At 65.5% G+C, this 54,124-nt stretch carries 46 protein-coding genes and 4 tRNA genes; 40 read left to right on the forward strand and 10 right to left on the reverse strand.

What is annotated here, in order from left to right; genetic code table 11:
- Positions 1-191: 191 nt before the first annotated feature.
- Positions 192-2,234, reverse strand: coding sequence for a M13 family metallopeptidase (locus FHW97_RS20940; RefSeq protein ID WP_370525489.1), 2,043 nt, complete (start codon positions 2,232-2,234; stop codon positions 192-194).
- 145 nt (positions 2,235-2,379) lie between these two features.
- The gene (locus tag FHW97_RS20945; protein ID WP_022674889.1) at positions 2,380-2,787 is read right to left on the reverse strand and encodes a low affinity iron permease family protein; all 408 of its coding nucleotides are present in this window, start codon (positions 2,785-2,787) and stop codon (positions 2,380-2,382) included.
- A 519-nt stretch (positions 2,788-3,306) separates the two neighbouring features.
- Here FHW97_RS20945 and FHW97_RS20950 point away from each other — a divergent pair.
- The 10 genes from FHW97_RS20950 (at position 3,307) to FHW97_RS20995 (ending at position 13,235) form a co-directional block, all read left to right on the forward strand.
- Complete coding sequence (locus tag FHW97_RS20950) at positions 3,307-5,730, forward strand: TonB-dependent receptor (protein ID WP_171799661.1); 2,424 nt, start codon at positions 3,307-3,309, stop codon at positions 5,728-5,730.
- A gap of 2 nt (positions 5,731-5,732) precedes the next feature.
- Complete coding sequence (locus tag FHW97_RS20955; protein ID WP_253941918.1) at positions 5,733-7,121, forward strand: LLM class flavin-dependent oxidoreductase; 1,389 nt, start codon at positions 5,733-5,735, stop codon at positions 7,119-7,121.
- Positions 7,118-8,560, forward strand: coding sequence for an MFS transporter (locus tag FHW97_RS20960; RefSeq protein ID WP_171799662.1), 1,443 nt, complete (start codon positions 7,118-7,120; stop codon positions 8,558-8,560). Before FHW97_RS20955 ends, FHW97_RS20960 begins: the two co-directional genes overlap by 4 nt.
- A gap of 405 nt (positions 8,561-8,965) precedes the next feature.
- A complete protein-coding gene (locus tag FHW97_RS20965; RefSeq protein ID WP_022674893.1) occupies positions 8,966-9,931 on the forward strand; it encodes a TauD/TfdA family dioxygenase in 966 nt (321 codons plus the stop codon).
- A gap of 84 nt (positions 9,932-10,015) precedes the next feature.
- On the forward strand, positions 10,016-10,687 hold the full coding sequence (locus tag FHW97_RS20970; protein WP_171799663.1) for a glutathione binding-like protein: 672 nt from the start codon (positions 10,016-10,018) through the stop codon (positions 10,685-10,687).
- Positions 10,684-11,535 (forward strand): TauD/TfdA family dioxygenase, encoded by an 852-nt coding sequence (locus tag FHW97_RS20975; protein ID WP_171799664.1) that lies wholly within the window; start codon positions 10,684-10,686, stop codon positions 11,533-11,535. Before FHW97_RS20970 ends, FHW97_RS20975 begins: the two co-directional genes overlap by 4 nt.
- Before the next feature lie 141 nt (positions 11,536-11,676).
- Positions 11,677-11,753 (forward strand) — tRNA-Pro (locus FHW97_RS20980).
- Positions 11,754-11,879: 126 nt separating this feature from the next.
- A complete protein-coding gene (gene thyA, locus FHW97_RS20985) occupies positions 11,880-12,830 on the forward strand; it encodes a thymidylate synthase (protein ID WP_171799665.1) in 951 nt (316 codons plus the stop codon).
- 120 nt (positions 12,831-12,950) lie between these two features.
- A tRNA-Asp gene (locus FHW97_RS20990) sits at positions 12,951-13,027 on the forward strand.
- A gap of 131 nt (positions 13,028-13,158) precedes the next feature.
- Positions 13,159-13,235 (forward strand) — tRNA-Asp (locus FHW97_RS20995).
- A gap of 99 nt (positions 13,236-13,334) precedes the next feature.
- On the opposite strand, the gene FHW97_RS21000 is transcribed toward FHW97_RS20995, so the two are convergent.
- The 4 genes from FHW97_RS21000 to FHW97_RS21015 form a co-directional block, all read right to left on the reverse strand.
- Positions 13,335-13,574 (reverse strand): DUF2842 domain-containing protein, encoded by a 240-nt coding sequence (locus FHW97_RS21000; protein ID WP_171799666.1) that lies wholly within the window; start codon positions 13,572-13,574, stop codon positions 13,335-13,337.
- Positions 13,574-14,191, reverse strand: a complete 618-nt coding sequence (locus tag FHW97_RS21005) for a 5-formyltetrahydrofolate cyclo-ligase (RefSeq protein WP_171799667.1) — start codon at positions 14,189-14,191, stop codon at positions 13,574-13,576. The genes FHW97_RS21000 and FHW97_RS21005 overlap by 1 nt, the downstream gene beginning before the upstream one ends.
- Positions 14,192-14,347: 156 nt before the next feature.
- Complete coding sequence (locus tag FHW97_RS21010; protein ID WP_253941919.1) at positions 14,348-14,728, reverse strand: cell division protein ZapA; 381 nt, start codon at positions 14,726-14,728, stop codon at positions 14,348-14,350.
- Between the two features lie 38 nt (positions 14,729-14,766).
- Positions 14,767-15,045, reverse strand: coding sequence for a hypothetical protein (locus FHW97_RS21015; RefSeq protein ID WP_022674900.1), 279 nt, complete (start codon positions 15,043-15,045; stop codon positions 14,767-14,769).
- Positions 15,046-15,294: 249 nt separating this feature from the next.
- On the opposite strand from FHW97_RS21015, the gene tkt reads away from it, so the two are divergent.
- The 4 genes from tkt (at position 15,295) to FHW97_RS21035 (ending at position 20,673) form a co-directional block, all read left to right on the forward strand.
- The gene (gene tkt, locus FHW97_RS21020; RefSeq protein ID WP_171799668.1) at positions 15,295-17,262 is read left to right on the forward strand and encodes a transketolase; all 1,968 of its coding nucleotides are present in this window, start codon (positions 15,295-15,297) and stop codon (positions 17,260-17,262) included.
- 70 nt (positions 17,263-17,332) lie between these two features.
- Positions 17,333-18,340 carry a type I glyceraldehyde-3-phosphate dehydrogenase gene (gene gap, locus FHW97_RS21025; RefSeq protein WP_022674902.1) on the forward strand — a complete coding sequence of 336 codons (1,008 nt, stop codon included), beginning with the start codon at positions 17,333-17,335 and terminating at the stop codon, positions 18,338-18,340.
- 93 nt (positions 18,341-18,433) lie between these two features.
- Positions 18,434-19,630 (forward strand): phosphoglycerate kinase, encoded by a 1,197-nt coding sequence (pgk, locus tag FHW97_RS21030; protein ID WP_171799669.1) that lies wholly within the window; start codon positions 18,434-18,436, stop codon positions 19,628-19,630.
- A 140-nt stretch (positions 19,631-19,770) separates the two neighbouring features.
- On the forward strand, positions 19,771-20,673 hold the full coding sequence (locus tag FHW97_RS21035; RefSeq protein ID WP_171799670.1) for a fructose bisphosphate aldolase: 903 nt from the start codon (positions 19,771-19,773) through the stop codon (positions 20,671-20,673).
- Here FHW97_RS21035 and FHW97_RS21040 read toward each other — a convergent pair.
- The gene (locus tag FHW97_RS21040; protein WP_171799671.1) at positions 20,663-21,025 is read right to left on the reverse strand and encodes a hypothetical protein; all 363 of its coding nucleotides are present in this window, start codon (positions 21,023-21,025) and stop codon (positions 20,663-20,665) included. The genes FHW97_RS21035 and FHW97_RS21040 overlap by 11 nt on opposite strands.
- 92 nt (positions 21,026-21,117) lie before the next feature.
- On the opposite strand from FHW97_RS21040, the gene thiE reads away from it, so the two are divergent.
- From thiE to FHW97_RS21055, 3 genes are all read left to right on the forward strand, one after another.
- The gene (gene thiE, locus FHW97_RS21045) at positions 21,118-21,816 is read left to right on the forward strand and encodes a thiamine phosphate synthase (RefSeq protein ID WP_171799672.1); all 699 of its coding nucleotides are present in this window, start codon (positions 21,118-21,120) and stop codon (positions 21,814-21,816) included.
- A gap of 99 nt (positions 21,817-21,915) precedes the next feature.
- Positions 21,916-23,025, forward strand: a complete 1,110-nt coding sequence (locus FHW97_RS21050) for a L,D-transpeptidase (protein WP_171799673.1) — start codon at positions 21,916-21,918, stop codon at positions 23,023-23,025.
- A 72-nt stretch (positions 23,026-23,097) separates the two neighbouring features.
- Positions 23,098-25,047 carry an OPT family oligopeptide transporter gene (locus FHW97_RS21055; RefSeq protein WP_171799674.1) on the forward strand — a complete coding sequence of 650 codons (1,950 nt, stop codon included), beginning with the start codon at positions 23,098-23,100 and terminating at the stop codon, positions 25,045-25,047.
- Positions 25,048-25,090: 43 nt separating this feature from the next.
- On the opposite strand, the gene FHW97_RS21060 is transcribed toward FHW97_RS21055, so the two are convergent.
- The gene (locus FHW97_RS21060; protein ID WP_054131024.1) at positions 25,091-25,525 is read right to left on the reverse strand and encodes a hypothetical protein; all 435 of its coding nucleotides are present in this window, start codon (positions 25,523-25,525) and stop codon (positions 25,091-25,093) included.
- Between the two features lie 93 nt (positions 25,526-25,618).
- Here FHW97_RS21060 and efp point away from each other — a divergent pair, with 93 nt between their 5' ends.
- The 14 genes from efp (at position 25,619) to FHW97_RS21130 (ending at position 39,233) form a co-directional block, all read left to right on the forward strand.
- Positions 25,619-26,182 carry an elongation factor P gene (gene efp, locus FHW97_RS21065; RefSeq protein WP_054131025.1) on the forward strand — a complete coding sequence of 188 codons (564 nt, stop codon included), beginning with the start codon at positions 25,619-25,621 and terminating at the stop codon, positions 26,180-26,182.
- A gap of 4 nt (positions 26,183-26,186) precedes the next feature.
- On the forward strand, positions 26,187-27,005 hold the full coding sequence (locus FHW97_RS21070) for an inositol monophosphatase family protein (RefSeq protein WP_043607560.1): 819 nt from the start codon (positions 26,187-26,189) through the stop codon (positions 27,003-27,005).
- A 54-nt stretch (positions 27,006-27,059) separates the two neighbouring features.
- A tRNA-Leu gene (locus FHW97_RS21075) sits at positions 27,060-27,143 on the forward strand.
- Positions 27,144-27,222: 79 nt separating this feature from the next.
- Positions 27,223-28,977: a chloride channel protein gene (locus tag FHW97_RS21080; protein ID WP_054131235.1), complete on the forward strand. Its 1,755-nt coding sequence runs from the start codon at positions 27,223-27,225 to the stop codon at positions 28,975-28,977.
- Positions 28,978-29,094: 117 nt separating this feature from the next.
- Positions 29,095-29,607: a hypothetical protein gene (locus FHW97_RS21085; RefSeq protein WP_022674913.1), complete on the forward strand. Its 513-nt coding sequence runs from the start codon at positions 29,095-29,097 to the stop codon at positions 29,605-29,607.
- Between the two features lie 58 nt (positions 29,608-29,665).
- Positions 29,666-31,033: a DNA repair protein RadA gene (gene radA / locus FHW97_RS21090; protein ID WP_062782525.1), complete on the forward strand. Its 1,368-nt coding sequence runs from the start codon at positions 29,666-29,668 to the stop codon at positions 31,031-31,033.
- 10 nt (positions 31,034-31,043) lie between these two features.
- Entirely contained in the window at positions 31,044-31,655 is a 612-nt protein-coding gene (locus FHW97_RS21095; RefSeq protein ID WP_168351178.1) for a CvpA family protein, read from the forward strand.
- A 1-nt stretch (position 31,656) separates the two neighbouring features.
- Positions 31,657-32,088 carry an iron-sulfur cluster assembly scaffold protein gene (locus FHW97_RS21100; protein WP_171799675.1) on the forward strand — a complete coding sequence of 144 codons (432 nt, stop codon included), beginning with the start codon at positions 31,657-31,659 and terminating at the stop codon, positions 32,086-32,088.
- Positions 32,089-32,129: 41 nt separating this feature from the next.
- Positions 32,130-33,737: an MFS transporter gene (locus tag FHW97_RS21105; protein ID WP_171799676.1), complete on the forward strand. Its 1,608-nt coding sequence runs from the start codon at positions 32,130-32,132 to the stop codon at positions 33,735-33,737.
- A gap of 32 nt (positions 33,738-33,769) precedes the next feature.
- Entirely contained in the window at positions 33,770-34,846 is a 1,077-nt protein-coding gene (locus FHW97_RS21110; RefSeq protein WP_171799677.1) for an alanine racemase, read from the forward strand.
- A 72-nt stretch (positions 34,847-34,918) separates the two neighbouring features.
- Positions 34,919-35,482: a polyhydroxyalkanoate synthesis repressor PhaR gene (gene phaR, locus FHW97_RS21115; RefSeq protein ID WP_022674919.1), complete on the forward strand. Its 564-nt coding sequence runs from the start codon at positions 34,919-34,921 to the stop codon at positions 35,480-35,482.
- A 72-nt stretch (positions 35,483-35,554) separates the two neighbouring features.
- A complete protein-coding gene (gene proS, locus FHW97_RS21120) occupies positions 35,555-37,102 on the forward strand; it encodes a proline--tRNA ligase (RefSeq protein ID WP_168351175.1) in 1,548 nt (515 codons plus the stop codon).
- A 185-nt stretch (positions 37,103-37,287) separates the two neighbouring features.
- Positions 37,288-38,607 carry a M28 family peptidase gene (locus FHW97_RS21125; RefSeq protein WP_171799678.1) on the forward strand — a complete coding sequence of 440 codons (1,320 nt, stop codon included), beginning with the start codon at positions 37,288-37,290 and terminating at the stop codon, positions 38,605-38,607.
- Positions 38,608-38,648: 41 nt separating this feature from the next.
- Entirely contained in the window at positions 38,649-39,233 is a 585-nt protein-coding gene (locus FHW97_RS21130) for a DUF805 domain-containing protein (RefSeq protein ID WP_171799679.1), read from the forward strand.
- Here FHW97_RS21130 and FHW97_RS21135 read toward each other — a convergent pair whose 3' ends face one another.
- Positions 39,234-40,001 carry a class I SAM-dependent methyltransferase gene (locus tag FHW97_RS21135; RefSeq protein ID WP_171799680.1) on the reverse strand — a complete coding sequence of 256 codons (768 nt, stop codon included), beginning with the start codon at positions 39,999-40,001 and terminating at the stop codon, positions 39,234-39,236. It abuts the gene before it with no gap.
- A gap of 80 nt (positions 40,002-40,081) precedes the next feature.
- On the opposite strand from FHW97_RS21135, the gene FHW97_RS21140 reads away from it, so the two are divergent.
- Both FHW97_RS21140 and FHW97_RS21145 read left to right on the forward strand, forming a co-directional pair.
- Positions 40,082-40,843, forward strand: a complete 762-nt coding sequence (locus tag FHW97_RS21140) for a helix-turn-helix domain-containing protein (protein ID WP_171799681.1) — start codon at positions 40,082-40,084, stop codon at positions 40,841-40,843.
- Positions 40,844-40,894: 51 nt separating this feature from the next.
- On the forward strand, positions 40,895-43,189 hold the full coding sequence (locus FHW97_RS21145) for a ribonuclease R family protein (protein WP_171799682.1): 2,295 nt from the start codon (positions 40,895-40,897) through the stop codon (positions 43,187-43,189).
- A gap of 108 nt (positions 43,190-43,297) precedes the next feature.
- On the opposite strand, the gene FHW97_RS21150 is transcribed toward FHW97_RS21145, so the two are convergent.
- On the reverse strand, positions 43,298-43,759 hold the full coding sequence (locus FHW97_RS21150) for a universal stress protein (RefSeq protein ID WP_171799683.1): 462 nt from the start codon (positions 43,757-43,759) through the stop codon (positions 43,298-43,300).
- Positions 43,760-44,012: 253 nt separating this feature from the next.
- Here FHW97_RS21150 and FHW97_RS21155 point away from each other — a divergent pair, with 253 nt between their 5' ends.
- The 7 genes from FHW97_RS21155 (at position 44,013) to FHW97_RS21185 (ending at position 54,027) form a co-directional block, all read left to right on the forward strand.
- The gene (locus FHW97_RS21155) at positions 44,013-45,299 is read left to right on the forward strand and encodes a pyruvate dehydrogenase complex dihydrolipoamide acetyltransferase (RefSeq protein ID WP_171799684.1); all 1,287 of its coding nucleotides are present in this window, start codon (positions 44,013-44,015) and stop codon (positions 45,297-45,299) included.
- Complete coding sequence (locus tag FHW97_RS21160) at positions 45,296-45,670, forward strand: acyl-CoA thioesterase (RefSeq protein ID WP_022677071.1); 375 nt, start codon at positions 45,296-45,298, stop codon at positions 45,668-45,670. The genes FHW97_RS21155 and FHW97_RS21160 overlap by 4 nt, the downstream gene beginning before the upstream one ends.
- Before the next feature lie 12 nt (positions 45,671-45,682).
- Complete coding sequence (gene lpdA, locus FHW97_RS21165; RefSeq protein WP_022677072.1) at positions 45,683-47,095, forward strand: dihydrolipoyl dehydrogenase; 1,413 nt, start codon at positions 45,683-45,685, stop codon at positions 47,093-47,095.
- A 140-nt stretch (positions 47,096-47,235) separates the two neighbouring features.
- A complete protein-coding gene (locus FHW97_RS21170; protein WP_171799685.1) occupies positions 47,236-48,405 on the forward strand; it encodes an NAD(P)/FAD-dependent oxidoreductase in 1,170 nt (389 codons plus the stop codon).
- A 181-nt stretch (positions 48,406-48,586) separates the two neighbouring features.
- Complete coding sequence (locus FHW97_RS22280; protein ID WP_171799686.1) at positions 48,587-50,041, forward strand: M10 family metallopeptidase; 1,455 nt, start codon at positions 48,587-48,589, stop codon at positions 50,039-50,041.
- 118 nt (positions 50,042-50,159) lie between these two features.
- Positions 50,160-51,881: a M10 family metallopeptidase gene (locus FHW97_RS22410; protein WP_171799687.1), complete on the forward strand. Its 1,722-nt coding sequence runs from the start codon at positions 50,160-50,162 to the stop codon at positions 51,879-51,881.
- 82 nt (positions 51,882-51,963) lie between these two features.
- Positions 51,964-54,027 carry an FIST N-terminal domain-containing protein gene (locus FHW97_RS21185; RefSeq protein WP_171799688.1) on the forward strand — a complete coding sequence of 688 codons (2,064 nt, stop codon included), beginning with the start codon at positions 51,964-51,966 and terminating at the stop codon, positions 54,025-54,027.
- Positions 54,028-54,124 lie beyond the last annotated feature (97 nt).

The following is a 54,124-nucleotide window of genomic DNA, read 5'->3' on the forward strand; positions in this document are numbered from 1 at the left end:
CATCGGCTCACTACTCGACGCCTTCACGCCAGACGAATGCGCAAACTACCTCAGAAACTCAGGCTATGCGTCAATGTAATGTCATCAAACTCTAGCTGACAATCCGAAAGGTGCAGGCGCGCGTTTGCGCGTGACCTCGCACCACCCCCAAACCCCCTCCTCTGAAGAGAAGGGGGTTTTTTGTTGTCAACTTACCACAGCTTGGCGCGTTTTTCGGGCGGGATATACATGGTGTTGCCGGGCTTGACCCCAAAGGCCTGATACCACGCTTCGATATTGGGCAGTGGCCCGAGGATGCGGAAGCGGGCCGGGCTGTGCGGGTCGGTGGTGACCTGGTTGCGCAGCGAATCCACGCGCTGGTTGGCGCGCCAGGCCTGGGCGAACGAGAGGAAGAAGCGCTGGTCGCCGGTCAGCCCGTCGATCACCGGCGCCGGCTTGCCACCCAGCGACTTGTGATAAGCATCGAGCGCCACCTGCAGGCCGGCAAGATCGGCGATATTTTCGCCCATCGTCAGCTTGGGATTGATGAAGGCGCCCGGCGCCGCTTCAAAGCGGGCATATTCATCGCCAAACACCTTGGCTTCCGCCTCGAAACGCTCGGCATCCTGGGGCGTCCACCAGTCGGAGATGGCGCCCTTGGCATCGATCTTGCGGCCCTGGTCGTCAAAGCTGTGGCTGATTTCGTGGCCAATGATCGCGCCCGTGGCGCCATAGTTTACCGCATCATCGGCGCGCGGATCGAACAATGGCGGCTGGAGAATGCCGGCGGGGAACACGATCTGCAGCTTGGCGCCGCCGTTGTAGGCGTTCACCGTCTGCGGGTTCATGCCCCACTTCTTGCGGTTCACCGGCTTGCCCAGGTCTTCCATCGCATAGTCGGCATTGAAGCGCGCGGCGCGGGTAACGTTGCCGTAGAGATCGTCAGGCTTGATCACCAGCGCCGAATAATCGCGCCACTTGTCGGGATAGCCGACCATCACGTCGATCCGCGCCAGCTTGGCAAGCGCAGCGTCCTTGGTCGGCGCGCTCATCCACGGATTGGCGGCAATGCGCTTTTCAAAGGCGGCGCGCAGGTTGGCGACCAGTTCCTGCATCCGCGCCTTGGACGATGGCGGGAAATAGCGCGCGACATAGGCCTGGCCGGCCGCTTCGCCCAGCTGGCTGTTGACCAGATCGAGCCCGCGCTTCCACCGTGGCTTGAGCTGGCCCACCCCGGTGAGCGTGCGGGTAAAGGCAAAGCGGCTGTCGACCATCGCCTTGGTCAGATAGGGCGAAGCCTGGTCGGCCACGTGGAACGCCTGCCACAGCTTGAGCGTGTCGAGCGGGGTGTTGGCATAGAGTGCCGCCAGATCGCGGATCGCGGTGTTCTCGCGCACGATCATGCGGCTTTGCGGGGCGATGTGCGCGCCTTCGAAGAAGGCCGTCCAGTCGATCCCGGGCGCATAGGCGGCAAATTCGGCCGATGACATTGGGTTATTGGTAGCGCTGCGATCGCGGCGGCGGGCAATATCCCAGCTGCGCGTGGCGATCTCGGTTTCAAAGGCCATGATCTTTGCGGCCGCTGCTGCCGGATCGGCCACGCCCAGCGTCTGCAGCGTGCGGGTGATATAGGCGACATAGGCCTCGCGCTGCGGCGCGAACGCGGGCTTGAGGTAATAATCGCGTTCTGGCAGGCCCAAACCGCCTTGGCCAAGCGAGAGGACATTCAGCCCCGCATCGGCGGTATCGGGGCCCACGCCATAATCGACCAGGCTGATGCCAAAGTTTCCTTCGGTTCCGCCCATGGCGCGGGCAAAGGCGGTCTTGTCGGCAATCGCCATGACCTTGGCGACATCGGCCCGAAGCGGGGCAAGGCCGCGTTGCTCGACCGCCGCCTCGTTCATGAAGCTGGCATAGAGCGCGCCGACCTGGCTGGTCGCGGGCATGGCGGCGACCAGATCCTTCATCTGCGCCTGGACCCGCTCGTCGATCAGGGCAAGCGTGCCGATGTTGGGCCGGTCTTCGGGAATGGGCGTGCGCGCCTTCCACTTGCCGTTGGCGTAAGTATCGAAATCATCGCCCGGCTTAACCGAAAGATCGCGCCCGGAAAGATCGACACCCCAGCCGCCGATCGGCCCGCTCTGAGCGCTGGCGGCAGCGGGTGCCGCCTTTGCGCGAGACGCCGGAGAGGCCAGGGCCGGCTGCATCGCCACGGCCAATGCCGTCGATGCCAAGACCATCATGCGAAGTTTCACAGTTGCATTCATCCTTGTTGACCCCTCAACGGCGCACAACCTAGACGAAGGCGGTTTCATCTGAAAGAGTTTGATGCAGGTGATGCCATTGATAAAAAGGGCATGTCTGTGCGCTTTTTGTCGCCAATCGTGTCATTTGCAATTGTCAGCGGCGGCGCAGTAGCACCTCCACGCTTTCTTCGACACTGGCTCGGTCGGTATCGCAGCCACTTTCCTGTTCCAGCGCGGTGCGAATGTTGGAAATCTTGCTGTCAGACAGATGCTCGATCCCGATGAAATCGCCCCGCGCGCCTTCCAGGGCGCGGATCAACTCGTCCAACTTGGCTTGCATCGCCGCAGCATCGCGGTTTTGCGCATTCTGGATGACGAAGACCATCAGGAACGTGACGATGGTGGTGCCGGTGTTGATCACCAGCTGCCAGGTGTCTGACCAGGCGAAGATCGGGCCCGACACGGCCCAGACGACGATGATCAGCGTGGCCAGCGCGAAACTCGCCGGTTGCCCCGCCAAGGCCGAAACGCGATTGGCAAATGCGGTGAAAATCCGGTCCATGGCCGCGGTTCTTTCTGGTTTGATTGCTGGACTGTTTCCCAAAACCAGCGGGCGGGCCGCGCGGTTCCCGAAAGGGCAGGGAACCGTTGGGGGCACCCTGGCTTGGCCGTGCCCAAGAATTGCTTTGCCGCTATCATGCCACGCCATCGCTTGACGGCAAAAAGTCTATCAAATAAATAGAGATCAAGACGCAGCGGCCTGGCCCGATGCTGCGCCGGCCCTCAGCTGCCGCCACGGGCCCGCGGCTTTTGATCGGGAAGCAGCTTGCTCCGCGTTACCAACGGCTAAAGCGCGCGAACGCTGGGGCGACATCGCCAGGCTTCGTGTTCCCCGCTGTTTCAGGGGTGATACGATGCAATGCACACGATAGCGGCATAACGCCTGCGCCCAGCCACCGTGCATACCACGGCTGCGCCTGGGCCTGACCATAATCACATCCAGATGGCGCAAGGCCGCGCGGCGATGCCCCGCACGCGGCAGGCCGCCTTGCGCCTTCCGTCCATGAGGGACCGCTTTTTCATGTCGATTTTCCATGCCACCCGCCCGGCCACTGGCCTGGGCGCCCTGCTGCTCGCCTCCACCGCACTGGCCTTGCCAGGCTTGGCCCAGGCTGCCGAAACTGCGGCGGCGCCGGCCGAACAGGCGCCGGCACCGGTCGCCGACCCAGCCAGTCCGGATGTGCCCGATGCCAATGCCATCACTGTCACCGCCCGCCATCGCGAGGAACGGCTGCAGGACGTGCCGCTGGCCATCTCGGCCATTTCCGGCGCGGAACTGACCTCCAAGCGGATCGAGCGGGTGAGCGAATTTGCCCTGCGCGTGCCCAATTTCGGCGCTTTGCAACAGAACACCCGCGTCTCGGGCCTCTACATTCGCGGCCTGGGCGGCAATGCCAGCAACGATGGCGCCGAAGGCGGCGTTGGCCTGATCGTGGACAACGTGTTCTTCACCCACGTGGGCTTTTCCTGGCTCGATTTCGTCGACCTGGAAAACATCCAGGTGGTGCGCGGGCCGCAGGGCACGCTGCTGGGCAAGAACACCACGATCGGCGCAGTGATCGTGCAGACCGCCAAGCCCAAGTTTGAGCCTTCCTATACGCTGCAAGCGACCTATGGGAATTACGATGCGGTGCAGTTGCGCGCCAATGCCACCGGGCCGATCATTGCCGACAAGCTGGCCTATCGCCTGACCTTTGCCGAAAGCAAGGGCGGTGGCTGGATCACCAACGCCTATAACGGCGTCAAGCTGCTGGGCAACGATCGCTGGTCGGCGCGCGGGCAACTGCTGTTTACGCCCAGCGCCACTGTGTCCTCGCGCCTGATCGCCGAACATTACGAATCCAACGAATACAACAATTTCTACCCGCCAGTGGCGGACGTGACGCAGAACCTGAACCTCGATGGCACGGTCAATTCGCCGCGCGCGGACAGCTGGAGCGCCAAGCTGGCGCGGTTTGGCTATACCCCCAATCTCAACGGCCCCTACAACGCCAACCTCAACAACCAGGATCGCCTGATCGCCAAGACCGATGGTCTTTCCAACGAGATCAACTGGGATCTGGGCGGGGTGAACCTGACCGGCGTTACCGCGTGGCGGCGGCTCTGTTTCCGCCCCTATAACGACAGCGACTACACCCCGCTGGATATCTATCGTGCTGGCTATGATGTTGACGTCAATCAGTATTCGCAGGAACTGCGCCTTGCCTCGGCCAAGGGCAGCACGATCGATTGGCAGGTGGGCGCGTTTTACCTGCACGAAAAGCTGCGCAGCAACTTGCGCACGATCTTCGGCTCTGATGCCTCGACGTTTTTCCTTGGGGCAGGGGTGCCGTCCTCGTTCATCGACGGGCTGGAGTATGACCGCGACGGCCGCCTGACGATCGATAGCCTGGCTGGCTTTGGCCAGGTGACCGCGCACCTCACGTCCACCTTCTCGCTCACGGGCGGCCTGCGTTATACCTGGGAGAAGAAGCAGGTGAACATTGCCGGCTATGCCCTGGGCACCGGCGCGCTCAATCCCGCCGGCGCCACGGCGCGACAGGCGCTGCTCAACAACCTGGGTGGCACCAGTGGCAGCGCGGCCGGCGCCTATACGCTGGCCAACCAGGTCAGCCGTGGCTCGCTGGCCTGGCTGGTCAATCCGGCGTGGCAGGTGACGCCCAACGTGCTGCTCTATGCCTCGGCCAGCCATGGCGAAAAATCGGGCGCAGCCAATACTTCGGCCACGGCTAGCCAGGCCGCGCTGGTGATCACCCGGCCGGAAAAGTCCACCGATTTCGAAGCCGGGATCAAGACAAGCTGGGCCGGCGGCAAGGCGACGGTGAACCTCAACCTCTACAACAACACGATCACCGATTATCAGGGGACCCGCGTCGATCAGGCTAATGCCTCGTTCGGAACCTATCTCGCCAACGTGGGCAAGGTGCGGCTGCGCGGGTTCGAGTTCGAGGCGACCTGGCGCCCGCTGCCGGCGCTGGGGTTCAATGCGAACCTTGCCTATAACGATGCCAAGTACCTGGATTATGCCGATGCGCCCGCGCCGCTGGAATTCCAGCTGGCCAACGGCGGCGCTGCGCGGCCCCTGTCGCTCACCGGCTATCAGGTGGCCGGTTCCAACAAGTGGACGGTGCAGGGCGGGATCGATCTTGATCAGCCGATCGGCGGGGAATGGAATCTCACCGGCTATGCCAACACCAGCTGGAAAAGCCGGATTGCCTACATCAACCCGCGCTCGGTCTATGGCTGGCAGGCGCCGGTAGCGATCACTAACGTCGGGCTGGGCCTGCGCACGCAGGACAACCGCTGGCAGCTTCAGGCCTGGGCCAAGAACGTGACCAACGAACGCTATGCCGTCTCCTACGGCGCGGCCAGTGCCTCGGCCCCGGTGATCGAGGTCTATGGCAATCCGCGCACGTTCGGCGGCACCATCACGCGGACGTTTTGACCATGAGCCACGATACCGCACATCGCCAGGCCGGCGGCAAACGCCAGATGAAGCTGGGCGCCTTCCTGTTCGGCGTAGGGCATCATGCCGCCGCCTGGCGCCATCCCGATGTCGATCCGCGCGCGCCGTTCCGGTTCGAATACTGGCGCGATCTGGCGCAAAAAGCCGAAGCTGCAAAGTTCGATGCCGTGTTCCTGGCCGACAACGTGGCGCTGTTCGGCGCCACGCCCGAGGCGATCAGCTATACCGCACCTGTCTATACCGGAGAGCCGCTGACGCTGCTGTCGGCCCTGGCCACGCACACCAGCCATATCGGGCTGATCGCCACGGTCTCCACCACCTATCTCCAGCCCTATCATGTCGCGCGAAAGTTTGCCGCGCTCGACCAGCTGTCAGGCGGGCGGGCCGGGTGGAACCTCGTCACATCGGGCAGCGATGCCGAGGCGGCGAACTTCGGGCTGGACCATCAACTCGCGCACGCCGCGCGCTATGCCATCGCGGCCGAGCATGTGGCGGTGGTCAAGCAGCTGTGGGACAGCTTTGCCGACGATGCCATCCAGGCCGACAAGGCCAGCGGCCGCTATTACGATCCGGCACGGTTGCGCCGTGTGGATCATGCTGGCAATCACTTCCGCGTGGCCGGCCCGTTGCAGACCGGGCGACCGCCGCAGGGACATCCGGTGATCGTTCAGGCCGGATCGTCTGATGATGGCCAGGCGCTGGCCGCCGCCACCGCCGAGGTGGTGTTTACCGCGCAGCAAAGCCGCGCCGCAGCGCGCGCCTTTGCCCAAGGCCTCAAGGACAAGGCGCAGGCACTAGGCCGGTCGCGCGATAGCCTGCTGGTGATGCCCGGTGTCAGCATCTATGTTGCGCCCACGCGGGCAGAGGCCGAGGCCAAGCTGGCGCGCTTGCAGGCCTTTGTCGATGTGGCCGGCGCGCTCGCCTCGATCCGCACCTTCCTCGATTGGGATCTGACCACCGTCGATCTCGACGCGCCGCCGCCACCGCCGCCGTTCACGCAAGGGTGGCAGAGCCGGCAAAAGCTGTTTTACGACCTCGCGCTGGACCAGGGCTTGAGCGTGCGCCAGTTGGTCTCGCGCATGTCGGCCGCGCGCGGGCATCTCGTGCTGGTGGGTACGCCGGCCGAAGTGGTCGACGAACTTCAGGCCTGGTTCGAGGATGGCGCGGCCGATGGCTTCAACATCCTGGCGCCGATCTTTCCCGCAGGCCTTGACGACGTGATCGAACTGGTCCTGCCCGAACTGCGCCGGCGCGGCCTGTTTCGCGAGGAATACGAAGGCGCCACCTTGCGCGAAAACCTTGGCCTGGCGCGGCCCGATGCCGGCTTTCCTGCGCCGCTTTCCCCCCAGACGAAGGAGCTTGTTGCATGAGCACGCTTGCCCTCGATGCCGCCGGGCGCGCGCCGCCCGCCGCAGCGCCCAAACGGCTTGGCCCGGCGCGGCTGATTGCCTTTTCCAGCCTGGGCATGCCGCTTGCCGCGGTGGAAGTGCCGCTCAGCACCTATGTCCCGCCGCTCTATGCCAGCGCGTTCGGCTTTTCGCTGGGCACGGTGGGGGTGATTTTCCTGCTGGCGCGGCTGTGGGATGCGGTGATCGATCCGGCGATCGGCCTGCTGTCTGACCGCACGCGCAGCCGCTGGGGCCGCCGCCGGCCGTGGATTGCGGTGGGGGCCGCGATCTTTGCGCTGGGCGCGGTGCCGGTGTTCCTGCCGCCTACCTGGTTTGGCCCCTTGGCGCTGTCGGCTGCGCTGTTCGTGCTCTATCTCGGCTATTCGATGATGGCCACGCCGCTGGCCGCCTGGATGGGCGAACTTTCGGGCGCCTATCATGAGCGGACGCGCATCACCACCTATGGCCAGGCGCTGACCTGCGTGGCGCTGTTGCTGGCGCTGGTCCTGCCCAGCCTGCTGGTCACGCGGCTGGCCGGGCAACCGCGGCTGGAACTGGCGGCGATGGGGGCGATGGTCTTTGCCCTGCTGCTGATCACCCTGCCGCTGGGGCTGCGCGCGCTGCCCGAGCCGCCCCCGCCGGCCGGCGCGCAAGATCCGGTGCGGGTGTGGCATACGCTGCGCCTGGTGTTTGGCGAAGGCATGCTGCTGCGCGTGCTGGCCTCGAACTTTGCCGTGCGGCTGGCGCAGGGCGTGCGCACCGCGCTGTTCGTGTTCTTCATCAGCTTTTACATGGGCCATTCCGCCTGGGCGCCGGGGCTGTTCCTGCTGCAATATGTGTTCGGCATCTTTGCCTGCCCGCTATGGCTGGCGATCGGCCGCCGCGTCGGCAAGGAACGCGCTGCCGTTGCCGGGGAATTGACCCAGGTGGCGATCAACCTGGCACTCCTCGCGCTGGCGCCCGGCTCTGTCGTGCTGCTGTTGGCGCTGACCGTGGCGCAGGGGCTGGCGCAGGGATCGGGCAATCTCATGCTGCGCTCGATCGTGGCAGACGTGGCCGATTATCACCGCCTGCGCACCGGTGAGGACCGCATTGGCCTGTTCTTTTCGGTATTCTCGCTGTCTGACAAGGCTGGCGTGGCCCTGGCGATCGGCGTGGCCCTGCCGCTGGCCGCGTGGATCGGGTTTGATCCGCGCGGGACCAATCCGGCCGGCGTGCTCGAACATCTCAAGTGGCTGTTCGCCCTGGGGCCAGCGCTAGGCCACGTGATCTCGGCCGCGGTGATCCATGGCTTTCCCATCGACGAGCGGCGCCATGGCGATATCCGTCGCCAGCTGGCTGCGCGCGATGCAGCGGGGCTGGTGTCCGATGCCAGCCGTGATCGCTGGCTGGCGCAGGCCGATCGCGGCTCGCAGGGATAATTCCGCTTGGGAGTGGCCACGCAAAACTTGGGCGCATCCCCAGCGATCCGGGCTTGCCATGTTATAGTCAAGCGATAGAGTAGAGATAGTTCGAAAGTCTTTTCCCCGGCCAGGAAAGGCGGGCCTTGTGCCCGAACCATCGGCCCGCGGCTTTTGATGGGAAGCAGCTTGCTCCGCGATACCAACGGCTAAAGCGCGCGAACGCTGGGGCGACATCGCCAGGCTTCGTGATCCCTCCATCCGATCGAGGTGATACGATGCACAAGACCCAACGAATGTGTTGATGCGCGGCGCGTGATCCGCGCCGCCACCCAACCTGACTTTCTCGTTCCATCCCTTCGTTCGCGCGCGCCGGCCCATTGCCGGGCGATGCCTTGCGCGCGGCCCATGTTCAGGAGAATTCCCATGGCCACCATCGTTGCCAGCTATCCCAATGCCAAAGACCCTGCGTCCCCGCTCGATATCCGCCCCGTAACCGGCCGCATCGGCGCTGAAGTTCACGGCCTGGCGCTGTCGGGCGATCTTGACGGCCCCACCGTGCAGGCGATCGAGGCTGCGCTGGTGCGGCACAAGGTGCTGTTTTTCCGGGGGCAACAACACCTCGACAATGCCGAGCACGAGGCGCTGACCGCGCTGTTCGGCGATCCGGTTGCCCACCCCACGGTGCCGGTTGCCGAAGGCTCGCGCTACCTGCTCGAACTCGACAGCAAGGAAGGCTATGCCGCGTCATCGTGGCATACCGACGTCACGTTCCTGGCGGCCTATCCCAAGGCATCGATCCTGCGCGGCATCACCATTCCCGAGGCGGGCGGCGATACGCTGTGGGCCAATGGCGAGACGGCCTACGAAGGCCTGCCCGAACCGCTGCGCCAACTGGTCAACAACCTGTGGGCGGTGCACAGCAACGATTACGATTACGCGGCCACGCTCGCGGCGGCTGGCACATCGGCCGATGCCAGCGACACGGCCAAGGAGCGCACGCTCTATCACAAGTCGGTGTTCGCCTCGACGATCTATGAAACCGAGCATCCGGTGGTGCGGGTCCATCCTGTCAGCGGGCAGCGCAGCCTGCTGCTGGGCCACTTCGTCAAGCGCTTCGTCGGCCTGAGCGAGGCGGATTCGGCGCGGCTGTTCAATATCCTGCAAGACCACATCACCAAGCCGGAAAACACCGTACGCTGGCGCTGGCAACCGGGTGACGTGGCGTTCTGGGACAACCGCAGCACGCAGCACCGCGCGATCGCCGATTTCGGCCTGCAGCGCCGCACGCTGCGCCGCGCGACGGTCGCGGGGGACGTGCCGGTGGGCATCGATGGCCGCGAAAGCCGCACCACGCGGCAGGAACGCGCCACCGCTGGCCAGCCTGCCTGACGGCCACCAGGTCATTCTCACCGCGCGGGGAGGGGGCAGGGCTGCTCGCTCCCCGTTCGGTCATCTCAAGGACACTCTGGCTCGATGCAATTGCTAGCCTCTCCCGGCGCGACCAGCCTGCCGGCCCATGTCATCATCCGCGAGCTTGATCTGCCCGTGCCTGTTCGGTTGCTGCGGCTGGGGCCGGGGGGAGACGATCTCGCCCCGCTGACCCCGTTCGGCCGCATTCCGGCCCTGGTGCTCGACAATGGCACGGTCATCGGCGAAAACGCCGCGATCCTGCCCTTCCTGGCTGACCAGCGCCCCGGCACCGCGCTGTTCGCGCCGGCCGGCACGGTCGAGCGGGCGCAGATCCAGGCCTGGATCGGCTATATCAACAGTGAGATCCACGGCGCGACGCAGCGGGTCGGCAATCGCCCGCACCTCTATTCCGACGATCCAGCCGCGCACGAGGGCATCCGCCAGGCCGCCCGGCGCCGCCTGCGTGAAGCGTTCCAGCCGATCGAGGATCGCCTGGGCGAGGCGGAATGGCTGGTGGGCGATCGCTTCACCATTGCCGACGCCTATCTCGGCGTCTTTGCCAGCTATGTCCCGCATTTTGGCCCGGTCCTGGCCGATCTTCCTGCGCTTGCGGCGTTCTCCGCGCGTTTCGAGGCGCGGCCGGCGGTCCGCGCCGTGCGTGAAGCGGAAGGCCCCCTGCCGTTCCGGCCCGGGGCTGGCCCGCGATCTGCTCCCGCTCAAGAGGTGCCGGCATGACTTTCGAAATTCGCAAGCATGGCCGCGTCGGTGCCGAAATCCTCGGCGTCGATCTCGCGCGCCCGCTGGCAGAGGCTGACTTTGCGGCGATCCGTGCCGCCTTTGCCGAACATGGCGTGGTGTTCTTTCGCGATCAGCAGATCAGCGAGGAGCAGCACATCGCTTTTGCCTGTGCCTGGGGGCCGATCAACATCAACCGCTTTTTCGCGGCCCATCCGCGTTATCCCGAAATTGCCTTGGTCGTGAAAGAGCCCGAACAGCAGCACAATATCGGTGGCGGCTGGCATACCGACCATTCCTATGATGCCGAACCGGCGCTGGGCTCGATCCTGGTGGCGCGAGAATTGCCCCCGCACGGCGGGGCCACGGCCTTTGCCTCGATGTATGCGGCGTATGACGCGTTGCCGGCAGCGTTGCGGCAAGAGGTCGATGGCCTGCGCGCGGTGCATTCGGCCCGCCACGTCTTTGGCAGCAAGGCCGCTGCCTATGAAGCCTTGCAGGATACCCGCCGCGATGGCCGCATCGGCAACGCGGGCGCCGCCGACGTGCTCGACGATCCGGTGCACCCGGTGGTGATCACCCATCCGCTCAGCGGCAAGCGCGCGCTCTATGTGAACCCAAGCTTCACCGTGCGCGTGCTCGGCCTGTCAGACGCGGCCTCGGCCGATCTGCTTGCCACACTCTATGACCATGCGCGCCGCAGTGAATTCCACGAGGATTTCCACTGGCAGCCCGGCTCGATCGCGTTCTGGGACAACCGCGCGACCTGGCATTACGCCTATAACGATTACCACGGCCACCGCCGCGAGATGCATCGCATCACTATCGAAGGGGTCCCGCTGGGCTGATGTGTACGTCTAATTCATTGGTTTATATGAAGAACATACAAACTGTTGATAAGTTTTTGAAACAGGGCTTGCGCGTGCGGAATCGCCCGCATATAGGGCGGCCCTGCCCAGCGGGGACGGCCTAGCCCGAACCGCTCCGGTCGGGGAGTAGCTCAGCCTGGTAGAGCACTGTCTTCGGGAGGCAGGGGCCGGAGGTTCGAATCCTCTCTCCCCGACCACTTATTTTCCCTGCATTGCAGGGGCATGAAAAGCCGGCCTTCGGGTCGGCTTTTTCGTTTGCGGTGAACGCCCGGTGAGGCTTGCCACTATTTGCGATTCTCGCATGCACTTCTAAGGCTGTGGGCATGATGAGCCCCACCGAATCCCACAGCCCGCACTTCGAATGGCAATACCTTGACCTGATGCGCCAGATCTGGACGCAGGGGGACGAGCGGATGGACCGCACCGGCGTGGGCACCCGCGCGGTGTTTGGCACGCAATTGCGCTTCGATCTGTCGCAGGGCCGCGTTCCGCTGCTGTCGACCAAGCGGGTCTTCTGGAAAACCGCGACGCGCGAATTCCTGTGGTTCCTGACCGGCGATACCAATATTCGCGCGCTGTGCGCGCAAGGGGTGGAAATCTGGACCGATTGGCCGCTCGATCGCTATCGCCGCGAAACGGGCGAGGATATCAGCCGCGCCGATTTTTCCGCGCGGATCGTGGCTGACGCTGCCTTTGCCGCGCAATGGGGCGATCTTGGCCCGGTCTATGGCAAGCAGTGGGTCGATTGGCCGGTCTATGAGCCAGCCGGCCAGTACGGCCTGTTTCGCCGCCGCGCGCAGGGGGTTAACCAGGTGGCTGGCTTGGTCGAAAGCCTGCGCCACAATCCCGGCAGCCGCCGCCATATCGTAGAAGGGTGGAACGTGGCGGAGCTTGACGCCATGGCCCTGCCGCCGTGCCACAAGACCTATCAGTTCCAGGTGGCGGGCAATCGTCTGTCTTGCGTGCTCTATCAGCGCAGCTGCGATGTGGTGCTGGGCTTGCCGTTCAACCTGTGGGGCGCGGCGCTGTTCGTGCATATGCTGGCCCAGCAATGCGATCTCGAGCCCGGCGAACTGGTGTGGATGGGCGGGGACACCCACCTCTATCTCAATCATGCCGATCTGATCGAGGCGCAGTTGCAGCGCACGCCCGCAGGCGATCCGCGCCTGGCCATCGCGCGGCGGCCGGAATCGATCTTTGACTATCGCATCGAGGACTTCGTGGTGGAGGGCTATCATCCGCAAGGGCATCTGGCCGCCCCGGTCGCCGTGTAAGGCGCGCCGCGTTTGCGGGGTGCCGATCAAGTTTTGCACAGCTTGCTGCGAAAATTCTGCATGACCCTTTGTTGACACCTGCGGCCGCCCGGCATAGAGGCGCCTCACCCCAAGGGGAATGCGGGTGTAGCTCAGTCGGTTAGAGTGCCGGCCTGTCACGCCGGAGGTCGCGGGTTCGAGCCCCGTCACTCGCGCCACCCCTTGGGTAAGATGTTGTTGGTCAACGAAAACCTTGCTCGAACAAGGCTTTCACGCCAAGGCTGGAAACAGCAAATTGGCAGTTGACAGCATATCGGCCGCGTCTTAGAGGCGCAATCCCCAAGGGCACGCGGGTGTAGCTCAGTTGGTTAGAGTGCCGGCCTGTCACGCCGGAGGTCGCGGGTTCGAGCCCCGTCACTCGCGCCACTTGGTGGATTTTCAAAAAGGCCTCCTTCGGGAGGCCTTTTTCGTTTCCGGCATAAATGGCTCGGCGTGCTGATGGTCAGCTCTGCCTGTCCACTTGGCCTAGCCCCAGCGGCCGGTTTCCATCCAGATCAGGAAGCGGCGCAGCGGCAAGAGCCAGATCGTGCCCAGCACCAGGTAGATCGGCACTTGCACCAGGACGGGCAGGCGGCCGATCTGTTCGCCCAGGCCCATGACGACCCCGCCATAGATCGCCAGCGCGGCGATCAGTGCCAGGATGCCCACCGGCTTGCGCCAGGTGGGCGGAGGCGGCGGATTGAAGTGGGGTTGGCGCCCGCCCATCAGAACGGACCGTAGAGGCGGGTAGGGGTGACCACCGCGCGCAAGGGGCGATCGTGCACCTCGCGCGGCAGGCTGTCGACGCATTGCGCGTCCCAGGCCATGCCGATCGGCACGGCAGCGGGATGGGCTTCGAGCCAGCGATCGTAATGGCCGCCGCCCTGGCCCAAGCGCTGGCCTTGCGCGGTGAAGCCCACCAGCGGCACGAACAACACATCGGGCGTAAGCAGCGGCGCATCGGCGGCTGGCTGCTTTACGCCCCAGGGATCGGGTTCCAGCACATCGTCGAGCGGCGGCACCAGCCATTGGCGGAATTGCATCGGCGCGCCACGATCGGCAAACCACGGCAGCGCCACGGCGTGCCCAGCCTCGTGGAAGAACGTGGCATAGCTGGCCGCGGGCGCTTCCCACTGGCTGGCATTGTACAGCGCCACGGTGGCGCCGGCCGGGATCAGCGCCATCAGCGGCGCGGGCGGGCGGCGGAACAGCAGCGCGCGGGTGCGCGGATCGAGTGCCTCGACATGGGCGCGGCGCCGGGCCCGCAGGTCCTTGCGCAGGGCCTGCTTGGCGGCAACGGCGTTGTCTTCGTCCGGGAATGGGGGGGGTGACGGGCCCACCATGGGTCGTTCTCCGGGAAAATCCTCTGACGCCTCAACGTCAGGTGGGGACCATGTGCCTGTGCCAGGGCCCAGGTAGGGACAGCCCCCTTGGATTTGCTTATAGCCTCAGGGATGTTTCATGCGGCGCGTGCCGGGCAGAACCCGTCGCCATGCAATTTAGGCGTTCGCGGCATCAGGCTCAAGGGGCAGCGCCAGTTTTTGCGCCAGGTTTTCCACCCGCTCGGCGAGATTGGTCACGCGGGCGATCAATTCGGGCGGCGGCCCGGCTGGTGCGGGTGGCGGAGCCGGTGGCGGAGCAGCCGGCTCGGCCGGCGCAACCGGGGCAGGGCGGCTGTGCACCTCGTGCAGTTCATCGGCCAGCATCAGCGCGGCAAACAGCAGCATGCGCGCTTCACCCTGCGTGGCCATGTTCCCCAAGCGGCGCACCCGATCGTCGATCATGCGGCCCAGCATTTCGGCGTGGGCTTCTTCCCCGGCGGCAACCGAAATGGTCAGCGACCGTCCACCGATGGCCAGAGTCACGTTCGTCATCTGCATGCTCGTTGTTCCCCTGGCCCCTATCGGATGCGGCGCTGTTACTGCGGCAGGCTCGACAGCAGCAGGTCAAGCTGCTGCAATTCCTCGCTGACGCGTTCGCGCAGCTTGCGGTGGCGTGATTTCAACTCGCTCAGTTCTGCCTGCGCGTTGTGCGCCGCTGCGCTTTCCGCCTCGGCCTCGCGGCGGGCGACAACCTCTTCCAGCCGGGCCAGCGCCAGTTCGACCCGCTCGATCGCCGAAAAGAGATCGCCGGTGCCATCTGTGCCTGTGCCGTCGGTGGCAGTGCGCGCTGCCGAAGTGCCGTCCATGATTGCCATGTTTCATCCGGTATCACACTGGCCGTGGCCTGCAAGTTCCCCTGTGCATACAAAAGCGCAGGTCATGCCAGCCAGGGCACCGATTGCGCTGTCAAACGGCACGGCCCAGCGCTGGGTATGGGCCCGATCACCTGCCATGGCCGACGCCGCGCTTGACGCTGGCAAGCCGGGGAACCAAAGAGACCCCGATTTCCCCGAATCAGACGCCCCGGCCGCGCCGGGCGCGCGAGTAAGGACACCAACCCGAAGATGACAAGCGATCCGACCGCGCTGGCTCCCATGGCCAACGCGATCCGTGCGCTGGCGATGGACGCGGTCCAGGCAGCGGAATCCGGACACCCTGGCATGCCGATGGGCATGGCCGATGTTGCCACGGTGCTGTGGTCGCGCTTTCTCAAGTTCGATCCCGCTGCGCCCAAGTGGCCTGATCGCGATCGCTTCGTGCTCTCGGCCGGTCACGGCTCGATGCTGCTTTACGCGCTGCTGCATCTGTCGGGTTATCAGCAGCCGACGATGGATGACATCCGTCACTTCCGCCAGCTGAACAGCCCTTGCGCGGGCCACCCGGAAAACTTCCTGCTGCCTGGCGTGGAATGCACCACCGGCCCGCTGGGCCAGGGCTTTGCCATGGCCGTGGGCATGGCCATGGCCGAACGCCACTTGAACGCGCAGTTCGGTGATGACCTGGTCGATCACCGCACCTGGGTGGTGGCTGGCGATGGCTGCCTGATGGAAGGCATCAACCACGAAGCCGTGGGCCTGGCCGGCACGCTCGAACTCGGCCGCCTGATCGTGCTGTGGGACAACAACAAGATCACCATCGACGGCGATACCTCGCTGTCGACCAGCGAAGACGTTCTGGCTCGCTACCGCGCCAGCGGCTGGCACACCGAAGACTGCGATGGCCACGATTTCGCCGATATCGAGCGCGCGATTGCCGCGGCGATGGCTGATGACCGCCCCTCGCTGATTTCGTGCCGCACGGTGATCGGCAAGGGCGCGCCCAACAAGCAGGGCGGCCACAACGTTCACGGTTCGCCGCTGGGCAAGGACGAAATCGCCGCCGCCCGCGAATACCTGGGCTGGACGGCCGCGCCGTTCGAAATCCCCGAGGATATCATGGCCAACTGGCGCGCCACGGGCGATGCCGGCCGCGATCTGCGCACCGAATGGGAAGCGCGCCTGGCGGCCAATCCGCAAGGGGCCGAACTGATGCGCCGCATGGCCGGCGAACTGCCTTCTGGCGAAGAAGCGGGCCGCATCTTTGGCGAATGGCTGGGCAAGACCCAGAACATCGCCTCGCGCAAGGCATCGGAACTGGCGTTGGAAGTGCTCACCCCGCTGGTGCCCGAAATGGTCGGCGGTTCGGCCGACCTTACCGGGTCCAACAACACCAAGACCAAGGCCACGACGCCGTTCGGGCCGGCTGACTATGCCGGCCGCTATGTCTATTATGGCATTCGCGAATTCGGCATGTCGGCAGCGATGAATGGTATGGCGCTGCACGGCGGGATCATTCCCTATGGCGGCACGTTCCTGGTCTTTGCCGATTACTGCCGCAATGCCATCCGCATGTCGGCGCTGCAGCACGCGCGCGTGATCTATGTGCTCACCCACGATTCCATCGGCCTGGGCGAGGATGGCCCCACGCATCAGCCGATCGAAACGGTGATGAGCCTGCGCATGATCCCCAACCTGCAGGTGTTCCGCCCGGCCGATGCGGTGGAAACCGCCGAATGCTGGAACCTGGCGCTGGCATCGCCGCAGACGCCTTCGGTCCTGGCGCTGACCCGCCAGAACCTGCCGCAGCTGCGCCACGATGGCGCGATGCTCAGCGCCAAGGGCGCCTATCGCCTGGTGTCGGCCAATGCCGCGCGCAAGGTCGTGCTGCTGGCCACCGGTTCGGAAGTGGCGATCGCGGTTGACGTGGCCAAGGCTCTGGAAGAACAGGGCATTGGCGCCGATGTCGTGTCGATGCCGAGCTGGGAACTGTTCGAGGCACAGGACGCGGCCTACAAGGCTGACGTGATCCCCGCCGACGTGCTCAAGGTCTCGATCGAGGCGGGCACCACGTTCGGCTGGCAGAAGCATGTCGGCGATGGCCTGACGATCGGCATCGACAGCTTCGGCGCTTCGGCGCCAGCTCCCGTGCTGTATGATCATTTCGGCCTGACGGCTGCCAAGATCGTGCCGCAAATTCTCGAACGGCTCGGGTAAACCGCCCGGGGCCGCTCGGCTCCAAGTCACCCCAATCCATTCGGTGTCTTCAATTCTAAGGAGTAAGACCATGGCGACCAAGGTTGCAATCAACGGTTTCGGGCGCATCGGCCGCAACGTGGCACGTGCCATTCTCGAACGGCCCGACTGCGGCCTGGAACTGGTCGCCATCAACGACCTCGCCAGCGCCAAGGCCAACGCCCTGCTGTTCAAGCGCGACAGCGTGCACGGCGCCTATCCCGGCACCGTGGAAGTGGATGGCAACGACCTGGTGATCGACGGCAAGCGCATCAAGGTGACCGCTGAGCGTGATCCCGCCAAGCTGCCGCACGCCGAACTGGGCATCGACATCGCGCTGGAATGCACCGGCTTCTTCACCGACCGTGAAGGCGGCATGAAGCACATCGAAGCCGGCGCCAAGAAGGTGCTGATTTCGGCTCCGGCCAAGAACGTTGACCTGACGGTCGTGTTCGGCGTGAACCACGACAAGCTGACCGCCGATCACGTGATCGTGTCGAACGCCTCGTGCACCACCAACTGCCTGGCGCCGTTCGCCAAGGTGCTCAACGATGCCATCGGTATCGAGCGCGGCCTGATGACCACGGTGCACAGCTACACCAACGACCAGAAGATTCTGGACCAGATCCACTCCGACCCGCGCCGTTCGCGCGCTGCCGCGATGAGCATGATCCCCACCACCACCGGTGCCGCCCGCGCTGTGGGTGAAGTGCTGCCCGAACTCAAGGGCAAGCTCGATGGTTCGGCGATCCGCGTGCCGACCCCGAACGTTTCGGTGGTGGACCTCACGTTCCAGCCCAAGCGCGACACGACCAAGGAAGAAGTCAACGCGCTGCTCAAGGCAGCGGCCGAAGGCCCGCTCAAGGGCGTGCTGGCCTATAGCGAAGAACCGCTGGTCTCGATCGACTACAACCACGATGCTCACTCGTCGACGGTCGACAGCCTGGAAACGGCCGTGATCGATGGCAAGCTGGTGCGCGTGCTGTCGTGGTACGACAACGAATGGGGCTTCTCCAACCGCATGGTCGATACGGCCGGCGCGATGGGCAAGCTGATCTGATCACCTGAATGCGAAGGCCCGGTGCCCGCGCGTCTGCCCACAAGGCAGAGGCGGGCGCCGGGCCTTTTCCTTATGGAACAGGGGTATAGACCCATGACTTTCAAGACTCTCGATGATCTGGGCGACGTTACCGGCCAGGCCGTGCTGGTGCGCGAAGATCTCAACGTGCCGATGGCCGATGGCCAGGTGACCGACGACACCCGCCTGCGCGCTGCCGTGCCGACCCTGACCGAACTGGCCGACAAGGGCGCCAAGGTGCTCGTCCTTGCGCACTTCGGCCGCCCCAAGGGCGAACGCAGCGAGGCCAATTCGCTCAGGCAGGTGCTGCCCGCGCTCAGCCACGTGCTGGGCCGTCCGGTCGCCTTCATCGACGATTGCGCCGGGGCCGAGGCGGAAGCTGCGGTGGCCGCGCTCGACAATGGCACGATCGCCGTTCTGGAAAACACCCGCTTTCACAAGGGTGAGGAAAAGAACGATCCCGAACTGGTTGCCGCGATCGCCAAGCTGGGCCAGGCCTATGTGAACGACGCGTTCTCTGCCGCGCACCGCGCCCACGCTTCTACCGAAGGCCTGGCCAAGGTGCTGCCCGCCTATGCCGGTCGCGCCATGCAGGCCGAACTCGAAGCGCTGGAAAAGGCGCTGGGCAAGCCGGTGAAGCCGGTGGCCGCCGTGGTCGGCGGGGCCAAGGTTTCGACCAAGCTCGACGTGCTCAAGCATCTGGTGTCCAAGGTCGATCACCTGATCATCGGCGGTGGCATGGCCAACACGTTCCTGGCCGCGCGCGGCGTGGACGTGGGCAAGTCGCTGTGCGAGCATGACCTGACCGGCACCGCGGAAGAAATTCTCGACAACGCCGACAAGGCCGGCTGCACCGTGCACCTGCCCTACGACGTTGTCCTGTCCAAGGAATTTGCCGCCAATCCGCCCAGCTTGCGCACTGCCAACGTGCACGAAGTGGGCGCTGACGAAATGATCCTCGACGTGGGCCCGGCAGCGGTCGAAGCGCTGGGCGACGTGCTCAAGACCTGCCGCACCCTGGTGTGGAACGGGCCGATGGGCGCGTTCGAAATGGCACCCTTCGATGCTGCCACGGTGGCGCTGGCCAAGACGGCCGCCGCGCTGACCAAGGAAGGCTCGCTGGTTTCAGTGGCCGGGGGCGGGGACACGGTCGCCGCGCTCAACCATGCTGGTGTGGCGGGTGATTTTTCCTACATTTCAACCGCTGGCGGCGCTTTCCTCGAATGGATGGAAGGCAAGGAACTGCCCGGCGTGGCCGCTCTCGAAGGCTGATCGCAACTTTTTTACAGGCGCGTGTTGCAGTGCAGCGCGCGCCTGTTTATTGCGTGGGTGTGCATAGGTATGCGCAGCCAGATTCGCTCACCTGATTTGCGGCGCCCGTGCGCTGCTGCCCCAGATCCACAGGACCGATCATGAACCACGCTGAAATGACCGAAAAGATGGCCGCCGGACATGGCTTCATCGCCGCGCTGGACCAGAGCGGCGGGTCCACGCCCAAGGCGCTCAAGGGCTATGGCGTTGAGGAAAGCGCATATTCCAACGACGAGGAAATGTTCGGCCTGATCCACGAGATGCGTAGCCGGATCATTCGTTCGGGCGTGTTCAATGGCGAAAAGGTGATTGGCGCCATCCTGTTCGAACGCACCATGGATGGCACCGTGGATGGCAAGCCGGTGCCCACCGCCCTGATCGAAAAGGGTATCGTGCCGTTCATCAAGGTGGACAAGGGCCTGGAAACCGAAGCCAACGGCGTGCAACTGATGAAGCCGATGCCCGAACTCGACGCGCTTGTGGCGCGGTCCAAGGCGCTGGGCGTGTTCGGCACCAAGGAGCGTTCGGTGATCAATTCGGCCAATGCCGAAGGCATCGCCGCCGTGGTCAAGCAGCAGTTCGAAGTGGGCCTGCAGATCCTGGCCGGTGGCCTGATGCCGATCATCGAGCCAGAAGTGAACATCAAGAGCGAGACGCGCGAAGCCTGCGACACGCTGCTGCGCGACGAGATCCTCAAGGCACTCGATGCCTTGCCCCAGGGCACCAAGGTCATGCTCAAGCTGTCGCTGCCCAAGGTGCCCGGCACGTTTGACGCGCTGGTCGATCATCCCGCAGTGCTGCGCGTGGTTGCGCTGTCGGGCGGCTATGCCCGGCCCGAGGCGTGCGTGGAACTGTCGAAGAACCGCGGCATCATCGCCAGCTTCAGCCGCGCCCTGCTCGAAGACCTGCGCTATCAGATGACCGACGCGGAATTCGATGCCGCGCTGGGCGGCGCCATCGATGAAATCTTTGCCGGCTCTACCCAGAAGCTGGTTACGGCGTAATCACGCTGAAATGAAACCGCCATGCGCCCGGCAGGATTCGCCTGTCGGTGCGCTTGGCGGGTTCGGCGCTATCGAGCGTCACGCCCGAGGCATCGGGCTTGCCCAGTTCCAGGTTGCGCGTTTCACGACCCACCCGCGTGGCCACGATGAGACGACCGGCGGTGATGCACCGGGCGTTTTCGGGGCAGCGGCTGTCTTCCACCACCGATAGCGGGCGCACCGTCTGGCTGCCCACCCGCGTCGCTTCGCCAAGCCGGGCCAGACCATCGCTGCGCGGCGATTGGGGCAGGGTGGCGCAGGCGCCAATGGCAATGAGCGAAAGCAGCGGCAGCAGCGGGGGCAGGGTCCTCATGCCCATGCCAATGCATCGCCCGCCGCGCCGGTTCCCGGGCGATTTCGCGCAAAGATGGACGCGCGATGGCGAAACCGGTAGGGGCGGCGACCATGACCAAACTTGCCAGCCATCTTTACCTGATCTCGCCCCTCGATGTGGGTGGCGATTTTGTCGATCGCCTTGCCCGCGCGCTCGATGCCGGGCCGGTGGCGGCGTTCCAGTTTCGCGTCAAGGACGTGGACGAGCATGCCGCGGCCAAGCTGGCCGATCCGCTCCAGCGCATCTGCGCCGATCGCGACGTGGCGTTCATCGTCAACGATTCGGTCAGCCTGGCCAAGCGCCTGGGCGCCGATGGCGTGCACCTGGGGCAGGACGATGGCAGCGTGGCCGATGCGCGCCAACGCCTGGGCCGCGATGTGCAGATCGGCGTGACCTGCCATGCCAGCCGCCACCTGGCGATGGAAGCGGGCGAGGGCGGCGCCGATTACGTGGCGTTTGGCGCGTTCTATCCCAGCGGGACCAAGGAAACCAAGCACCGCGCCGCGCCCGAACTGCTGGCGTGGTGGTCTGCCGTGTTCGAATTGCCCTGCGTGGCGATTGGCGGCATCACCCCGGAAAACTGCGCGCCGCTGGTTACGGCGGGCGCTGATTTCCTCGCGGTGAGCGGGGCGGTCTGGGCCAATGGCCAGGGCCTGGACGAAGCGGGCGCCGTATCCGCCTTCCTGCGCGCCATTCGCGAAGCGCCGCCGCGCGAAACCGAAGGATTGGGCGATCTTCGCGCCGACGACGCCGACGTCGAACCGGATTGATTGCGCGAACGCGGGAACCATCAGGAAAGATTGCGGTTTTGGCGTGGCAGCGCTGCGCCAACACACGCACGTGGCGGCTGCCCCGTTCACGGAGACCTGATGACCCGCAAAAGCCGGCTTGCCCCCTTCGCCGCACTTTCCCTCGTTGCCATTGCCCTTTCCACCACGGCCTGCAACCGTTCTGTGCCCGACGATGGCGCCAGCGGCACTGCCAGCGCCACGGCCAATCTGCCCGGCGCCGACAGCATGGCGTCGCAGGACGCTGGCCCTGGCGAACCGGCCGCCCGTCCCGATGATGTTGCGCGCCCGGAAATGCAGATGCAGGTGCTGCTCGATCGTGCCGGCTTTTCCCCCGGCGTGGTGGATGGCACGCTGAACGCGGCCACGCGCAATGCCTTGCGCGCCTATCAGCAGGCGAACCAGTTGAACGCGACGGGCACGCTGGACGATGCCACCCGCGCCTATTTTTCGCGGCAGAGCAACATTCCCGCCACCCGCGTGGTGACCATCCCGGCCAGCTTTGCCACCGGCCCGTTTGCGCCTCTTCCCAAGGATCCTTCGGCCCAGGCCAAGCTGCCGGCGCTCGGCTATGCCAGCCTTGACGAAAAGCTGGGCGAGCGGTTCCACACTACGCCCGAAGTGCTTCACGCGCTCAATCCCGGCGCGCCGCCGTTCGCTGCTGGGTCAAAGCTGCGCGTGCCCAACGTGGGCGCCGATGCCATCGATCCGGCGCAGGTCAGCAATGCCGCCTGGCGGCAGACCCTGGCCGATCTGGGGGTGGGCACGCAGCAGCCCCATGCCACGCGCATCGTCGTCAGCCGCAAGGCCGGCACACTGTCGGTCTATGACAGCCAGGACGAACTGGTCGCGCTGTTCACTGTCACCACCGGCTCGCAGCACGATCCGCTGCCGCTGGGCAAGTGGAAGATCAACGGCATCGATCGCAATCCCAAGTACCATTACAACCCCGCTTTGTTCTGGGACGTTTCGGATGCCAAGCCCGAGGCGATGCTGCCGCCTGGCCCCAACAGCCCGGTCGGCGTGGTGTGGATCGATCTGTCCAAGCCGCACTACGGCATCCACGGCACGCCCGAGCCGGCCGCGATCGGCAAGAGCGAGAGCCATGGCTGCGTGCGGCTGACCAACTGGGATGCAGCGCGCCTGTCCGAGATGGTCGACCAGCAAACCCAGGTCGAATTCGTCGCCTGATCTTCGTTTGGCGCCATCTTTCCTTTGCCGTCTGCCCGTGCCACACGGCACGCAGACGGCAAGAAGGATGCAATGGTGGCAAGTGGTAGCAATCCCCGTGAATTGACGTGGCGCGGTGTCGCGCTGGGCGCGGTGCTGACAGTGATTTTTACCGCAGCCAACGTCTATCTCGGGCTGCGCATCGGGTTGACGTTCGCCACTTCCATCCCGGCGGCGGTGATTTCCATGGCGATCCTGCGCCTCTTGCCGGGATCGACCATCCAGGAAAACAATATCGTCCAGACGATCGCCAGTTCGGCAGGCACGCTCTCGGCCATCGTCTTCGTGCTGCCGGGCCTGGTCATGGTCGGCTGGTGGAGCGGCTTTCCCTATTGGCAATCGGTGGCGGTGATCGCCATCGGCGGCATCCTGGGCGTGATGTATTCCGTGCCGCTGCGCCGCGCCTTGGTGACCGGTTCTGATCTGCCCTATCCCGAAGGCGTTGCTGCGGCCGAAGTGCTCAAGGTGGGCGCGGGTGAGGGCGGCGTCGAGGAAAACCGGCGCGGTCTTGCCGCCGTTGCCACTGGCACCGGGCTTTCGGTCGCCTATCCGCTGCTGGCCAAGCTGGGCCTGGTGGCGGAAGAGGCGAGCGGCGTGTTCCGCTTTGCCGGTGGTGCCACCACGGCCGGCGGTGGCCTGTCGCTGGCGCTGATCGGGGTGGGCCACCTGGTAGGCCTGGCCGTGGGGCTGGCGATCCTGACCGGCGTGATCATCGGCTTTGGCGTCTTGCTGCCGATCTACACCGCCGTCGGCGCGCCCGCCGGCACCGAATTGGCCGATTTCGTTTCCAGCGTGTTCCGCGCCAAGATCCGCTTCATTGGTGCGGGCACGATCGGCGTTGCCGCGATCTGGACCCTGCTGCGCGTGATCGGCCCGATCGTGCGCGGGATTGCCGGCGCGCTTGCCGCCAGCCGCGCCCGTGCTGCCGATGGCTATGCCGGGGTGGCCCTGGCCGAACGCGATCTGCCGATCGGCCTGGTTGGTGGCACCATCGTGGTCTTGATGCTGCCGATCGCCGCGCTGCTGGCCGGCTTTGCCAGCGGCGGCCCGGTGGCTGATCACCTCGTGCCCACGCTGGTGGCGGCCGTGGCCTATGTGCTGGTCGCCGGTGTCGTCATCGCCTCGGTCTGTGGCTACATGGCCGGGCTGATCGGTGCGTCGAACAGCCCGATTTCGGGCGTGGGCATTCTTGCCGCGCTGGGCATCGCGCTGGTCATGCTGGCGCTGTTCGGCCATGTGGCCGATCCGGCGGCCGGCAAGGCGCTGGTCGCCTTTGCCCTGTTCGTCACGGCACTGGTGTTCGGCGTTGCCACCATTTCCAACGACAACCTGCAGGATCTCAAGACCGGCGAACTGGTTGGCGCCACGCCGTGGCGGCAGCAGGTGGCGCTGGTGCTGGGCGTGGTGTTCGGCGCGGTGGTGATCCCGCCAATCCTTACCCTGCTCAACGGCACGTTCGGCTTTGCCGGCGCGCCCGGCGCCGGGCCAGAGGCACTGGCCGCGCCACAGGCGGCGCTGATTTCCGCAATCATCCAGGGCGTGTTGGGGCAGGGCCTCGATTGGAAACTCATCGCGCTGGGCGCGGGCATCGGCGCGGTGGCCATCGCCATCGACGAAGGCCTGCGCGCGACGCGCAAGGGTTCGCTGCCGCCGCTGGCCGTGGGCATGGGTATGTATCTGCCGATGCCCACCACGCTGCCGGTGGTGGTGGGCGCGGTGCTTGGCCATTTCTACAATCGCTGGGCCATGGGCCAGCGCGATCCTGCCCTGGCAGAGCGCATGGGCGTGCTCACTGCCACCGGCCTGATCGTGGGCGACGGGCTGTTCAACATTGCCTTTGCCGCGATCGTGGCCGGCAGTGGCAAGGCCGATGTGATGACGGTGGTGGCGCACAATGCCTGGGCCATGCCGCTGGGCCTGGCACTGTTTGGCGCGCTGATCGCCTTTGCCTATGCCCGCATGGCGCGCGGCGCCCGCATGTGACTTAGGCTCGCCGGCCCCGTGTGTGGGCCGGCGGCAACAGCGGTCAGTTCGCCCCGTTCACGCCGGCTTCGGGCGCATCGGCAAAGCCGCCGCTGGGCGCGCCGGTGCGGGTGCAGCGCACACCGGTGCGCTTGCCGTTGGCATCAAGCTGCAGCACCGTGTTGGGCCCCTGTGCCTGAAACGTGCGGCCGTAATAGGGGCCCGAGGTAAAGCTCATCGCCCGGCCCAGCAGGATATAGGTGCCGCCCCCCTTGCCATCGGGCGTGCGGTAGCTGGAATCGGGCGTAATGCGAAATTCCTGGTCGGGCACATGGCGCGGCAGAATCGCGGCATCGCCGCCCTGTTCGCAGGTCCAGCGGCCGTTGTGCAGCGTGCCCAGATCGCCGCCCGGCACGGCGTGGGCCGGCAGCGAAGCGGTGGATGCGGCCAGCATCAGGGCAAGGGCCGCCAGCGAGGCATTGCGTGCGCGCATGGTCATGCCGCACCGGCTAGCATGCATCAGCGGCTTGAAGCAATCGGCCACCTCGGCTAAGGCGCGGCCTTTCCTACTTTGGTCAGGGCTCTTTCCATCATGAAGATCAGCGGCGTGGACATCCGTCCGGGCAACATCCTGGAATACGAAAAAGGCATCTGGAAGGTTGCCAAGACCCAGCACACCCAGCCCGGCAAGGGCGGCGCGTTCATGCAGGTCGAAATGAAGAACCTGATCGATGGCCGCAAGACCAACGTGCGCTTTCGCAGCGCCGACACGGTCGAGCGCGTGCGCCTCGATACCAAGGACTTCCAGTTCCTCTATGCCGAGGGCGAAGACCTGGTGTTCATGGACGTGGAAACCTACGACCAGATCACGCTGCCCAGCGATCTTCTCGGCGATGCCGCTGCGTTCCTGCAGGATGGCATGACCGTGCTGCTCGAAATGTATGACGAGCGCCCGATCTCGGTCGAACTGCCCGAAACCGTCGAAGCCACCATCGTCGAAGCCGACGCCGTGGTGAAGGGCCAGACCGCCTCTTCGTCGTACAAGCCGGCCGTGCTCGACAATGGCGTGCGCATCCTGGTGCCGCCGCACATCGAAAGCGGCACGCGCATCGTGGTGGACGTGTACGAGCGTTCCTACGTCGGCAAGGCGGGCTGATCTCATGGCGATTTCCGGTCTCGTCCGGGTGATGGAGCGTGCCGCCCGCAAGGCTGGCACGCGCCTGCGCCGCGACTTCGGCGAAGTCGAGCACCTTCAGGTGAGCCGCAAGGGCCCGGCCGATTTCGTGTCCAAGGCTGATCGCGCTGCCGAGCAGACGATCTACGAGGAACTGCGCGCCGCGCGCCCCGATTGGGGCTTCCTGATGGAAGAAGGCGGCGTGGTTGAAGGCGATGCCTCCAAGCCGCGCTGGATCATCGATCCGCTCGATGGCACCACCAATTTCCTTCACGGCATCCCGCATTTCGCGATCTCGATCGCGGTGCAGGAACCGGCGCTCGATGGTTCGGGTTGGGGCGACGTTATCGCCGGCCTGGTCTATCAGCCGATGACCGACGAAAGCTTCTGGGCCGAAAAGACCCGTGGCGCCTGGTTGCAGGATCGCCGCCTGCGCGTTTCGGCCCGCCGCAATCTCGAAGACGCGGTCGTTGCCACCGGCATTCCCTTCCTGGGCTATGGCGACATGGGCGAATGGACGCGCATTTATCACGAAATCGGCATGCGCGTGGCGGGTATCCGCCGCTTTGGCGCCGCGTCGCTCGATCTCGCCTGGGTGGCCGCCGGCCGCTATGACGGGTTCTGGGAAAGCAACCTCAAGCCGTGGGATACGGCCGCCGGATGCCTTCTGGTGCGTGAAGCCGGTGGCTTCGTGTCGGACTATCGCGGCCGTTCGCAGCCGATCTGCGACGCAACCGTGCTGGCCGCCAACGATGCGATGCATTCCAAGCTGCACAAGCTGGTGGCAACTGCCATCAAGGCTTGAAAGTTGGTTGAACCTTTTTGCCGGGGCGGTTAAAGCGCCCCGGCAAGCCGCAGTGCCCCTGTGGTGGAATGGTAGACGCGACCGACTCAAAATCGGTTGTCGAAAGACGTGCCCGTTCGAGTCGGGCCAGGGGCACCATTTTCCGGCCATGCTGTTCCGGCTCTCGATCGCGGGTTGACCGATGCCCCATTCCGGCTCTTCCTCGCCCCGGCGCAGCATTTCCCACACATTGTCCAACACGCTGATCAAGCTGGTCGTGCGCCTGCGCCGTCTGCTGCGCGAGCGGGAAGCCGCCTTCATCGTCCTGGCGGCGATTGCCGGGGCATTGGCCGGCCTTTCGACCAACCTGCTCAGTTTCATCGCCCATGCCATGCAGCAGGTGTTCTATGGCCTGGAGGGCAACCGGCTGAGCGCGCTCGCTGAAATCCGCCATCCTTGGCGCCTGCTCGCTCTGCCGCTCGGCGGCCTCGTCCTCGCGCTATGGGCGCGCTGGCTGCGCCGTCGCAATCGCCCCCTGATCGACGTGGTCGAAGCCAACGCGCTGCATGGTGGGCGCATTCCGCCCGCCGACAACCTGATCATTGCCGGGCAGACGGTGATTTCCAACGGCGTCGGCGCTTCTGTCGGGCTCGAGGCGGCCTATGCCCAGATGGGCGGTGGCATGGCATCGGTGCTGGGCCAGGCGATGAAGCTGCGCCGCAACGATCTGCGCACCCTTGTGGGCGCCGGGGCCGGGGCGGCGGTGGGCGCGGCGTTCAATGCGCCGCTCGCCGGGGCATTCTATGCGTTCGAGATCGTGATTGGCTCGTTCGTGCCCGGCGCGGTGGCGCCGGTCATGGCGGCGGCGCTGGCCGCGGCCGGCATGTCGCGCCTGATGGGCAGCGAACCCTGGCTGATCGCCACCACGGCCGTGGGCCGCAGCCTCACGTTCGAGCATTACCTGGCCTATGGCGTGCTGGGGCTGGCGGCAGCGGTGGTCGGCATCATCGTCATGCGCCTGGTCACGGCGGCCGAACTGACGCTGGCGCGGTTCAAGTGGCTGGCGCGCTGGCGGCCGATCCTGGGCGGCTTCCTGCTAGTGCCGCTCGCCCTGCTGACGCCGCAATCGCTTTCGGCCGGACACGGCGCGCTGCATCTCAACCTGGCACTGCGTCCGGGCCTGGATTTCCTCGGCCTGGTGCTCTTGGCCAAGATAGCCGCCTGCGTGGTTGCGCTGTCCAGCGGCTTTCGCGGCGGGCTGTTCTTTGCCTCGCTGTTCCTTGGCTCGGTGGTGGGGCAGGCCTTTTCGATCATCGCGGGGCAGCTCTTTCCCGGCCTCTCGCTCGATCCCACCGACGCGGCGCTGGTCGGCATGGCGGCGCTGAGCGTGTCGATCGTCGGTGGGCCGATGACGCTCGCCATGCTCATGCTGGAAATCACCCACGATTTCGCATTGATGGGCGTGGTCCTTACCGCCTCGCTGGTCTCGGGCACGCTGACCCGCGAAGTGTTCGGCTATTCGTTCTCCACCTGGCGCCTGCATGTGCGCGGCAGCAACATTCGCGGCCCGCGCGATATCGGCTGGATGCTCAACCTGTCGGCCGGCCGGATCATGCGCCGCGACTGGGTGTCGATGCCCGAAGACCTGACGATCGAGGAATTCCGCACGCGCATGCCGCTCGGCTCGGCCAGCAAGGCGGTTCTGGTCGACGATGAGGGGCACTATCGCGGGATCATGGCCACGGCAGCGGCCTATCGCCCCGATCTCGCGCCCGACATGCGGCTCCACGCCCTGGCCGGCTTGACCGGCGTCACGCTTGGCCCGGCATCAGACATCAAGGCGGTCCTGGCCCTGTTCGACGAATATGCCGCCGATGAAATCGCTGTGGTCGATGGCGTGGGCGTCGTGCAGGGGGTGATCACCGAACGCCACGCCCGCCGCCGCTATCTCGAAGAAGTGGAAGCCGCACAGCGCTCGACGTTCAGCGAATAGGCGCGGCTGCTTTTCCCTTCGCCTATGTCGTTGGCAGATTTCCGATCGCCTGGCGCGCGGGCAGGGATATAGCCCACGGCTCATCCTGTCGCGTCCGAAAAATGGAGATGCACGAGTATGTTGCAAAGCGCAGTGGCGATCGCTTCGCATACCCCGGTCTATGTCTGGTTCGTCCTTGGCCTCGTGCTGTTGCGGGCATGGCAGGCTACCCGTCCGCGCACGACCGGCCTGGCCGGGCCATTGGTGTTGCCGGGCTTGATCGTTGTCCTCGGCGTGGTCGGATTGGTTGCGGCGCATGCCACGGCGCTGGAAGTGGCCGTGTGGGTGGCCGCGTTGCTGCTGGGCGGGCTGGTCGGCCGGCCGCTGGGGCATCACCTGCTGTTGCGGGCCGAGCCGGGGCCGCCGGTTCGGCTGCATCTGCGCGGGAGCTGGCTGATCTTTGCGCTGATCCTCGTCATCTTTGCCCTGCGCTATGGCATGGCGGTGTTCGATGCGGTCGATCCCGTCACGGCGCATCAGCCCGCGCTGCGCCTGGTGGAAACGGTCGTGCGGGGCGCGCTGTCCGGGCTTTTGGTTGGTCGCGGGCTGGGCGTGCTGCTCTCAGCCCGGGCGATGCGCGCCGCTCATTGATGCCGCAATGGCGGATCCGGCGCTTGCGTTCTTGCTCTGTTCGCGTTAGCGCGGGCTCATGGCCAAGCCCAAACGTCGTTATATCTGCCAGGCCTGTGGCAGTGTCTCTCCGCGCTGGCAGGGGCAGTGCCCCGATTGCGCCGAATGGAACACCCTGGTGGAAGAAGCGCCGCAGACGGTGTTTTCCGCCAAGCATGACCTGTCGAGCGGCGGCCGCGCGGTGCAGTTCGTCTCGCTCGATAGCCCGGTTGCCCTGCCGCAGCGGCGCAAGACGGGCCTGGCTGAATTCGATCGCGCCCTGGGCGGCGGGCTGGTGCCGGGCTCGGCCATCCTGATGGGTGGCGATCCCGGGATCGGCAAGTCCACCCTGCTGCTGCAGACGGCGGCCAGCATCGCCAACAGCGGCGGCATGGTCGTTTATATCAGTGGGGAAGAGGCGTCGGACCAGATCCGCCTGCGCGCCGATCGACTGGGGCTGGGCAAGGCGCCGATCCGCCTCGCCTCCACCACCTCGGTGCGCGACATTCTCACCACGCTGGGCACCATGGACGCGCCGGCGCTGCTGGTGATCGATTCGATCCAGACCATGCATTCCGACCAGATCGAGGGCGCGCCCGGCACGGTCAGCCAGGTGCGCGGCTGCGCGTTCGAGCTGATCCGCTACGCCAAGGAAAACGGCGTGGCCCTTGTACTGGTCGGCCACGTCACCAAGGATGGTTCGATCGCGGGCCCGCGCGTGCTCGAACATATGGTCGACGTGGTGATGAGCTTCGAAGGGGAGCGCAGCCACCAGTATCGCATCCTGCGCGCGATCAAAAACCGCTTTGGCGCAGTGGATGAAATCGGCGTTTTCGCCATGGCCGGGGCAGGGCTGGAGGAAGTGGGCAACCCCTCGCTTTTGTTCCTGTCGGGCCGGGAAGAGCCGGTGCCGGGCAGCGCCGTGTTTCCGGCGCTGGAAGGTACGCGGCCGGTCCTGGTCGAAATCCAGGCGCTCACCGTGCGCCTTGCCAGCGGCGCCACCCCGCGCCGCGCCGTGGTCGGCTGGGATTCGGGGCGGCTGGCGATGCTGCTCGCCGTGCTCGAATCGCGCTGCGGTCTCAGCTTTTCCTCGGCCGAAGTCTATCTCAACGTGGCGGGCGGCTATCGCCTGACCGATCCCGCGGCCGATCTTGCGGTGGCCGCCGCGCTGGTCTCGGCACTGGCCGATCGGCCCCTGTCTGCCGGCACCGCCTGGTTTGGCGAGGTCTCGCTCGCCGGTGAAGTGCGCCCCGTGGCGCATTCCGGCGTGCGTCTGCGCGAGGCGGCCAAGCTGGGCTTTACCCAGCTGCACGGCCCCGATGGCGCGGCGGAAAAGGTCGAGGGTTTGCGCTATTCCCCGATCCGGCTGCTCCCAAATCTCGTTGACCGGGTGATGACCGGCGCTTAATCGCCGGGATATGACCGGCTTCGATTATGTTGTCTTCCTGGTCGTCGCGGTCGGCGCGATCGGCGGTTTCTTTCGCGGTTTCGTGGAGGAGGTGCTGTCGCTTGCGGCATGGTGCATCGTCCTGGTGGCGGTGCATTATGGCCTTGAACCGCTGACCGAGGCACTAAAACCCCACCTCAAGACCGAAACCGGCGCGGGCGTTCTTGCCTATGCGCTGCTGATGGTCGTGCCCTGGGGGCTGATGCGCCTGATCGCGCGCAAGATGGGTGCGGCCAGCCGCGATTCGATGCTGGGGCCGATCGATCGGCTGCTCGGCTTCGGGTTTGGTGCGGTCAAAGGCGCAATCCTCATGGTCCTGGGCTTTTCGCTGCTGGTCTTTGCCTATGACGTGGTCTGGGGCGTCAAGGGCCGGCCGGAATGGATCACGGCGGCGCGCACCTATCCCTTCCTCAATGCCGCGAGCGAGGAACTGGTGGCGATGATTGCCGAGCGGCGCGATGCTGCGGCCCAGGCTGCCGACGATCCCAACGCGCCTGATGGCGATGCTACGCCCAAGCCCAGCACCGCCGCGCACAAGAAAGCCGCGCATCACCGCAAGCATGCGGTCAGCGCCGACAATTGAGATGAGCGCCACCGTTCTCTACACGCCCGAGGTGCTGGCTGCAGCCATGTCTCTGGCGCAATGGCCGTGGGACGACAGCCTGCCTTTGGTGGGCGAGGCGCGTTCGCGCGCCTGCGGCAGCACGCTGCAGATCGGCCTGGCCCGTAACGATGCCGGCCAGATCACCCGCATCGGCCTTCGTCCCCATGCCTGCGCCGTGGGGCAGGCCGCCGCCCAGGTCTTTGCCGCCGCCGCCATCGGGCACACGGCCGAAAGCCTGACGCAGGTGCGCGCCGAACTGGGCGCATGGCTGGCGGGCGAGGGGGCAGAGCCGGATTGGCCGGGCATCGGCCTGCTGCGCACGGCGCGCGACTATCCCGGCCGCCACGGCGCGATCGTGCTGGCGTGGGACTCGGCGCTGGCAGCGCTGGCGGAGCCGGCCAAGGCAGGCTAAGGCATTCCCGGATAACAGTGCCCCGGGGGAAATTACGCACCATGAACACCACCCACGCGGAACCGACCGCGGCAGACATTCGGCTGGTGATTGCTGCCAGTTCCGCCGGCACGGTGTTCGAATGGTACGATTTCTTCATCTACGGCACGCTGGGCACGATCCTGTCCAAGGCGTTCTTTCCCACCGGCAATGCCACGCTCGAACTGCTGCTGTTCTGGCTGGTCTTTGCCGTGGGCTTTGGCTTTCGCCCCTTGGGCGCTGTGCTGTTCGGGTTCCTGGGTGACCGCCTGGGGCGCAAGTACACGTTCCTGGCGACTGTGGCGCTGATGGGCGTGGCCACGGCGGGCGTGGGCCTGGTGCCTTCGGCGGCCAGCATCGGCTATACCGCGCCAGCCTTGGTCATCCTGCTGCGCGTGGCGCAGGGCCTTGCCCTGGGCGGGGAATATGGCGGCGCGGCGGTCTATGTCGCCGAACATTGCGCGCCCGAACGGCGCGGTTTCTTCACCAGCTTCATCCAGGCCGGCGTGGTCGGCGGCTTCATCCTCAGCCTGGTCGTGGTGCTCAGCTGCAAGGCGGCATTCGGCCCGGAACTGTGGGCCGCGTGGGGCTGGCGCGTGCCGTTCATCCTCAGCCTGGCGCTGCTGGCAATCTCGCTGTGGATGCGGCTCAAGCTTTCGGAAAGCCCGGTATTCCAGGCGATGAAGGCGGAAAACGAGCTGGCCGGCAATCCCTTTATCGAATGCATGACCGCACCGGGCAACCGCAAGCGGCTGCTCGTCGCGCTGTTCGGCATTGCCGCCGGGCTGACGGTGATCTGGTATACCGCCATGTTCAGCAGCCTGACGTTCCTGAAAACCGCCATGCGAATGAACGACACGGCGGCCGAGATCATCGTCGGTATCGCCGCGCTGTTCGGCGTCGGCTCGTTCCTGTTCTTTGGCCATGTTTCCGACCGCGTGGGCCGCAAGGCGCCGATCGTGTGGGGCTATGTCGCCACGCTGGTGCTGCTGTTCCCGCTCTATTGGGGTATCGGCGCCCTCGCCAATCCGCATCTCGCGCGCCAGGCGCGTGAGCTGCCCGTGGTCGTGGCCGGCCCCGATTGCCGTTACGAAGCCTTTGCCATCGATCAAGCTAGCCAGTGCGGCAAGTTGCTGTCGGATCTCACCGCCACCGGCGTGCCCTATCGCCTCGAACATGCTGCCACGCTCTCGCTGCACGCCGGCGCTGCGCGCCTGCCGTTGGAAGCCTATCCCTGGGCCGACAAGAAGGCGCGGGGCAAGGCGCTGGAAGGCCTGCTGGGCAAGGCCGGCTATGATCTGGCGCGTATTACTCCAACGCCAGGCCGGGCGATCCTGGTCGTGCTGGTGCTGTTCGGCCTCATGGCGCTGTCGGGCGCCACCTATGGGCCGGTTGCCGCGACGCTGTGCGAAATGTTCCCGCCGCGCATCCGCTATTCCTCGCTGTCGATCCCCTATCACATCGGCACTGGCTATTTCGGCGGCTTCCTGCCGTTTCTTTCCACACTCATCATCGCCAAGACCGGCGATCCCTATGCCGGGCTGTGGTATACCTGGGTTGTCGTCCTGGTGGCCCTGGTGGTGTCGCTGTGGGGTCTCAAGGGCGGCCTGCCGCAGGACGAGCCAGCCTGAAACGCTTTCATCCATCAGGATTTGATCGAACGTTGTCTGTTTTTTCTTCCGTTCCGTTGTCCCCTGCCGCGCTGCGGCTTGCCCTTGATGCCACGGCCCTGGCCAGCAACTGGCGCGCGCTCGATCGCCTGAGCGGCGCGGCCAGCGCTGGCGCTGCGGTCAAGGCCGATGCCTATGGCCTGGGTGCGGCGCGGGTGGTGCCGGTCCTGGCGCGGGCCGGCTGCCGCGACTGGTTCGTGGCGCACTGGTGCGAAGTGCCCGATCTGCTGCCCCATGTTCCGGCCGCGTCGATCCACGTGCTGCATGGCCCGATGAACGCGGCAGACGTGGCCTATGCCCGCGCCACTGGGGTTACCCCGGTGCTCAACTCCCTGGCGCAAGTGCAGCGCTGGCTGGCCGCGGGCGGCGGGCGTTGCGACCTGATGGTCGATACCGGGATCAACCGCCTGGGCCTGCCGATGGCCGATCTGGGCGATCCCGGCTTGGCGGCGCTGGATATCGACTGCTGCATTTCGCATCTTGCCAGCGCGGACGAGGATGTGGCGCAGAATGCGCAGCAACTCGCCCGCTTTCAGGCGGTACGCGCCCAAATCAAGGCCCGGCGCTACAGCCTTGCCAACAGCGCCGGCATCGCGCTGGGTGCCCCGTGGCATGCCGATGTGACGCGGCCGGGCATCGCGCTTTATGGCGGCATTGTGCGCAGCGAACTGGCGGGCATGATCGCCCCAGTGGCGCGGCCGCAGGCGGCCGTGATCCAGCGGCGCCAGCTCCATCCGGGCGATCATGTCGGCTATAATGCCACGTTTACCGCCGATCGCCCTGTTGCAGCCGCGGTGGTCGCGCTGGGATATGCCGACGGCTATCTGCGCACATGGTCTGGCAGGGGCGAATTTTTGTGGCAGGGCAAGACCTTGCCAGTGATTGGCCGGATTTCGATGGATATGACCATAGTGGACGCAACAGATGCGCCCGCGCTGGTTGAAGGGGACTGGCTCGACGTGGCTTATAATCTGCCAGAAGCCGCCAAAATCAGCGGGTTGTCCCAATATGAGCTGCTTACCCTGCTGGGCCGCCGATTTTTGCGCGACAAAGCATGTCTTGCACCTTGATTAACTCATATTGCGCCGCACATACTGCATCTGCTAATCGTGTACGACATTCCCAGCGGGGGTCCGATAAAAATGGCAAATCAGGCTAAGGACGGCGATACCGTCATCATCAAGAAGTACGCCAACCGCCGTCTCTACAACACGCGGACGTCCAGCTACATCACGCTCGATCACCTCGCCCAGATGGTGAAGGAAAATGTCGAGTTCAAAGTGATCGACGCCAAGAGTGGCGCCGACCTGACCCATTCGATCCTCACCCAGATCATCATGGAAGAGGAAGCCACCGGCGAGCAGATGCTGCCGACCAACTTCCTGCGCCAGCTGATCGCGATGTATGGCAATTCGATGCAGGCGCTGCTGCCGGGCTATCTGGAAGCCTCGATGGAACACTTCCGCGAGAACCAGAACAAGCTGCGCAAGGCGATCGAGGATTCGATCGGTTCCAACCCGCTGGCGCAGATTGCCCAGCGCAACATGGAAATGTTCAAGGCTGCCGCTGCTGCGTTTGTCCCCGGCGCCACCCCGCGCGAGGATGACAAGCCCGCCAGCGCTCCTGCCGGTGGCGAGGGCGAACTTTCGGAACTGCGCAAGCAGATGGCCGAAATGCAGAAGAAGCTTGATCAACTGGGCAAGTAAGCCGCCGATTTTTGCCGGTGCGCGTGCATTGGGGCGTTGCCCCGATCCGCCGCACCGGCTAACCGGCAGGGCATGAACCAGCCCAAGATCAAGCACGCGCTGCCGATCAAGCGCGAAGAAGACTTTGCCCAGTGGTACCAGGCGGTCATCGCCGAGGCCGAGCTTGCCGAGGAATCCGGCGTGCGCGGCTGCATGGTGATCAAGCCATGGGGCTATGGCATCTGGGAACGCATCCAGAAGCTGATGGACGCACGCATCAAGGAAGCGGGCGTCGAAAACTGCTATTTCCCGCTGTTCATCCCGCTGTCGTACTTCGCCAAGGAAGCCGACCACGTGGAAGGCTTTGCCAAGGAAATGGCGGTTGTCACGCATCACCGCCTGATCGCCGATCCCAAGGGCGGGCTGATGCCCGATCCGGAAGCCAAGCTGGAAGAGCCGCTGGTCGTGCGCCCCACCTCGGAAACGGTGATTGGCGCGGCCATGGCACGCTGGGTGCAATCGTGGCGCGATCTGCCGCTGCTGACCAACCAGTGGGCCAATGTCGTGCGCTGGGAAATGCGCACCCGCATGTTCCTGCGCACCAGCGAATTTCTCTGGCAGGAAGGCCATACCGCCCATGCGGACGAGGCCGACGCCATGGAGGAAACCCTGCGCGCGCTCGAAATGTACCGCGGCTTTGCGCAAGACGTTCTGGCGCTGCCGGTCATCGCCGGGCCCAAGCCTGAAAACGAACGCTTCCCCGGTGCCGTCGCGACCTATTCGATCGAGGCGATGATGCAGGATGGCAAGGCACTGCAGGCCGGCACCTCGCACTATCTCGGCACCACCTTCTCGCAGGCAGCGGGCATCCGCTATCAGGACAAGGAAGGCCAGCAGGCGCTGTGCCACACCACCTCGTGGGGCGTGTCCACCCGCCTGATCGGCGGCGTGATCATGACGCATGGCGATGATGATGGCTTGCAGACGCCGCCACAGGTGGCGCCGCACCAGATCGTGATCCTGCCGATGCTGCGCGATAACGACGGCGATGACGCGCTGCTCGCCTATTGCGAAGACCTGCGCAAGGCGCTCGCGGCGCGCAGCGTGTTCGATGAAAAGGTGCGCGTCCTGCTCGACAAGCGCCCCGGCAAGGCCACCGCCAAGCGCTGGGCCTGGGTCAAGAAGGGGGTGCCGCTGATCCTCGAAATCGGCGGGCGCGATGCGGAAAATGGCCAGGTTTCGGCGGTGCGCCGCGATCGCCTGTGGCGCGAGGATGGCAAGGTCAATTTCGTTGGCCAAGCCAAGGACGATTTCGTTGCCAGCGCCGCCGCTGAACTGGAATCGATCCAGGCTGCGCTGTTCGCCCAGGCAGAGGCGCGTCGCGATGCGCAGATCGAGCGCGGCGTGACCGATCTCGATGGCCTGGCCGCCTATTTTGCCGAAGACCGCAAGTTCCCCGGCTGGGTGGAACTGGGCTGGTCGCGCCCGACCGGCGCCGCGCTCGACAAGGTGGTGGAGCAGCTCAAGGCGTTGAAGCTTACCATCCGCAATAGCCCTCTGGATGGTCCCGCACCCACCGGCACCTGCCCGTTCACGGGCGAGCCGGCGGTGGAAACGATCTATATCGCCCGGGCTTATTGAGCGCTTTGTAAAACATTCCCTCCCCCGACCCCTCCCGCAAGCGGGAGGGGAGCAAAGGAAAAACTCTCCCGCAAGCGGAGGGGCGCCCGACGAATAGCCCCTTCCCGCTTGCGGGAGGGGGTTGGGGGAGGGCATGTCCCATGTTCCCCCTTACGCCCCGCAAAATTTCGTTTACCTTGCGCAACATGACCCGCGCTCTTGTTGCTCTTCCGCTCCTCGCCCTGGCCGTGCCGCTTCATGCGCAAGAGGTTTCGCCACAGCGCCTCAAGGCCGATGTCGAAACCCTGGTCGGCTTTGGCACGCGGCACACCATGTCCTCTCCCACCGATCCCAAGCGAGGTATCGGCGCGGCGCGGGCCTGGGCCAAGGCGCAGTTCGCGGCGAGCAGTGCGGCCTGCGGTCAGTGCCTCACCATCGTCACCCCCGAAACCACGGTGACCGGCGAGCGCGTCCCCACGCCCACCAAGATCGTTGATGTCGTGGCCATCCAGCGCGGCACGGAGCGGCCCAACGAGGTCGTCATCGTCGCCGGCCATATCGACAGCCGCGTGAGCGACGTGATGAATGTCACCGCCGATGCCCCCGGCGCCAACGATGATGGTTCGGGCACGGCTCTGGTGCTGGAGGCCGCGCGCGTGCTTTCGGCGCGCAAGTTTCCCACCACCATCGTCTATGCCGTGCTCAGTGGCGAAGAGCAGGGGCTCTATGGCGGCAAGCTGCTGGCCGATTACGCCAAGGCGCAGGGGTGGACGGTGAAGGCCATGTTCAACAACGATATCGTCGGCAATTCGCGCGGGTCTGACGGGCTGGTGGACGATACCCATGTGCGCGTCTTTTCCGAAGGGCCGCGTGGCGTTGGCGATGCCGCGCTCGGCCGTGCGCAGCGCGCGATCGGGGGTGAGAACGACAGCCCCTCGCGCAACCTGTCGCGCTGGCTGGCGGGCCTGACCAATCCTGCCAAGACCGGCCTTGCCGTGCGCCAGGTCTGGCGCGCTGATCGCATGGGCCGGGGCGGCGATCACCTGCCGTTCGAGGCGCTGGGCTATCCCGCCGTGCGTTTTTCGGTCGCGGTCGAAAACTATGATCGCCAGCACCAGGATCTGCGCACCGAGCAGGGACGCCCCTATGGCGATACGGTCGACGCCATGGATTTTACGTATCTCGCCAAGGTAACCCGCCTCAACGTTGCCGGGCTGGCGGCGCTGGCCCGCGCGCCGATGCCGCCGGTCGCCACGGTCAAGGCGGCGGTGCAGACCTTTACCGATATCGCCTGGCAGCCGGTGCTCGGCGCGGTGCGCTATGCCGTGTGGCAGCGCGCCACCGATGCACCGGGCTGGCCGGCCAAGCCCGTGCAAACCACCAGCGACACCCATGTCACGCTGCCCGGCGTGCGCGGCGATGACTGGTTCTTCGGCGTCAGCGCGATCGCGGCCGATGGCAGCATGAGCCCGGTGGCCTCGGCCGTGCCGGGCGGCGGTTTCGGTCCACAGCAGGCCCAGCACTAACTTAAGCGGTTGCGTGGAGACCACGCCAAAGGGGGATTTTCATGCTTCACGCCATCAAGCACGGCTTGCGCAATCTGTTCACGCTTACCGGCCGCGATGGCCGCAAGCAGTTCTGGCTCTATGCGGTTTTCCTGCTGCTGTTGCGTTGGGTGGTCAGCACGGTGGCAACGGTGCCGTTGATGGCCAGCACGATGAACACCGCCTTCACCGCGGCGCGCAACAGCACTGATCCTGCCGCCACGGCCACCGCGGTTCAGGCCAATATCACCGCCGCGCTGCCCCAGATCATGATCCTGGGCATCGTGGTAAGCCTGGTCACTGCGGCCATGCTGCTGTCCAGCCTGGTGCGGCGCTTGCACGATAGCGGGCTATCCGGTTGGTTCGCGCTGTTGCCGGGCGTGCCCTATCTCATTTCGCTGGCGGCCGCCCCGCGCGAAGTGGCGCACACCATGGCGGTAATGCAACAACAGGGCCCTGGCCACCCCGGCGCGGCGCTGCATGCCACCAACTGGAGCATTGCCGCGATCGGCTGGCTGGCCCTTGCCTTGCTGGTGGCGGTGGCGGCGCGCCCGTCCACCCCCGGCACCAACCGCTACGGACCGGAGCCGCTGGATCTGGACGCCTGATCAGGCAGCCACCGCCTCGATCAGCAGGGTGTCGATGGTAAAGCTGCCATCCGCCTCGATCGCAAAATGATCCTGCACTTCGCGCGGGGCCTGCTGCTGGACCTGGCGGATCACGGCGGCATGGGCGGCGGGCGTGCCCATCCGCGCCGTCCATTCGGCAAAGTCCATGCGCAAGCGCCCCGGCTGGATTGCGGTCACGGCAAAGCCGGCCTGGCCCAGCGCCGCCACCCATTCGGCGGCGCTGTAATCGCGCACGTGTGACGCATCGCGCAGCAGTTCCATCACCTGCAAGTGCGTGTCGCACAGCGCCTGGACCGGCGCCACCACATCGGCAAACAGCGCCAGCCCGCCGGGCCGGCACACCCGCCGCGCCTGTGCCAGCCCGCGTGCCAGGCTGTTCCAGTGGTGCGCGGAAAAGCGGCTGCTGATTGCATCGGCATGGCCATCGGCAAAGGGCAGGGTTTCGGCGGCGCTCACGCAGGTGACGATGTTGGCCATGCCACGGCGCGCGCTTTCGGCCTCGACAGCGTCCAGCATGCGCGGGGAAAGATCGGTGGCGATCACCTCGGCACAATGCGGCGCAGCGGCATAAGCCACGTGGCCGCCGCCGGTGCCGATGTCGATCAACCGGGCGGGGCGGCGTTCGGCCAGCGCCTGGGCGATGCGGGCGAGATCGGCACCCTGGGCGTGAACGGTGCTGGAAACATAGGCGGCGGCGCGGCTGCCGAATTGGGCGTCAGCGTGGCTGTCGTGGTTGGGCTGAATCATGGTCTATCCTTTCCCGGCGGGGTGTGGCGCGCAATTTACCCTGTTACAAGATTGGCGTTTATCCTGTTATAAGCGCTGCCATGACCGATACGAGACTGGAACTCGGCCGCTTCCTGCGCGCCATGCGCGAACGCAGCCCGGCCGAGGCAGGGGGCCGCCGCCGCACGCCCGGCCTGCGGCGCGAGGAACTGGCGATCCGCGCCGGGATCAGCACTACTTGGCTGACCTGGCTGGAGCAGGGGCGCGAGGCCAATCCATCGCCCCATGCGCTCGCCCGCCTGGCGCGGGCGCTGGCGCTGTCGGTGGCAGAGCGCGCCTATCTGTTCGAACTGGCCGGCCGGCTCGATCCCGAGGCGCCGGTCGCCCTGGCGCTGGAAGAGGCGCCCGATTCGGTGCGTGTGCTGGTCGATTTCGCGCCTGGCCCGGCCTATGGCCTCGATCGCACCTGGCGCGCGACCTGCTGGAATGCGGCCGCCGCGCGGCTGTTTCCCGGCTGGCTCGACGATCTGGGAGAGCGCAACCTGCTGCGCTACATGTTCCTGCGGGCTGAAGCGCGCGCCATGCTGCCCGATTGGCACGAGCGCGCCCGCCGCCTGATTGCGGAATTTCGCGCCGATCATGCCGGGCGGCATGGCGATCCTGTCAGCGAGCGGATCGTGGCCGATTTGCGCGGGCAAAGCGCTGAATTCGCCAGCCTGTGGGACGAGCAGGTGGTGCAGGGGCGCGAAGGCGGCCTGCGCCGGTTCGATCATCCCTGGGACGGGCATCTGGCCTTTCGTCAGTTCACCTGGATTCCCGCCGATCGCCCCGATACCAAGGTGGTGGTGCTGCACCCGGCGTGATGCGCGCGGCAAAGGTTGCGCTTTGCGCGCCAAACGCCCACATGCGCTGGAATGGCCAAGACCAATTTTCCCGCGGGACTCCCTACGCGCCAGCAGGTGCTCGATTTCATCGCCCAGAGTGCAGAACCAGCCGGCAAGCGCGAGATTGCCAAGGCATTCGGCCTGAGGGGCACGGAAAAGATCGCGCTCAAGGCGCTGCTCAAGGACATGGCCGAAGAGGGCCTGATTGACGGCAACCGCACCGCGTTCCACGCCATGGGCGGCGTGCCCAAGGTGACGGTGCTGCGCGTCGTCGAGATTGACGAAGGCCATGTCCTGGCCATTCCCGACAGCTGGCAGCCCGATGATGCCAGCCCGCCGCCGCGCCTGCGCGTGATCGAGCCCAAGGGCAAGGCGCGGGACCGCCAGGCCGCGCTTAAGCCGGGCGACCGCGTGCTGGCCCGCACTGAAGAGGTCGGCGGGCCAGGCAGTGGCAAGTGGCTGGCCCACCCCATGAAGAAGCTGCCGCAGCAAAGCGAGCAGGTCATGGGCGTGGTCGAACTCGATGGCGTGGGCAAGGGTTGGCTCGCCCCGATCGACAAGCGCGAGCGCCACGCCGCGCCGATTTCCGATCTGGGCGGGGCAGAGGCCGGGCAACTGGTGCTGGCAGAGCCGGCGGGGCGCAGCCCTCGCTCGGGCATGCGGGTAACGGCAGTGCTGGGCGATCCGCTGGCGCCGCGCGCGTTCAGCCTGATCGCGATCCACAAGCACGGCATCCCCATGGCCTTTGCGCCCGAAGCGCTGGACGAGGCGCACGTCGCTGCCAAGCTGCCGCTCAGCCACGATCACCGCGAAGACCTCCGCGCCCTGCCGATCGTCGCGATCGATCCCAGCGACGCTCGCGATCACGACGATGCCATCTGGGCTGAGCCCGATGGCGAGGGCGGCTTCCGCGCCCTTGTCGCCATCGCTGACGTCAGCTTTTACGTGCGCCCCGGCGGTCAGCTCGATCGCGATGCGCGCAAGCGCGGCAATTCGGTCTATTTCCCCGATCGCGTCGTGCCGATGCTGCCCGAAGTGCTCAGCGCCGATGTCTGCTCGCTGAAATCCGGCGCCGATCGCGCGGCCATGGCCTGCCATCTGCACATTGCCGCCGATGGCCGGATCAAGGACTTCCGCTTTACCCGCGCGCTGGTGCGCATCCACGAAGTCATCGCCTATGAAGAGGCGCAGGCCCGCATCGATGAAGATCGGGCCGAGCCGCACCTGCAGAACCTGTGGGCAGCCTGGCGCCTGCTGGAAAAGGCCCGTGCCGCGCGCGATCCGCTGGAACTTGAATTGCCCGAACGCCGCGTGATGCTCGATGACCAGGGCCGCATTGCCCAGATCGCCCTGCGCGAACGGCTCGACGCGCACCGCGTGGTCGAAGACTTCATGATCGCGGCCAACGTGGCGGCGGCCAAGGCGCTGGAAGCCAAGACTGCCCCGGTGGTCTATCGCATTCACGAGCCGCCGAGCCGGGAAAAGCTGCTGGCGCTCAAGGACTATCTCGCCACATTCGATCGCAAGCTGTCGCTGGGCCAGGTGATCACGCCGGGCCTGTTCAACCGCATGCTCAAGGACGTGACTGACGAGGCGGAAAAGGCGCTGGTGATGGAAGCGGTGCTGCGCAGCCAGACCCAGGCCTATTACGGCCCGCGCAATGCCGGGCACTTTGGCTTGGGCCTGGGCAGCTATGCCCACTTTACCTCGCCGATCCGCCGCTATGCCGACTTGCTGGTGCACCGCGCGCTGGTCGATGCCTATGGCCTGGAGCAGCCACGCCCGGCCGATCATGCCGTCCCTGGCACCTCGGGCCTGTCTGATCGCGACAAGGGCGATCTTGCCCGCGTCTCTGACGCCATCAGCGCGGCCGAGCGCCGCGCGATGGAAGCCGAGCGCGAGACGATCGATCGCTATGTTGCGGCCTGGCTATCCACCCGCGTGGGCGAGGTGTTCGACACGCGCATCAGTGGCGTGCAGAAATTCGGGCTGTTCGCCACGATCCTGGGTCTGGGCGGCGATGGCCTGGTGCCGGTGTCGACCCTGGGCGCCGAGCGCTTCAATTACGATGAAAAGGCCCAGCGCCTGGTCGGCGAATTGAGCGGGGAGGAATTTGCCATGGGCATGATCCTCAAGCTGCGCTTGGCCGAAGCCAACCCGCTCACCGGCGCGCTCAAGTTCGAGCCGGTGGACGTGGCCGAAGGCGTACAGCGTATCGAACGGCGTGGCAGCAAGCTGGATGGCAAGCCCAAGCCGCGCGGCAAGCACATGGTCGGCCAACGCGGCCGGCCCGGCAACATTCGACACCAGGGCAAGCGCAAGTAACCCCCTCCGACGGCCTGCGGCCGCCACCTCCCCCGGTGGGGGAGGACCTGCTGATCCTCCCCCACCGGGGGAGGGGAACCGCCGCGAAGCGGTGGTGGAGGGGCGGCGTCAGCTCACCGCGTCGATCGTCTCGTCATCGACGCCGCCCGGCACGATCATCAGCACGCAGGGCAGGGTGCCCGCGGCCGCGGCAAAGTGGGTGATCAGTGGGCCGGGATTGTCCTGCGCCGCGCCCAGCACCAGGGCCGACACTTCCGGGTGCTCCTTGAGGTATTCGCGCACCACCTGCGGGCCGTTGCCCTGCCGCACGCTGATCAGCGGCGCCAGGCCAGATTCGCTGGCCAGGCTGCCGGCCGCGGCTGTCGCCAGCACTTCGGCGCGATCGTGCGCTTCCTGCTCGATGGTGGCCTGAACTCCGGCAAAAGCGACGAATTCCTGGCGCGGCACCAGCGCCAGAATGTGCACCCCGCCGCTGGTGCGCACGGCGCGGCGCGCGGCAAAGCGCAGGGCTCGTGCCGCTTCTTCCGTCTCGTCCATGATTACCAGATAGATGCGCTGCTGGTCTGGCATGTGCTTGATCCGCCCCCGTTTCGCGCAGGTGGTATCGCGAATGCGGGGTTCTGGCAAATAGGTGAGGTGCACGGGCACGGCAGGATGCGTAAAAATCATCGCCCGCGCGCGTCGCTAGAGGCTTGACCGAAGGTGCAAGGCTGGTGAAATGGAGTGGTGAAACAGAAATTCGATTTAACCCGAATTTTTGAGAAAAAACCGGTTTTGCAAACCGAATTGACACTTTTGTCAGCAAGGACACGGAAAACAGCCCATGCCCATCGCGATCAAGATGCCCGCCCTGTCCCCAACGATGGAAGAGGGCACGCTGGCCCGCTGGCTCGTCAAGGTTGGTGACAAGGTTTCCTCGGGCGACATCATGGCCGAAATCGAAACCGACAAGGCCACCATGGAATTCGAAGCGGTGGACGAAGGCACGATCGTGTCGATCGACGTGGCTGAAGGCAGCGAAGGCGTGAAGGTTGGCACCGTGATCGCCATGATCGCCGGCGAAGACGAAGATGCCAGCGCCCCGGCACCGGCCACACCCGCGCCGGCCAAGGCCGCCGAAGCCGCGCCGGCGCCTGCTGCCAGCGCCCCGGCACCCGCTGCGCCTGCTGCTGCCCCGGCCGCCAAGGGCGATCGCGTCATCGCCACGCCGCTGGCCAAGCGCATTGCCGCTGAAAAGGGCATCGACCTGTCGGCCGTCAAGGGCAGTGGCCCGAACGGCCGCGTGACCAAGGCCGATGTGCTGGGGGCCAAGCCCGGTGCGGCTGCAGCGCCCGCCGCCACTGCTGCCCCGGCTGCGCCCGCCGCCGCCACGCCGGCCCCGGCTGCGGCGCCCGCACCGGCTGCAGTGCCCGATTTCGGCATCCCTTACGAAGCGCAGAAGCTCAACAACGTGCGCAAGACCATTGCGCGCCGCCTGACCGAAGCCAAGCAGACCATCCCGCACATCTACCTTACGGTCGACGTGCGCCTCGATGCGCTGCTCAAGCTGCGCAGCCAATTGAACGCCGCGCTTGAAGCGCAGGGCGTCAAGCTTTCTGTCAACGACCTGCTGATCAAGGCGTTGGCCAAGGCCCTGGTCCAGGTGCCCAAGTGCAACGTCAGCTTTGCCGGTGATGAGCTGCGCAGCTTCACCCGCGTCGACGTGTCGGTGGCCGTGGCCGCGCCTTCGGGCCTGATCACGCCGATCATCAAGGATGCCGGGGCCAAGTCGATCTCGGCCATCGCCACCGAGATGAAGCAGCTGGCCGGCAAGGCCCGCGAAGGCAAGCTGCAGCCGCATGAATTCCAGGGCGGCACCGCCTCGCTGTCCAACCTCGGCATGTTCGGCATCAAGCAGTTCGAAGCCGTGATCAATCCGCCGCAGGGCATGATCCTGGCCGTGGGCGCTGGCGAGCAGCGCCCCTACATCGTCGATGGCGCGCTGGGCGTGGCGACGGTGATGAGCGCCACCGGCAGCTTTGACCACCGCGCGATCGACGGGGCCGATGGCGCCGAACTGATGCAGGCGTTCAAGCAGATCGTCGAAAATCCGTTGGCGCTGGTGGCATGAGCGTAAGCAGCCGCGAGCCGGCCATCCGCGTCACCGCCATGCCGGCGGATTGCAACGCCTATGGCGACATTTTCGGCGGATGGCTGATGTGCCTGATGGACAATGCTGCGGGGCTGATCGCCTCGCGGCGTTGTCGCGGGCGCGCGGTCACCATCGCGCTCGACGGCATGCAGTTCCTCAATCCGGTGAAGGTGGGTGACGAGGTGTCGGTCTATGGCGAAATCGAAAAGACCGGGCGCACTTCGATGACCATCGCCATCGAGGCATGGCGCCGCGAACGCCATCGCGAGCAGTCCTCGATGGTCACCCAGGCCAAGTTCACGTTTGTTGCCGTTGACGGCACCGGCCGGCCCCGCCCGGTTGACGAATAAGGAGAATTCCAAGTGGCTGATCAATATGACGTGATCGTCCTCGGTTCGGGTCCTGGCGGCTATGTAGCGGCAATCCGCTGCGCCCAGCTGGGCCTCAAGACCGCCATTGTCGAGCGCGAGCTGCTCGGCGGCATCTGCCTCAACTGGGGCTGCATTCCCACCAAGGCGCTGCTGCGCTCGGCCGAAGTGCTCAACCACATGAAGCACGCGGCGAGCTATGGCCTGGCGGCCGACAACATCCGCGCCGATCTGGACGCGGTGGTCAAGCGTTCGCGCGGCGTGGCCAAGCAGCTTAACCAGGGCGTGACGCACCTGATGAAGAAGAACAAGATCACCGTGCACATGGGCACGGGCGTCTTGAAGAGCCCCACCAGCATCGAAGTGACCGGCGACAAGGGCACCGAAACGATTTCGGCCAAGCACGTGATCGTCGCCACTGGCGCCCGCGCACGTGACCTGCCGTTTGCCAAGGCCGATGGCAACCGCGTGTGGACCTATCGCCACGCGATGACGCCCAAGGAACTGCCGAGCAAGCTCCTGGTCATCGGCTCGGGCGCGATCGGTATCGAGTTCGCCAGCTTCTACAACGACATGGGCGCTGACGTGACCGTGGTCGAAATGCTCGATCGCGTCGTGCCGGTGGAAGACGCCGATGTTTCGGCATTCCTCGAAAAGGCGCTGACCAAGCAGGGCATGAAGATCATGACCGGCGCGGGCGTGGAAAGCCTGGCGGTGTCGGCCAATGGCGTGAAGGCCAAGATCAAGGCCAAGGACGGCAAGGTGATCGACGGCGATTACAGCCATGTGATCGTGGCGGTCGGCATCGTGCCCAATACCGAGAACATCGGGCTTGAAGCACAGGGCGTGAAGATGGAGCGCGGCTTCATCCAGATCGACGGCTATGGCCGCACCGGCGCCAAGGGCCTGTGGGCGATCGGCGACGTGACGCCCGGGCCGTGGCTGGCGCACAAGGCGAGCCACGAGGGCGTGATCGCGGCAGAAGCCATTGCGGCCGAACTCGGCAATAAGGACGTGCACCCGCACCCGATGGACCGCGCCAACATCCCCGGCTGCACCTATTGCCACCCGCAGATCGCCAGCGTCGGCCTGACCGAGGCCAAGGCCAAGGAAGCGGGTTACACCGTCAAGGCCGGCACGTTCCCGTTCATCGGCAACGGCAAGGCCATCGCGCTGGGCGAGCCGGAAGGCTTCGTCAAGACGGTGTTCGATGCCAAGACCGGCGAACTCTTGGGCGCGCACATGATCGGCGCCGAAGTGACCGAAATGATTCAGGGCTTTGTCGTGGGCAAGACGCTGGAAACCACCGAGGCCGAACTGATGCACACGGTGTTCCCGCACCCGACGATCAGCGAATCCATGCATGAATCGGTGCTCGCCGCCTACGGCCGCGCCCTGCACATCTAAGCTGGGTCTGCTCCCCTCCCGCATGCGGGAGGGACACCTACCTACTCCCCTCCCGCGTGCGGGAGGGGTTGGGGGAGGGCATGTTGAACCCCAACCGCCCCCCCTTGCCAAACCTCCACCAATCCCCCACGGCCCCAGGCATGACGCACGATGTGATCATCCTGGGCGCCGGGGCGGCTGGCCTGTTCTGCGCGGCCACGGCGGCTGCGCGCGGGCGCCGCGTGGTGGTGCTCGATCACGCCGAAAAGCCGGGCAAGAAAATCCTGATCTCGGGCGGCGGACGGTGCAATTTCACCAATCTGCACACCGCGCCCGATCGCTATCTGTCCGAAAATCCGCATTTCGCGCGCTCTGCGCTCAGCCGGTTTACCCCGGCCGATTTCATTGCCCTGGTCGATGCCCACGGCATTGCCTGGCATGAAAAGACGCTGGGGCAGTTGTTCTGCGATGGCTCTGCCCGCCAGATCGTCGACATGCTGTTGGACCAGTGCGCCGCCGCCGGCGCGCAGGTGCGCTGCAACAGCCCGATCGGCGCGGTGCGCCACGCCGATGGCCTGTTCCATGTCAGCGCGGGGGAAAGCGCATTTGCCGCCCTGTCGCTGGTCATCGCCACGGGCGGCCCGGCCATTCCCAAGATCGGCGCCACCGGCTTTGCCTATGATCTGGCGCGGCAATTCGGCCTCAAGGTGGTGCAACCGCGCCCCGCGCTGGTGCCGCTCACCCTCCCGGCCGAGGCTGCGTTGTTCCGTGAACTGTCGGGCATTGCGGCCCCGGTTGAAGCCAGCTGCGGCAAGGCGCGGTTTCCCGAAGCGGCGCTGTTTACCCATCGCGGGCTGTCCGGCCCGGCGATCCTCCAGGTGTCCTCGTACTGGAAGCGCGGCGAGGCCGTGCGGATCGATTTCCTGCCCGGCCGCACGGGCGACTGGCTGCTCGATGCCAAGCGCCAGCGCCCGCGAGCCGGCCTGCGCAGCGTGCTGGGCGAGGCGCTGCCCGAGCGCCTGGCCACCGCCCTGGCCGACCAGCTTGGCCTGGCCGCTGAAATGGGCAACCTGCCCGACAAGGCGCTGCGCGCCGCGCAAGCGCGACTGCATGCCTGGGATTTCATGCCCGATGGCAGCGAAGGCTTTGCCAAGGCCGAAGTGACCGCCGGCGGCATCAGCACGGCCGAACTGTCGCAGCGCACGATGGAGGCACGCAAGGTGCCGGGCCTTTTCGCCATCGGGGAGGCGGTGGACGTGACCGGTTGGCTGGGCGGGTATAATTTCCAGTGGGCCTGGGCCAGTGCGCACGCGGCCGGCATGGCCGCCTGATCGGGGGAATACCTAGGGAAAAGCGGGTTGAACCGGCAGAAACCTGCCGGATAACGGCGGGATAATGCCCATTGGGTGCAAGCACGTGCCCTTAAAAATACCCGCTGTTGATGGTCCATGTGGCCTGTTCGCCATGGAAAGCCCGCCAGCCGGGCATCGTGCGATCAAGGACCACACCCCCATGCCCAGCTATACCGATGCGTCGGTCGTCTCGACCTATGCGCTCACCGGCAACAAATACTTTGACGCCTTGCTCTATTCCAAGGCCATGTTCCGCTCCAAGTGGTCGACCATTGCCGATGGCAAGACGGCGATCACCTACAGCTTCCCGTGGCTCGATAGCGTCGCCAGCAAGTTTGCCAATGGCTATGGCAGCGAACCGGGCGCGGCCACCCATGGCGCCATGCCCAGCGCGCAGATCGCCAACATCAAGGCGGCGTTCCAGGCGTGGTCCGATGTGACCAACATCACCTTTACCCAGGTGAGCGAGACCGACAGCGGCACCGTCGGCGATATCCGCGTCGCGCAATCGTCCAGCGTGAGCGGGCAATACTGGGGCTATTGCAAGCTGGTATCCAATGGCGCGGCCAATGCCCATGGCGATATCTGGATTTCGCCCAGCTATGGCAATGGCTCGTTCGCGGTGGGCACCTACAACTACATGGCGATGATGCATGAGGTCGGCCACGCCCTGGGTCTCGATCACCCGTTTGAAGGCAACAAGATGCCCTCGGGCTTTGACGTGCGCAATTACACGATCATGTCCTACACCGATCCCAAGGGGGTGTGGTGGGTGAACAGCGGCACGGGGCAGACCGAATACCTGATCAAGTCGCCGATGGTCTATGACATCGCCGCGATCCAGGCGATCTATGGCGCCAACACCGGCTTTCACGCGGGTGATGATACCTATAGCTATTCAGCCACCGCCCCGTTCTTCGCCGCGATCTGGGATGGCGGTGGCAATGACACGATCGATGTCAGCGCCTTTTCCAAGGGGTGCCGCGTCGATCTGCACGCCGGTGCGTATTCCACCCTGGTGTTCGACAACCTGCAAACCCTGACCAACAATCTGGGCATTGCCTTCAACTGCACGATCGAAAATGCCACGGGCGGCAGCGGGGCCGACAAGCTGGTCGGCAACGATATCGCCAACGTGCTGTTCGGCCGCGACGGCGACGATACGCTGACAGGCAATGGCGGCAACGACACGCTCAACGGCGGCGCGGGCAAGGACGTGCTGCTGGGCGGCAACGATGCCGATACGCTGATCGGCGGGGCAGGGCAGGACACGTTGACCGGGGGCGCCGGCGCGGACGCTTTCGTTTTTACCGCCATTTCCGATTTTGCCGGGCAAGACCTAGCCAGCTGCGATGCGATCACCGATTTCAGCAAGACGCAGAAAGACGTGATCAAGCTCAACCAGATCGACGCCATCACCACCAATGCCAACGCCGATGATCCCTTCACTTTCATCGGCACCGCCAATTTCCACAAGGTGGCGGGCGAATTGCGCTATATGTACAGCGGCGGCGCCACGGTGATCCAGGGTGACTTCAATGGCGATGGCGTGGCTGATTTCTGGCTGAAAGCGGCGGGCAAGATCGCCTTTGCCGCCACTGATTTCGTGCTCTAGCCTGGGCGCCTTGCCAGGGGGAGGCGCGCTCACGCCTCCACTTTGAACCTGTCGTCCGTCCCGTAACGCGGCAGGCTTGCCTACCAAGGCAGGCCTTCAACTGTTCGGGAATGCACGCGTGGCCACGTATACCCAGGCATCGCCGGTCAAGACCTATTCGCTGACCGCCGATGCGCGGTTCAATGCCTTGCTTCAGGCCGATCCCGCCTATCGCCTGGCGTGGTCCACCGTTTCGGCCGGCAAGACGGTGGTCAGCTACAGCTTCATCTGGGGCGGCGGCGTCGCCTCGGCCTTTGCCAGTGGCTATGGTACCGAAATGACCGCAGCCACAGTCGGCGCCTTGCCGTCTGGTGACTATGCCAATGTCGCCCTGGCGTTTGCGCAATGGGCCAATGTCGCCAACCTTTCGTTCAAGCAGGTGGCCGAAACCGCCGGTGGCACGGTGGGAGACATTCGCCTGGGCCTGTCCTCGCGCGTGGGCGATGCCTGGGGCTATACCAAGGCCACGGCTGGCGGGGCGGCCAACAGCCACGGCGATATCTGGATCAACCCGCTGTATGGGCGCGATTCCTACGCGGTGAACACCTACAATTTCACCGCTCTGATGCACGAAATCGGCCACGCCCTGGGCCTGGCGCATCCATCCGAAGGCTTCATCATCCCCACCGGGTATGATTATCGCACCTACACGATCATGTCCTACAACGATCCCTATGGGGTCTATGCCTATAACCCGGCCAAGGAAGACTTCGACTATATCATCCAGACGCCGATGGTTTACGATATCGCCGCGATCCAGGCGATCTATGGCGCCAACATGAGCTATCATGCCGGCGACAACACCTATGCCTATTCGCCCGGCAGCCCATTTTACGCCACGATCTGGGATGCCGGCGGCAAGGATCTGATCGACCTGCGCACGTTCAAGCTGGATTGCTGGGTCGATCTCCACCCTGGCGCCTATTCCACGCTGGGGTTTACCAATGTCAGCGTGTCCAACAACCTCGGCATCGCCTACAACGTGACGATCGAGGATTGCTATGGCGGCGCCGGCAACGACACGCTGGTGGGCAACGAGGCGAACAACGCGCTCTATGGCAACGCCGGCAACGACCGGCTCTATGGCTATGGCGGGAATGACAAGCTTTCGGGCGGCAAGGGCGATGACATTCTCTCGGGCGGCGATGGCAACGATACCTTCCTGGCCGGTGATGACCTGGGCAACGATCGCTATGTCGGCGGGCCTGGCCTCGATCTTGTGACGTATGCCGGCGCGACGGTGGGCGTCACGGTCAACCTGGCGACGGGAGTGGGCGATGGCACCGCCGCCGGCCTGGGCAAGGACACGATCTCGGGCGTGGAGCGCGTTACCGGTTCGGCCTACGCGGATACCCTGCTGGGTGATGCCAACGACAATATCCTGTCGGGCAACGGCGGTAACGATACGATCAACGGCATGGCCGGCGCCGATACCTTGCGCGGCGGATCGGGCCAGGACCGGCTCACCGGCGGCAGCGGCGCCGATCGCTTCGTGTTTGAGCGGGTGATCGAATTTGCCGGAAGCACAGCCACCACGTGTGACGTGATCACCGATTTCAAGCATGCGGACGGCGATCTGATCGTGTTGACGCCGATTGACGCGAACAGCCTGACCAGCGCCGACGATGCCTTTGCGTTCATCGGCACGGCCGCCTTCCACCATGTGGCGGGCGAGTTGCGCTATGCTATCACCGGCGGCAACACCCTGGTTCAGGGGGACATCAACGGCGATGGCCTGGCTGATTTCGCGCTGCTGCTGCAAGGCAGCCTGTCGCTGGCAAAGGGCGATTTCCTGCTCTGAACGGCTACGCACTTTCCGCAGGGGCGCCCAACGGTTTGTTGGCCATGGCGGGTCTAAGCCGGCCAAAATGCCGGAGACGACCATGTTCGGATTGCGCAAAGTCTTTGGGAGCCCTGCCGCGCCCGCGCCACTGCCCACCTTGGCGGCGTGGGATCAAGACGTGCCGCCTGTCGAGAGTTTTGTCCCGCTGGCGCAGCCGTCGATGCGTGTGGTGCGCAGCAACAGCATGCTGCACGGGCTGGGCCACGAAACCTTCCGCTTTGGCGATGTCGCGGCAGCGCTGGTCATGGCCTATGTGTCCCCGCACGTCGATTTCGAAACGGTGGTGCAGCGTTTGCGTCCGTTGTGCGCGCCGGCGCGCGTGGTGGCAGTCACCACGGCGGGCGAACTGTGCGTCGATGGCCAGGGGCCACTTTATTGCCCGGCCGATGGCGTGTGGGACAGCGTGGTGGTGCAGGTCTTCGGACCCGACCTGTTTGCCGCTACCAGCATCCACGCCGTTCCCCTGGCGAACGCCGATATTCGCGCCGGCAGGCCCAGCAAGGCGCAGGAGGCCCGCGTCGACGAGATTGCCGGTCACCTCTCGCGCCTGTCGGTGTCATTTCCGGTGCGGCACCATGATACGCTGGCACTCACCCTGATCGACGGGCTTTCCGCCAGCGAGAACTTCTTCATGGAAGCGGTCTATCGCTGCGGCCGCTTCCCATGCGTGTTCATCGGTGGATCGGCTGGCGGCAAGCTGGATTTCCAGGCGACCTGGCTGTTCGACGGCGAACGCTTCTTGCAGGACCATGCGGTGATCGTGTTTGCCAAGATGCGCGAGGGCGCGCGCTTCGGCATCTTCAAGACGCAGAACTTCGTCGATACCGGGCGCAGCGTGATCATCATGGAGGCTTCGGCCGAAACCCGCTGCGTCACTTCGGTGGTGGAGCCCGGCTCGGTGGAGATCGTGCCGGTGGTCGATGCACTCAGCGCCATGATGGGGTGCCAGCCGCATGATCTGGAACAGCGCCTACAAGGGCACACGTTTGCCATCCGCCTGAACGACCAGCTGTTCGTGCGCTCCATCGCCAGCATCGATGTGGCGGCCGGGGCCGTGCATTTCTATTGCGACATCAATCCCGGCGATGAATTGCACCTGGTGGCCGCCACCGATTTTGCCGGGCAGACCAGGGCCGATCTGGAGGCGTTCCTGCGGGGCAAGCCGCATCCGGTGGGTGCCCTGCTCAACGACTGCATCCTGCGCCGCCTGGGCAATGGCGCGCAGCTCGGCGCGCTCGACGGGCTGTGGGGCGATGTGCCGGCGGCGGGCTTTTCCACCTTCGGCGAGCTGCTAGGCATCAACGTCAACCAGACCTTGACGGCGGTGGTCTTCTTCAAGCCCGCGCCGGGCGAGGTGCTGGCCGAACCGTTCGTAGAGCAGTTCCCCATCCACTATGCGCAGTTCGCGCGCTATTTCGTGGAAACGCGGCTCAACCAGCAGCGCCTGATCAACGGACTGCGCCAGCAGTTGCTGGGCCGGCTTACCGATTTTGTGATGAAGACCGCGCGCCTCGCGCACGAGCTGGACCAGGTGGCCAGCGGAACCGAGGATGTGCGCCGCAATGTCGATGCCATGCGCACCGAGATCGAGCAGCGGCTGGCGGGCCTCGCCCACAGCGACGGGGAAGGGGTGCTCGATACCGAATTCGGCCATGTCGCCCAGGCCATGGCCCAGCTGCGCGACATCGTGGAAGTGATCGACAAGATCAACATGCAGACCAACCTGCTCTCGCTCAACGCCGGGATCGAGGCCGCACGCGCCGGCGAGGCCGGGCGCGCCTTTGCCATCGTCGCCAACGAAGTGCGCAGCCTGGCCAAGATGACCCGTACAACGCTCGATCAAAGCCGGGAATCGCTGGGCCAGGTCGATAACTCGATGACGCGCCTGGGTGGCCATGTCGCGCAGACAGAGGCCAAGCTGGGCAATGCCCGCAATGGCTTTGATGTCATCACCGCCAGCCTCGGCGCGATGTTCGCCTCGTTCTCGCGCATTGGCGACTTGCTGGGATCGGTGGAGCAGATGGCCCGCCAGCAGACCGGCATGATGAGCCAGGTCGAGCTGGAGATAGAGCGCCTGCGCCGGGTAGAGGGCCAGCAGGCGTAAGCAGCCTAGCCCGTCTTATTCATCAGGGTGGGGCAAAGGGTTGGCGGGAGTGGCGTAAGCCTCTGATCTGAATTAGGATCTGGGTGTCTAGTCCGAA

Origin of the sequence: Novosphingobium sp. SG754 (genome assembly GCF_013149315.1) — a bacterium.
In the GTDB taxonomy this organism is placed as follows: domain Bacteria; phylum Pseudomonadota; class Alphaproteobacteria; order Sphingomonadales; family Sphingomonadaceae; genus Novosphingobium; species Novosphingobium capsulatum.

Excerpts from the sequence above, each read along its gene's own strand:
- FHW97_RS20945 (WP_022674889.1), bottom strand. The coding sequence starts at position 2,787 with ATGGACCGGATTTTCACCGCATTTGCCAATCGCGTTTCGGCCTTGGCG.
- FHW97_RS20950 (WP_171799661.1), top strand. The coding sequence starts at position 3,307 with ATGTCGATTTTCCATGCCACCCGCCCGGCCACTGGCCTGGGCGCCCTG.
- FHW97_RS20955 (WP_253941918.1), top strand. The coding sequence starts at position 5,733 with ATGAGCCACGATACCGCACATCGCCAGGCCGGCGGCAAACGCCAGATG.
- FHW97_RS20960 (WP_171799662.1), top strand. The coding sequence starts at position 7,118 with ATGAGCACGCTTGCCCTCGATGCCGCCGGGCGCGCGCCGCCCGCCGCA.
- FHW97_RS20965 (WP_022674893.1), top strand. The coding sequence starts at position 8,966 with ATGGCCACCATCGTTGCCAGCTATCCCAATGCCAAAGACCCTGCGTCC.
- FHW97_RS20970 (WP_171799663.1), top strand. The coding sequence starts at position 10,016 with ATGCAATTGCTAGCCTCTCCCGGCGCGACCAGCCTGCCGGCCCATGTC.
- FHW97_RS20975 (WP_171799664.1), top strand. The coding sequence starts at position 10,684 with ATGACTTTCGAAATTCGCAAGCATGGCCGCGTCGGTGCCGAAATCCTC.
- thyA (WP_171799665.1), top strand. The coding sequence starts at position 11,880 with ATGATGAGCCCCACCGAATCCCACAGCCCGCACTTCGAATGGCAATAC.
- FHW97_RS21000 (WP_171799666.1), bottom strand. The coding sequence starts at position 13,574 with ATGGGCGGGCGCCAACCCCACTTCAATCCGCCGCCTCCGCCCACCTGG.
- FHW97_RS21005 (WP_171799667.1), bottom strand. The coding sequence starts at position 14,191 with ATGGTGGGCCCGTCACCCCCCCCATTCCCGGACGAAGACAACGCCGTT.
- FHW97_RS21010 (WP_253941919.1), bottom strand. The coding sequence starts at position 14,728 with ATGCAGATGACGAACGTGACTCTGGCCATCGGTGGACGGTCGCTGACC.
- FHW97_RS21015 (WP_022674900.1), bottom strand. The coding sequence starts at position 15,045 with ATGGCAATCATGGACGGCACTTCGGCAGCGCGCACTGCCACCGACGGC.
- tkt (WP_171799668.1), top strand. The coding sequence starts at position 15,295 with ATGACAAGCGATCCGACCGCGCTGGCTCCCATGGCCAACGCGATCCGT.
- gap (WP_022674902.1), top strand. The coding sequence starts at position 17,333 with ATGGCGACCAAGGTTGCAATCAACGGTTTCGGGCGCATCGGCCGCAAC.
- pgk (WP_171799669.1), top strand. The coding sequence starts at position 18,434 with ATGACTTTCAAGACTCTCGATGATCTGGGCGACGTTACCGGCCAGGCC.
- FHW97_RS21035 (WP_171799670.1), top strand. The coding sequence starts at position 19,771 with ATGAACCACGCTGAAATGACCGAAAAGATGGCCGCCGGACATGGCTTC.
- FHW97_RS21040 (WP_171799671.1), bottom strand. The coding sequence starts at position 21,025 with ATGAGGACCCTGCCCCCGCTGCTGCCGCTGCTTTCGCTCATTGCCATT.
- thiE (WP_171799672.1), top strand. The coding sequence starts at position 21,118 with ATGACCAAACTTGCCAGCCATCTTTACCTGATCTCGCCCCTCGATGTG.
- FHW97_RS21050 (WP_171799673.1), top strand. The coding sequence starts at position 21,916 with ATGACCCGCAAAAGCCGGCTTGCCCCCTTCGCCGCACTTTCCCTCGTT.
- FHW97_RS21055 (WP_171799674.1), top strand. The coding sequence starts at position 23,098 with ATGGTGGCAAGTGGTAGCAATCCCCGTGAATTGACGTGGCGCGGTGTC.
- FHW97_RS21060 (WP_054131024.1), bottom strand. The coding sequence starts at position 25,525 with ATGACCATGCGCGCACGCAATGCCTCGCTGGCGGCCCTTGCCCTGATG.
- efp (WP_054131025.1), top strand. The coding sequence starts at position 25,619 with ATGAAGATCAGCGGCGTGGACATCCGTCCGGGCAACATCCTGGAATAC.
- FHW97_RS21070 (WP_043607560.1), top strand. The coding sequence starts at position 26,187 with ATGGCGATTTCCGGTCTCGTCCGGGTGATGGAGCGTGCCGCCCGCAAG.
- FHW97_RS21085 (WP_022674913.1), top strand. The coding sequence starts at position 29,095 with ATGTTGCAAAGCGCAGTGGCGATCGCTTCGCATACCCCGGTCTATGTC.
- radA (WP_062782525.1), top strand. The coding sequence starts at position 29,666 with ATGGCCAAGCCCAAACGTCGTTATATCTGCCAGGCCTGTGGCAGTGTC.
- FHW97_RS21095 (WP_168351178.1), top strand. The coding sequence starts at position 31,044 with ATGACCGGCTTCGATTATGTTGTCTTCCTGGTCGTCGCGGTCGGCGCG.
- FHW97_RS21100 (WP_171799675.1), top strand. The coding sequence starts at position 31,657 with ATGAGCGCCACCGTTCTCTACACGCCCGAGGTGCTGGCTGCAGCCATG.
- FHW97_RS21105 (WP_171799676.1), top strand. The coding sequence starts at position 32,130 with ATGAACACCACCCACGCGGAACCGACCGCGGCAGACATTCGGCTGGTG.
- phaR (WP_022674919.1), top strand. The coding sequence starts at position 34,919 with ATGGCAAATCAGGCTAAGGACGGCGATACCGTCATCATCAAGAAGTAC.
- proS (WP_168351175.1), top strand. The coding sequence starts at position 35,555 with ATGAACCAGCCCAAGATCAAGCACGCGCTGCCGATCAAGCGCGAAGAA.
- FHW97_RS21125 (WP_171799678.1), top strand. The coding sequence starts at position 37,288 with ATGACCCGCGCTCTTGTTGCTCTTCCGCTCCTCGCCCTGGCCGTGCCG.
- FHW97_RS21130 (WP_171799679.1), top strand. The coding sequence starts at position 38,649 with ATGCTTCACGCCATCAAGCACGGCTTGCGCAATCTGTTCACGCTTACC.
- FHW97_RS21135 (WP_171799680.1), bottom strand. The coding sequence starts at position 40,001 with ATGATTCAGCCCAACCACGACAGCCACGCTGACGCCCAATTCGGCAGC.
- FHW97_RS21140 (WP_171799681.1), top strand. The coding sequence starts at position 40,082 with ATGACCGATACGAGACTGGAACTCGGCCGCTTCCTGCGCGCCATGCGC.
- FHW97_RS21145 (WP_171799682.1), top strand. The coding sequence starts at position 40,895 with ATGGCCAAGACCAATTTTCCCGCGGGACTCCCTACGCGCCAGCAGGTG.
- FHW97_RS21150 (WP_171799683.1), bottom strand. The coding sequence starts at position 43,759 with ATGCCAGACCAGCAGCGCATCTATCTGGTAATCATGGACGAGACGGAA.
- FHW97_RS21155 (WP_171799684.1), top strand. The coding sequence starts at position 44,013 with ATGCCCATCGCGATCAAGATGCCCGCCCTGTCCCCAACGATGGAAGAG.
- FHW97_RS21160 (WP_022677071.1), top strand. The coding sequence starts at position 45,296 with ATGAGCGTAAGCAGCCGCGAGCCGGCCATCCGCGTCACCGCCATGCCG.
- FHW97_RS21170 (WP_171799685.1), top strand. The coding sequence starts at position 47,236 with ATGACGCACGATGTGATCATCCTGGGCGCCGGGGCGGCTGGCCTGTTC.
- FHW97_RS22280 (WP_171799686.1), top strand. The coding sequence starts at position 48,587 with ATGCCCAGCTATACCGATGCGTCGGTCGTCTCGACCTATGCGCTCACC.
- FHW97_RS21185 (WP_171799688.1), top strand. The coding sequence starts at position 51,964 with ATGTTCGGATTGCGCAAAGTCTTTGGGAGCCCTGCCGCGCCCGCGCCA.